General features: G+C 73.3%; 52 protein-coding genes (2 of these 52 running past the window's edge). 28 read left to right on the forward strand and 24 right to left on the reverse strand.

The genetic code is table 11. The annotated features are described in order from the left end of the window. On the forward strand, positions 1-286 hold the 3' end of the coding sequence (locus ACFYZS_RS01555) for a Na+/H+ antiporter (RefSeq protein ID WP_389005645.1). 1,292 nt of this gene lie to the left of the window's left edge; 286 of the gene's 1,578 nt are visible here — the last part of the coding sequence; the start codon falls outside the window, past its left edge; its stop codon occupies positions 284-286. A gap of 21 nt (positions 287-307) precedes the next feature. On the opposite strand, the gene ACFYZS_RS01560 is transcribed toward ACFYZS_RS01555, so the two are convergent. The 5 genes from ACFYZS_RS01560 to ACFYZS_RS01580 form a co-directional block, all read right to left on the reverse strand. Beyond that, positions 308-1,216 carry a 1-aminocyclopropane-1-carboxylate deaminase/D-cysteine desulfhydrase gene (locus ACFYZS_RS01560; RefSeq protein WP_389005647.1) on the reverse strand — a complete coding sequence of 303 codons (909 nt, stop codon included), beginning with the start codon at positions 1,214-1,216 and terminating at the stop codon, positions 308-310. After that, entirely contained in the window at positions 1,213-1,695 is a 483-nt protein-coding gene (locus ACFYZS_RS01565) for a GNAT family N-acetyltransferase (protein ID WP_389005649.1), read from the reverse strand. Before ACFYZS_RS01565 ends, ACFYZS_RS01560 begins: the two co-directional genes overlap by 4 nt. Before the next feature lie 41 nt (positions 1,696-1,736). Continuing rightward, a complete protein-coding gene (locus tag ACFYZS_RS01570; RefSeq protein WP_389005651.1) occupies positions 1,737-2,327 on the reverse strand; it encodes an N-acetylmuramoyl-L-alanine amidase in 591 nt (196 codons plus the stop codon). Between the two features lie 161 nt (positions 2,328-2,488). Continuing rightward, entirely contained in the window at positions 2,489-3,724 is a 1,236-nt protein-coding gene (locus tag ACFYZS_RS01575; RefSeq protein WP_389005653.1) for a globin domain-containing protein, read from the reverse strand. Between the two features lie 135 nt (positions 3,725-3,859). Further along, positions 3,860-4,315: an RrF2 family transcriptional regulator gene (locus ACFYZS_RS01580; protein ID WP_389005655.1), complete on the reverse strand. Its 456-nt coding sequence runs from the start codon at positions 4,313-4,315 to the stop codon at positions 3,860-3,862. Between the two features lie 240 nt (positions 4,316-4,555). Here ACFYZS_RS01580 and ACFYZS_RS01585 point away from each other — a divergent pair, with 240 nt between their 5' ends. The 4 genes from ACFYZS_RS01585 to ACFYZS_RS01600 all read left to right on the forward strand — a co-directional run bounded on the left by ACFYZS_RS01585 (position 4,556) and on the right by ACFYZS_RS01600 (position 8,151). Further along, positions 4,556-5,962 carry a family 2B encapsulin nanocompartment shell protein gene (locus ACFYZS_RS01585; protein WP_389005657.1) on the forward strand — a complete coding sequence of 469 codons (1,407 nt, stop codon included), beginning with the start codon at positions 4,556-4,558 and terminating at the stop codon, positions 5,960-5,962. A 47-nt stretch (positions 5,963-6,009) separates the two neighbouring features. Next, on the forward strand, positions 6,010-7,065 hold the full coding sequence (locus tag ACFYZS_RS01590; protein ID WP_389005659.1) for a family 2 encapsulin nanocompartment cargo protein polyprenyl transferase: 1,056 nt from the start codon (positions 6,010-6,012) through the stop codon (positions 7,063-7,065). Positions 7,066-7,207: 142 nt separating this feature from the next. Beyond that, positions 7,208-7,816 carry a GNAT family N-acetyltransferase gene (locus tag ACFYZS_RS01595; protein WP_389005661.1) on the forward strand — a complete coding sequence of 203 codons (609 nt, stop codon included), beginning with the start codon at positions 7,208-7,210 and terminating at the stop codon, positions 7,814-7,816. Between the two features lie 98 nt (positions 7,817-7,914). Beyond that, entirely contained in the window at positions 7,915-8,151 is a 237-nt protein-coding gene (locus ACFYZS_RS01600) for a hypothetical protein (protein WP_389005663.1), read from the forward strand. 30 nt (positions 8,152-8,181) lie between these two features. On the opposite strand, the gene snpA is transcribed toward ACFYZS_RS01600, so the two are convergent. Beyond that, positions 8,182-8,847, reverse strand: coding sequence for a snapalysin (snpA, locus tag ACFYZS_RS01605; RefSeq protein WP_389005665.1), 666 nt, complete (start codon positions 8,845-8,847; stop codon positions 8,182-8,184). Between the two features lie 207 nt (positions 8,848-9,054). Here snpA and ACFYZS_RS01610 point away from each other — a divergent pair, with 207 nt between their 5' ends. The 3 genes from ACFYZS_RS01610 to ACFYZS_RS01620 all read left to right on the forward strand — a co-directional run bounded on the left by ACFYZS_RS01610 (position 9,055) and on the right by ACFYZS_RS01620 (position 12,098). Then, positions 9,055-9,987, forward strand: coding sequence for a LysR substrate-binding domain-containing protein (locus ACFYZS_RS01610; protein WP_389005667.1), 933 nt, complete (start codon positions 9,055-9,057; stop codon positions 9,985-9,987). Positions 9,988-10,228: 241 nt separating this feature from the next. Next, positions 10,229-11,158 (forward strand): DUF4097 domain-containing protein, encoded by a 930-nt coding sequence (locus ACFYZS_RS01615; protein WP_389005669.1) that lies wholly within the window; start codon positions 10,229-10,231, stop codon positions 11,156-11,158. A 1-nt stretch (position 11,159) separates the two neighbouring features. Then, positions 11,160-12,098, forward strand: a complete 939-nt coding sequence (locus ACFYZS_RS01620; RefSeq protein WP_389005671.1) for a helix-turn-helix transcriptional regulator — start codon at positions 11,160-11,162, stop codon at positions 12,096-12,098. Positions 12,099-12,135: 37 nt separating this feature from the next. Here the strand turns inward: ACFYZS_RS01620 and ACFYZS_RS01625 are convergent, their stop codons facing one another. The 4 genes from ACFYZS_RS01625 to ACFYZS_RS01640 form a co-directional block, all read right to left on the reverse strand. After that, the gene (locus ACFYZS_RS01625) at positions 12,136-12,699 is read right to left on the reverse strand and encodes a Clp protease N-terminal domain-containing protein (protein WP_389005673.1); all 564 of its coding nucleotides are present in this window, start codon (positions 12,697-12,699) and stop codon (positions 12,136-12,138) included. After that, positions 12,699-12,908: a helix-turn-helix domain-containing protein gene (locus ACFYZS_RS01630; RefSeq protein WP_008741547.1), complete on the reverse strand. Its 210-nt coding sequence runs from the start codon at positions 12,906-12,908 to the stop codon at positions 12,699-12,701. The genes ACFYZS_RS01625 and ACFYZS_RS01630 overlap by 1 nt, the downstream gene beginning before the upstream one ends. A gap of 58 nt (positions 12,909-12,966) precedes the next feature. Next, positions 12,967-13,929 carry a zinc-binding dehydrogenase gene (locus ACFYZS_RS01635; RefSeq protein WP_030153619.1) on the reverse strand — a complete coding sequence of 321 codons (963 nt, stop codon included), beginning with the start codon at positions 13,927-13,929 and terminating at the stop codon, positions 12,967-12,969. A 452-nt stretch (positions 13,930-14,381) separates the two neighbouring features. Continuing rightward, the gene (locus tag ACFYZS_RS01640; RefSeq protein WP_383347444.1) at positions 14,382-15,584 is read right to left on the reverse strand and encodes an NADP-dependent malic enzyme; all 1,203 of its coding nucleotides are present in this window, start codon (positions 15,582-15,584) and stop codon (positions 14,382-14,384) included. A 524-nt stretch (positions 15,585-16,108) separates the two neighbouring features. Here ACFYZS_RS01640 and ACFYZS_RS01645 point away from each other — a divergent pair. Genes ACFYZS_RS01645 through ACFYZS_RS01655 form a run of 3 tightly spaced genes read left to right on the forward strand, consistent with a single transcriptional unit; the run spans position 16,109 to position 18,829 of the window. Next, positions 16,109-17,068 carry an ABC transporter substrate-binding protein gene (locus ACFYZS_RS01645; protein ID WP_389005676.1) on the forward strand — a complete coding sequence of 320 codons (960 nt, stop codon included), beginning with the start codon at positions 16,109-16,111 and terminating at the stop codon, positions 17,066-17,068. A gap of 46 nt (positions 17,069-17,114) precedes the next feature. Then, positions 17,115-18,065 carry an amino acid ABC transporter permease gene (locus ACFYZS_RS01650; RefSeq protein WP_389005678.1) on the forward strand — a complete coding sequence of 317 codons (951 nt, stop codon included), beginning with the start codon at positions 17,115-17,117 and terminating at the stop codon, positions 18,063-18,065. Further along, positions 18,062-18,829, forward strand: a complete 768-nt coding sequence (locus ACFYZS_RS01655; RefSeq protein WP_030859290.1) for an amino acid ABC transporter ATP-binding protein — start codon at positions 18,062-18,064, stop codon at positions 18,827-18,829. Before ACFYZS_RS01650 ends, ACFYZS_RS01655 begins: the two co-directional genes overlap by 4 nt. A 97-nt stretch (positions 18,830-18,926) precedes the next feature. On the opposite strand, the gene ACFYZS_RS01660 is transcribed toward ACFYZS_RS01655, so the two are convergent. Further along, positions 18,927-19,682 (reverse strand): class I SAM-dependent methyltransferase, encoded by a 756-nt coding sequence (locus tag ACFYZS_RS01660; protein ID WP_389005680.1) that lies wholly within the window; start codon positions 19,680-19,682, stop codon positions 18,927-18,929. A gap of 82 nt (positions 19,683-19,764) precedes the next feature. On the opposite strand from ACFYZS_RS01660, the gene ACFYZS_RS01665 reads away from it, so the two are divergent. Continuing rightward, the gene (locus ACFYZS_RS01665; protein WP_389005682.1) at positions 19,765-20,394 is read left to right on the forward strand and encodes a CGNR zinc finger domain-containing protein; all 630 of its coding nucleotides are present in this window, start codon (positions 19,765-19,767) and stop codon (positions 20,392-20,394) included. Here the strand turns inward: ACFYZS_RS01665 and sodX are convergent. Further along, positions 20,298-20,717: a nickel-type superoxide dismutase maturation protease gene (gene sodX, locus ACFYZS_RS01670; RefSeq protein WP_389005684.1), complete on the reverse strand. Its 420-nt coding sequence runs from the start codon at positions 20,715-20,717 to the stop codon at positions 20,298-20,300. The genes ACFYZS_RS01665 and sodX overlap by 97 nt on opposite strands. A gap of 182 nt (positions 20,718-20,899) precedes the next feature. Between sodX and sodN the strand changes: the two genes are divergently transcribed. Further along, entirely contained in the window at positions 20,900-21,295 is a 396-nt protein-coding gene (sodN, locus tag ACFYZS_RS01675) for a superoxide dismutase, Ni (RefSeq protein WP_008741558.1), read from the forward strand. A gap of 99 nt (positions 21,296-21,394) precedes the next feature. Here sodN and ACFYZS_RS01680 read toward each other — a convergent pair whose 3' ends face one another. Beyond that, the gene (locus ACFYZS_RS01680) at positions 21,395-21,580 is read right to left on the reverse strand and encodes a DUF6104 family protein (protein ID WP_010061466.1); all 186 of its coding nucleotides are present in this window, start codon (positions 21,578-21,580) and stop codon (positions 21,395-21,397) included. A 133-nt stretch (positions 21,581-21,713) separates the two neighbouring features. Between ACFYZS_RS01680 and ACFYZS_RS01685 the strand changes: the two genes are divergently transcribed. The 7 genes from ACFYZS_RS01685 to fxsT all read left to right on the forward strand — a co-directional run bounded on the left by ACFYZS_RS01685 (position 21,714) and on the right by fxsT (position 34,167). Further along, positions 21,714-23,795, forward strand: a complete 2,082-nt coding sequence (locus tag ACFYZS_RS01685) for a trypsin-like peptidase domain-containing protein (RefSeq protein ID WP_389005686.1) — start codon at positions 21,714-21,716, stop codon at positions 23,793-23,795. A 25-nt stretch (positions 23,796-23,820) separates the two neighbouring features. After that, positions 23,821-24,891 carry an AAA family ATPase gene (locus tag ACFYZS_RS01690; RefSeq protein ID WP_389005688.1) on the forward strand — a complete coding sequence of 357 codons (1,071 nt, stop codon included), beginning with the start codon at positions 23,821-23,823 and terminating at the stop codon, positions 24,889-24,891. A gap of 6 nt (positions 24,892-24,897) precedes the next feature. Continuing rightward, positions 24,898-28,134, forward strand: a complete 3,237-nt coding sequence (locus tag ACFYZS_RS01695; RefSeq protein WP_389005690.1) for an SAV_2336 N-terminal domain-related protein — start codon at positions 24,898-24,900, stop codon at positions 28,132-28,134. 60 nt (positions 28,135-28,194) lie between these two features. Next, the gene (fxsA, locus tag ACFYZS_RS01700; protein ID WP_389005692.1) at positions 28,195-28,392 is read left to right on the forward strand and encodes an FxSxx-COOH cyclophane-containing RiPP peptide; all 198 of its coding nucleotides are present in this window, start codon (positions 28,195-28,197) and stop codon (positions 28,390-28,392) included. 139 nt (positions 28,393-28,531) lie between these two features. Then, a complete protein-coding gene (locus tag ACFYZS_RS01705) occupies positions 28,532-29,842 on the forward strand; it encodes an FxsB family cyclophane-forming radical SAM/SPASM peptide maturase (protein ID WP_389005694.1) in 1,311 nt (436 codons plus the stop codon). Further along, positions 29,839-31,095, forward strand: coding sequence for an HEXXH motif domain-containing protein (locus ACFYZS_RS01710; protein ID WP_389005696.1), 1,257 nt, complete (start codon positions 29,839-29,841; stop codon positions 31,093-31,095). Before ACFYZS_RS01705 ends, ACFYZS_RS01710 begins: the two co-directional genes overlap by 4 nt. 63 nt (positions 31,096-31,158) lie before the next feature. After that, entirely contained in the window at positions 31,159-34,167 is a 3,009-nt protein-coding gene (fxsT, locus tag ACFYZS_RS01715; RefSeq protein ID WP_389005698.1) for an FxSxx-COOH system tetratricopeptide repeat protein, read from the forward strand. An 11-nt stretch (positions 34,168-34,178) separates the two neighbouring features. Here the strand turns inward: fxsT and ACFYZS_RS01720 are convergent, their stop codons facing one another. The 3 genes from ACFYZS_RS01720 to ACFYZS_RS01730 are packed head-to-tail and all read right to left on the reverse strand — an operon-like array spanning position 34,179 to position 35,046. Continuing rightward, entirely contained in the window at positions 34,179-34,496 is a 318-nt protein-coding gene (locus ACFYZS_RS01720; RefSeq protein WP_389006282.1) for a CPCC family cysteine-rich protein, read from the reverse strand. Further along, positions 34,493-34,867: a hypothetical protein gene (locus ACFYZS_RS01725; protein ID WP_389006315.1), complete on the reverse strand. Its 375-nt coding sequence runs from the start codon at positions 34,865-34,867 to the stop codon at positions 34,493-34,495. The genes ACFYZS_RS01720 and ACFYZS_RS01725 overlap by 4 nt, the downstream gene beginning before the upstream one ends. After that, positions 34,849-35,046, reverse strand: a complete 198-nt coding sequence (locus ACFYZS_RS01730; RefSeq protein WP_389005700.1) for a hypothetical protein — start codon at positions 35,044-35,046, stop codon at positions 34,849-34,851. Before ACFYZS_RS01730 ends, ACFYZS_RS01725 begins: the two co-directional genes overlap by 19 nt. 213 nt (positions 35,047-35,259) lie before the next feature. Between ACFYZS_RS01730 and ACFYZS_RS01735 the strand changes: the two genes are divergently transcribed. The 3 genes from ACFYZS_RS01735 to ACFYZS_RS01745 all read left to right on the forward strand — a co-directional run bounded on the left by ACFYZS_RS01735 (position 35,260) and on the right by ACFYZS_RS01745 (position 38,001). Continuing rightward, positions 35,260-36,504, forward strand: a complete 1,245-nt coding sequence (locus ACFYZS_RS01735) for a helix-turn-helix domain-containing protein (protein ID WP_389006284.1) — start codon at positions 35,260-35,262, stop codon at positions 36,502-36,504. Between the two features lie 93 nt (positions 36,505-36,597). Further along, positions 36,598-36,819, forward strand: coding sequence for a hypothetical protein (locus tag ACFYZS_RS01740; protein WP_389005702.1), 222 nt, complete (start codon positions 36,598-36,600; stop codon positions 36,817-36,819). 411 nt (positions 36,820-37,230) lie between these two features. After that, positions 37,231-38,001, forward strand: coding sequence for a hypothetical protein (locus ACFYZS_RS01745; RefSeq protein ID WP_389005704.1), 771 nt, complete (start codon positions 37,231-37,233; stop codon positions 37,999-38,001). Between the two features lie 34 nt (positions 38,002-38,035). Here ACFYZS_RS01745 and ACFYZS_RS01750 read toward each other — a convergent pair whose 3' ends face one another. The 5 genes from ACFYZS_RS01750 to ACFYZS_RS01770 all read right to left on the reverse strand — a co-directional run bounded on the left by ACFYZS_RS01750 (position 38,036) and on the right by ACFYZS_RS01770 (position 46,563). Then, positions 38,036-38,404 carry a hypothetical protein gene (locus ACFYZS_RS01750; RefSeq protein WP_389005706.1) on the reverse strand — a complete coding sequence of 123 codons (369 nt, stop codon included), beginning with the start codon at positions 38,402-38,404 and terminating at the stop codon, positions 38,036-38,038. Between the two features lie 157 nt (positions 38,405-38,561). Beyond that, on the reverse strand, positions 38,562-42,446 hold the full coding sequence (locus ACFYZS_RS01755; protein WP_389005708.1) for a multifunctional oxoglutarate decarboxylase/oxoglutarate dehydrogenase thiamine pyrophosphate-binding subunit/dihydrolipoyllysine-residue succinyltransferase subunit: 3,885 nt from the start codon (positions 42,444-42,446) through the stop codon (positions 38,562-38,564). Between the two features lie 259 nt (positions 42,447-42,705). Beyond that, entirely contained in the window at positions 42,706-43,821 is a 1,116-nt protein-coding gene (locus tag ACFYZS_RS01760) for an ATP-binding protein (protein ID WP_389006286.1), read from the reverse strand. A gap of 2 nt (positions 43,822-43,823) precedes the next feature. Next, positions 43,824-44,564 carry a response regulator transcription factor gene (locus ACFYZS_RS01765; protein WP_030153642.1) on the reverse strand — a complete coding sequence of 247 codons (741 nt, stop codon included), beginning with the start codon at positions 44,562-44,564 and terminating at the stop codon, positions 43,824-43,826. Between the two features lie 226 nt (positions 44,565-44,790). Further along, the gene (locus tag ACFYZS_RS01770; RefSeq protein ID WP_389005711.1) at positions 44,791-46,563 is read right to left on the reverse strand and encodes a glycoside hydrolase family 3 N-terminal domain-containing protein; all 1,773 of its coding nucleotides are present in this window, start codon (positions 46,561-46,563) and stop codon (positions 44,791-44,793) included. A 151-nt stretch (positions 46,564-46,714) separates the two neighbouring features. On the opposite strand from ACFYZS_RS01770, the gene ACFYZS_RS01775 reads away from it, so the two are divergent. After that, positions 46,715-47,374: a TetR/AcrR family transcriptional regulator gene (locus tag ACFYZS_RS01775; RefSeq protein WP_389005713.1), complete on the forward strand. Its 660-nt coding sequence runs from the start codon at positions 46,715-46,717 to the stop codon at positions 47,372-47,374. 30 nt (positions 47,375-47,404) lie between these two features. On the opposite strand, the gene ACFYZS_RS01780 is transcribed toward ACFYZS_RS01775, so the two are convergent. After that, positions 47,405-48,013 (reverse strand): hypothetical protein, encoded by a 609-nt coding sequence (locus tag ACFYZS_RS01780; protein ID WP_389005715.1) that lies wholly within the window; start codon positions 48,011-48,013, stop codon positions 47,405-47,407. A 179-nt stretch (positions 48,014-48,192) separates the two neighbouring features. Here ACFYZS_RS01780 and ACFYZS_RS01785 point away from each other — a divergent pair, with 179 nt between their 5' ends. Then, the gene (locus ACFYZS_RS01785) at positions 48,193-49,497 is read left to right on the forward strand and encodes a hypothetical protein (protein ID WP_389005717.1); all 1,305 of its coding nucleotides are present in this window, start codon (positions 48,193-48,195) and stop codon (positions 49,495-49,497) included. Between the two features lie 7 nt (positions 49,498-49,504). On the opposite strand, the gene ACFYZS_RS01790 is transcribed toward ACFYZS_RS01785, so the two are convergent. Further along, a complete protein-coding gene (locus tag ACFYZS_RS01790) occupies positions 49,505-51,052 on the reverse strand; it encodes a hypothetical protein (RefSeq protein ID WP_389005719.1) in 1,548 nt (515 codons plus the stop codon). After that, positions 51,049-52,098 (reverse strand): hypothetical protein, encoded by a 1,050-nt coding sequence (locus ACFYZS_RS01795; RefSeq protein WP_389005721.1) that lies wholly within the window; start codon positions 52,096-52,098, stop codon positions 51,049-51,051. The genes ACFYZS_RS01790 and ACFYZS_RS01795 overlap by 4 nt, the downstream gene beginning before the upstream one ends. A gap of 178 nt (positions 52,099-52,276) precedes the next feature. Here ACFYZS_RS01795 and ACFYZS_RS01800 point away from each other — a divergent pair, with 178 nt between their 5' ends. The 3 genes from ACFYZS_RS01800 to lon all read left to right on the forward strand — a co-directional run. Beyond that, entirely contained in the window at positions 52,277-53,155 is an 879-nt protein-coding gene (locus tag ACFYZS_RS01800) for a sulfurtransferase (protein WP_389005723.1), read from the forward strand. A gap of 110 nt (positions 53,156-53,265) precedes the next feature. Beyond that, a complete protein-coding gene (locus ACFYZS_RS01805) occupies positions 53,266-54,018 on the forward strand; it encodes a DUF4097 family beta strand repeat-containing protein (protein ID WP_389005725.1) in 753 nt (250 codons plus the stop codon). Positions 54,019-54,174: 156 nt separating this feature from the next. Next, positions 54,175-55,732, forward strand: partial view of an endopeptidase La gene (gene lon, locus ACFYZS_RS01810; protein WP_389005727.1) — the 5' portion only. The gene runs 839 nt beyond the window's last position; the window shows 1,558 of its 2,397 coding nt (coding positions 1-1,558); its start codon is at positions 54,175-54,177; its stop codon lies off the right edge, out of view.

The raw sequence follows: 55,732 nt of genomic DNA on the forward strand, positions 1-55,732 counted from the left end.
GGCGGAGCCGGAGAACGCACTGCCGCCGCCGCTGGCGGAGCGGCTGCGCTCGGTGATGGAGCGCCGCCGCAACGCGGTCTGGGAGCGGCTGGGCGAGGTCAACCCGGTCACGGGCGAATCGGCGGACGACGTCTACCGGCGCCTGGCGCGGGAGATGATCGCGGCCGAACGCGAGGTCTTCGTGACCCTGCGGGACCACCGCCGCATCGACGACGAAATGCTCCGCAGCCTCCTGCGCAGACTGGACCTGGAGGAAGCGGCGGCCTTCCGCGAGGACGCGGCCTGAGGGCGGCCGGCCACCGCCCGGCTACGGACGGCCCGTGACGACGGCGGTCACGGCGGTCCCCGCCGGGAAGGCCCCCGACTCGGTGAGCGCCGCCAGGGCCCACAGCAGCTTGGCGACATAGATCCGCTCCACCGGGATGCCGTGCCGCTCGCCGAAATCGGCGGCGAAGGCCTCCAGCCGCGCCGGCACCCGCGCGTACCCGCCGTGGTGGAACCCCTCCGCCAGGCTCCACGCCCCGGCCGGCCCGCCGAAGGCCGCCTCCTGGAGGGAACGTATCTCCGCCCCCAGGAACCCGCCCGCCAGCACGGGCACGCCCAACGCCCGCTGGCCGGGGGCCAGCCCGGCCGCCAGTCCGGCCAGCGTGCCGCCCGTACCGCAGGCCACCGCGACCACGTCCGACAGGCCCCGCAGCTCGCGCCCCAGCTCCGCACACCCCTCCAGCGCGAGCGCGTTGCTGCCGCCCTCGGGGACGACGTACGACGAGGCAGCCCCGGCCCCCGCCAGCAGCCGGGCCAGCACCTGCGGCTCGGCCTTGCGGCGGTACTCCGAGCGCGTGACGAAGCACAGCCGCATCCCGTCGGCCGCGCACCGGGCGAGCGAGTCGTTGAGCGGCCGCCCCGCGAGCTCCTCGCCCCGGACGATGCCGACGGTCGGCATCCCCAGCAGCCGCCCGGCGGCCGCGGTGGCCCGCAGGTGGTTCGAGTACGCCCCTCCGAAGGTCACGACCCCGGGGAATCCGCCCGCGACGGCGGCCCGCAGATTCGGTGCGAGCTTGCGCCACTTGTTGCCGGGCAGCTCGGGGTGGACGAGGTCGTCCCGCTTCACCAGCAGCCGGACCCCGTGGCGCGCGAACCGCTCGTCCTGCACCTCGGCCACCGGCGAGGCGGGCCGGGGCTGCAGGACGGCGCCGGGGTCGGGGGAGAGGTTCACCCGCCCATTGTCCGTCCCGGGCCGCCGGCCGGGATGCGCAGGTGGACGTACGGGACCGTGGCGCCATCGAGGGTGTAGCGGTCGGACTCCTCGAAGCCGCGGGCCAGGGCGAAGCGCAGGCCGGCCCCGTTGGAGGCCAGGACGATCGTCTCGATCGTGTCGGGGGCCGGGTCGAGGGCGCGGGCCGCGGCGAGGCCGTGGGCGTAGAGCGCGGCGCCGAAGCCCTGCCCGCGGTGGGCGGGCAGGATCCGGGCGATCACGGTGGCGACGGACGGGGCGTCGGCCGTGGGCCGGCGCACGGTCATGCAGCCGACGAGCGCCTCGCCGGCGTACGCGACGTCGAGGAGGTGGCGCCCGGCCCGCTCGCGCACCTCGTCGAGGGTGAGGGCGTCCGGGGGAATGATCAGGTTGTGGACGTGGCGCCAGTCCCGGAGGGAGGCCTCGTCGGCCACCCGTTCGATGCGCAGATCATCGGTCATCGGGTCAGGGAAGCCCGTGGATCTTCCCGGCGTCAACCCTCTTATTTGAGGCGCTCTCCCACCCGGGCGCGGAAGGCGTCCATCGTGAAGCCCTTCGGGTCGATCTTGCCGGGCTGCCATTCCAGGTGGCCGATCACCGAGCGCTCGGTCCAGCCGTGGACCCGGCACAGGGCGGCCGCCGCGCGGGCCATGGCGTCCAGTTGGACCTCCGGCCAGGGGTCGGCCCCGTCGCCGAGGTTCTCGCACTCGAAGCCGTAGAAGCGCCGGTTGCCGTCGGTGTCCGCGTGGCGGTCCGGCGGGAGCCGCTTCTCCGCGATCACCGCGGCCAGGACGTCGGAGTCCCCCAGACCGGCGTGGTTGGCACGGCCGTAGCCGACCAGGTGGACCCGGCCGTCCTTGGTGATCACGCCGTGGCAGAGCGGGCCGGGGAGGGCCTCGTCGCCGTCCCGGCAGAGCTCGACGGTGAACTTCGTGCCGTGGGTGACGGTGTGGTGGATCATCACCCCGTTCACCGGGCCCCACGGGCCCTTGTGGTTGCGGTTGTGGGTGCGCCAGGCGCCGACCTCGACGACGGTCAGGCCCTCGTTCCGCAGTGCGCCGATGAACCGGTCCGCGGACATGGGTGCGGACATGGCCGCCTCCTCTCCGGGTGCGCGATGGTCACCTTGTGTGTCCACCTCGTTGCTCTCCGGTGTAGTGGAGGCGGTCCCTCCGGGCTAGTGCCTTCGTACAGTGAGCGAGCCGATCCGGACACTCGTCCCGATCGGCCCACCTGCCACGGGGGTCACGGGGGTTACGCGGAGGCCGAGCCGGGGGCCTCGGCCGAGGCCAGCCACAGGTCCGGGCCGAACACCTCGTAGTGGATGTCCGAGGCGGGAACCCCCTTCGCCAGCAGCTGCGCGCGCACGGACCGCATGAAGGGGAGCGGGCCGCACAGGTACGCCGTCGTGCCCGGGGCGACCGGTACGTCCGCCAGGTCGAGACGGCCCTCGCCGTCGCCCGGCTCGGCGGCGGCCTCGTACCAGAAGCGGGCCGAGGCGTCGGGGAGCTTGTGGGTCAGGGCCCGGTGGTCGGCGCGCAGCGCGTGGTCGGCGGGGGAGCGGTCGGCGTGCAGGACGGTGACGGGGGCGGTGTGACCGGTGTCGGCGAGGTGCTCCAGCATCGACAGCATCGGGGTGCAGCCGATCCCGGCCGAGGCGAGCAGGACCGGCGCGGCCGAGTCCCGCAGGACGAGGTCGCCGTACGGGGCCGAGACCCGCAGGGTGTCGCCGGTCGCGATCCGGGCGTGGAGGTGGTGGGAGACCTCGCCGTCGGGGCCGGCGGGGTCCTGGCCCGCGGCCGCCGCGCCGCGGACCCGCTTGACGGTGATCGAGCGGACCGGGGAGCCGGGTGCGCCGCAGAGGCTGTACTGGCGTATCTGCCGGGCTCCGTCGGCCAGTTCGACCTGGACCGAGACGTACTGGCCGGGCTTGGAGGAGGGGGCCGGGGAACCGTCGGCCGGGACCAGGTGGAAGGTGGTGCAGTCCGCGGTCTCCTCGACGCGGGCGGCGACCGTCCAGGTGCGCCAGACGTCGCCGGCGAGGACCTGCTGTTCGGCGTAGAGCCGCTCCTCGATGGCGATCAGCGCGTTGGCCATCAGCCAGTAGACCTCGTCCCAGGCCTCGGCCACCTCCGGGGTGACGGCCTCGCCGAGGACCTCGGCGATCGCCGCGAAGAGGTGCCGGTGGACCACCGGGTACTGCTCGCGGGTGACGCCGAGGGAGGCGTGCTTGTGCGCGATGCGGTGCAGCATCACGTCGGGGCGGACGTCCGGGTGGGCGACGAGGTGGGTGGCGAAGGCGGCGATGGAGCCGGCGAGGGCCTGCTTCTGGAGGCCGGCGTTCTGGTTGCCGCGGTTGAACAGGTCGCGCAGCAGTGCGGGATGGGCCGCGAACAGCTTCGTGTAGAAGAGGTCCGCGATGTCGCCGATGGCCGCGCCGACGGCGGGCAGGGTGGCGCGTACGGTCTCGGTCGACTTCTCGGACAGCATGGGGGCTCCTCTTCGGATCGGTCGGTGCGGCTAATAGGTATCTGGGATGCTTATTTTTGGGTGCAGCCGTGCCCTGGTACACCCGTTCGGGCCGTTGATGTCAGGTGGCGGGAACCGGCCAACCGCCCCCGGGGTTCAGGGGCCTGTGGTCCGGCCCGGCGGGCCGCCCGCGATGCCCAGCAGCAGCGGGCCGGTCGGCGCCGCGACGAGATCGTCCACGGTCAGGGGGTCCAGCGCGGCGAAGAAGGCCTCCTGGGCCCGGCGCAGCGCGCCCCGCAGGACGCAGGCCCCGCGCAGCGGGCAGGGGGTGGCGCCCTCGCAGTCCACGACGTCGCCCGCGCCCTCCAGGTCGCGGACCACCCCGCCCACCGAGGCCGCCCGTCCGGCGGCGGTCAGCGCGAGCCCGCCGCCGCGCCCGCGCCGCGCCTCGACCAGGCCGAGGTGCTGCAGGCGGGCGACCACCTTCGCCGTGTGGGTGTACGGGACCTCCATGGTCGCCGCCACGTCGCGGGTGGTCGGGAGGTCCGCGTCCGCCACGGCGAGGCGCATCAGGACGCGCAGCGCCAGGTCGGTGAATCGGGTCAGCCGCATGACCTCACCCTAGAAAACTCGCATCTGTCATGCAAATTAAAGGAGGCGCTGCCCACCCCTCCCGACATCCCGGGTGGCCGGAACCGGTGGGGTGTGAGGGGTCTGGTGTGAAGGACGTGAACTCCAAAGAGTGCCCACACCCGGACGGAGTAGTCCCACCCTTTTGTGTAATGGTCCCACCACGTTCCGTACTGGAAGGCTGCATCCCGCAGATCCATGGAGTGATCGAAAGGGATACACATGTCGGTCCAGGCAGGTTCCGAATCCGAGGTCCAGACACCCCAGAGGAGTCTTGCGACCGCGGCCGCGCGGAACTTGGCAACCACGACCAAGTCCGCGCCGCAGATGCAGGAGATCACCTCCCGCTGGCTCCTGAAGATGCTCCCGTGGGTGTCCGTGCAGGGCGGCACGTACCGGGTGAACCGGCGGCTGAGCTACTCGGTCGGCGACGGACGCGTGGAGTTCATCAAGACCGGGACCCAGGTCCAGGTCATCCCGGCCGAGCTCGGCGAACTCCCGCTGCTGCGCACCTACGAGGACCTGGACGTGCTCACCGAGCTCGCCCAGCGGTGCCGCCAGGTCGACTTCGAGGCCGGCCAGGAGCTGACCTCCTTCGGGAGCGCCTCCGACAACGTGTTCCTGCTGGCGCACGGCCGCATCGAGCAGATCGGCCCCGGCCCGTACGGAGAGGACGCCGTCCTGCGGACCGTCGCCGACGGCGCCTACTTCGGCGAGGACTCCCTCGTCGACGAGGAGGCGATCTGGGAGTACACCGCCCGCGCCGTCACCTCCGGCACCGCGCTCGTCCTGTCCCGCCAGGACTTCCGGCTGCTCGCCGACCGAGTCGACTCGCTGCGCGCGCACGTGGAGGCCCAGCGCTCCCTGCCCGCCCAGCGCGCCAACGAGTACGGCGAGGCCGCGATCGACCTCTCGGCCGGCCACCACGGCGAGGCCGTGCTCCCCGGCACCTTCGTGGACTACGAGGCCAGGCCGCGCGAGTACGAGCTCTCCATTGCACAAACGGTCCTGCGGGTGCACACGCGCGTCGCCGACCTCTACAACCAGCCGATGAACCAGACCGAGCAGCAGTTGCGGCTCACGGTCGAGGCGCTGCGCGAGCGCCAGGAGCACGAGATGCTCAACAACCCGGAGTTCGGCCTGCTCCACAACGCCGACTACGACCAGCGCATCCAGCCGCACGACGGCGGGCCCGGCCCCGACGACCTGGACCAGCTGCTCAGCATGCGGCGCGGCTCCGACCTGTTCCTCGCCCACCCCAAGGCCATCGCCGCCTTCGGCCGCGAGTGCAACAAGCGCGGTCTGGTCCCGGAGACGGTCGACGTCGCCGGCACCCGGATGACGACCTGGCGGGGCGTCCCGATCTTCCCGTGCAACAAGATCCCGATCAGCGACGCGCGGACGACGTCCATCCTCTGCATGCGCACCGGCGAGCAGGAGTCCGGTGTCATCGGCCTCCACCAGCCGGGCATCCCGGACGAGATCGAGCCGAGCATGTCGGTGCGCTTCATGGGCATCAGCGAGCAGGCGATCATCTCGTACCTGGTCACCGCGTACTTCTCCGCCGCGGTGCTCGTGCCGGACGCGCTCGGCATCCTGGAGAACGTCGAGATCGCGCGCTGGCGCTGAGCGGCCGGCCGGGCGAGACGACCGGGGATCGGGATCGGGGACACGCCATGGGCACCACTGAGGCGATCACGACCGGCGAGGGCCACGAGGCCGCGGCCCTGCTGGAGCGGACGAGAGAAACGGTCAACCCGGAACTGCGCCGCACGGTCGAGAGCCTGCCCGGCTCGATGAGGCGCGTGGCGATGTACCACTTCGGCTGGGAGCGGGCGGACGGCAGCCCCGACGCGGGCAACGCGGGCAAGGCCATCCGGCCCGCCCTCGTCCTCGCCGGGGCCCGCGCGCTGCGGGGCGGCCGGGACGACAAGGAGGCCGAGGGCGCCGTACGGGCGGCGGTGGCCGTGGAGCTGGCGCACAACTTCACGCTGCTGCACGACGATGTCATCGACAAGGACACGAAGCGCCGGGGCAGGCCCACCGCCTGGACCGTGTTCGGGATACCCGACGCGATCATCACGGGCGACGCCATGATGGCGCTCGCGCTGCGGCTGCTGGCGCAGGATCCGCACCCCGCCTCGGCTGCGGCCTCGGCGCGGCTCTCGGCCTGCATCATCGAGCTGTGCGCCGGGCAGCAGGCGGACTGCGCGTTCGAACAGCGGCCGCACGTCTCGCTCGACGAGTGCCTGACCATGGCGACGGCCAAGACCGGCGCCCTGCTGGGCTGCGCCTGCGCGCTCGGGGCGCTGTACGCGGGCGCGGGCCCGGACGAGGTCGACGCGATGGACGCGTTCGGCCGGGAGGCCGGGCTGGCCTTCCAGCTGATCGACGACCTGATCGGCATCTGGGGGGACCCGGGGCACACGGGCAAGCCCGCCGGGGCCGATCTGATCGCCCGCAAGAAGTCCCTCCCGGTCGTGGCCGCCCTCACCTCGGGCACCGCGGCCGGCGAGGAGCTGGCGGCCCTGTACGCGGGCCCCATGACGGGGGAGGACGTGCGCAAGGCCGCCGACGCGGTGGACCGGGCCGGCGGGCGCGACTGGGCGCAGGCCCATGCCGCGGACCGGATGGGCCGGGCGGTGCAGCTGCTGTCCCGGGCCGTGCCGGACCTCGGGGCGGCGGGCGGGCTGCTGGCGCTGGCCGAGTTCGTGACGCGGCGTACGCGGTGAGCCCGTAGCCGCGACAGGGACGGGAGGGCCGTGCGCAAGCCCCGTTCCGGCACCGCATGGTGCCGGAACGGGGCTTTCCGCTGCTCCGGGCCAACTCTAGGATCGCTCGCGGTAGTTGAAACGTGAGCGAAGGGTGTGACCAGTGGCGCTGGAGATACGTCAGGCGGACCAGTCGGACCGGGACGCGGTGGCCCGCCTCCTCGACGAGGCCTTCCGCACCGACCCGGTGAGCAGCTGGGTCTTCCCGGATCCGGAGCACCGGGCCGCGGTGCACGGCAGGTTCCTGGGCGTCTTCGTGGACGTGGCGCTGGCCGAGGGGCGGATCGACTACGCGGTGGACGGCTCGGCGGCGGCCCTGTGGCTGCGGGTCCCGGCGGGGGATCCGGAGGGGGAGGCCGCCGAGGACGACGTCCCGGCGCGGATGCGGGCGGCCGCGGACCCGGACAACGAGCGGTGCGAGCTGGTCGGCCGGCTGACGGGGGAGGTCCACCCGACCGCCGAGGAGCACGAGTACCTGCTGATGATCGCGGTCGCCCCGGACCGCCAGGGCGAGGGGCTCGGGACCGAGCTGATGCGGCCGGTGCTGGAGCGCTGCGACCGCGAGGGCGTGCCGGCGTACCTGGAGGCGAGCAGCGAGCGCAGCAAGGGGCTGTACGAGCGGCTCGGCTGGGAGTTCACGGGCGAGGCGGTGCGGCTGCCGGAGGGGCCGCTGATGTGGCCGATGTGGCGCAAGCCGCAGGCTGCGGCGTAAGGGCCGGGTGGCCGCCGCACTCACCGTACGGCTCCGGTCGCAGTACGTCGTCGGGCGCCGGGGCCGCCGAACGCGCGGAACCGGCCTACCGTGGAGGTATGGCCGGTGAACAGCACCAACAGCAGGATCGGCGCCACCCGCAGCCGCACGAGGTGGTGGCCCCGCAGGCCGGACACGATCAGCTCGCGTGCCCGACCTGCGGTCGCTCCGTCGACACCCTCGTACGGCGGCGCAAGGCGCTCGGGATCTTCATCCCGGAGTGGGTGCCGGGTCCTTGCGGCAACCCGGACTGCCCGGAGTACGCGCCCGAGGTGGGGAAGCTCCCCGAGCTCTAGGGGGTGTCCCGCCGACAAGGCACCCCCTGGCTAGCTCTTCGTGCCCAGGCCCGACGCGGCCAGCCCGTTGGCCCACAGCTGGTTCACGCGCGAGCGCTCGGCGCTGTTCGGGTAGGGGTTCTGGCAGGAGGTGCCGGGGCCGCCGCCCGACATCAGCTCGGAGCAGGGGCCCGAGTAGTGGTCCGGCAGACCCAGCACGTGTCCGGTCTCGTGCGCGGTCACCCGGGTGGAGTTGTACTGCTGGTTCTGCCGGTAGTCGAGGAAGATGTAGCCCCGGCCGTGGCCGTCCGTGCTCGCGTAGGAGCCGCGCGAGTCGTTGCCCTCGTAGTACGAGAAGTTCCCGCCGGAGGAGACCTCCTGGAGCTTCACGTTCGAGACCGAGCTGTTCCATATCTGGGTGGAGCTGGCTATCTGGCTGCGGAAGCTCGGCGCGTTGCGCGTGTTGTAGGTGACGGTCACCGCGAGGACGCCCGGGTTCGCGGCGCGCTGCTCGGCGACCGAGCGCTGCACGGCCTCGAAGAAGGCGCGGTTCGCGTCCTGGTTCTCCTGCGAGCGCTCGTACGCCGAGAAGGTCGCCGCGTTGCCGGCGGGGGCGGGGGCGGCGCTGGCGGTGGGGACGGCGCCGAGCGCGGCCGCGAAGCCGAGGCCGATGGTGGCGGCCAGCACGGCCTTTCGGGAGGTACGGGAGTGGCGCATGTGGGGGGCTCCTACTCATCCGGTGCGGGGGGTGGGTCGTTCGGTACCGGAGTCTGCGGGAGCGGGGGCGGGCGGCGGATGATGTCAGCCGCCGATAGCGCGGCCCTATCGGGAAGATTTCGGAAGGTCAACTTCCGTGAGAATGGCGGGATTCGATGGGGTATCAGTGGCTGGTGCGGTCACCTGGGACCGGCCTACTCTCGGGTCATGGAGCTCGAGGTGAGGCACCTGCGCGCGCTGTGCGCCATTGCCGACGCCGGCAGTCTGCACAAAGCCGCGCGGCAGCTCGGCGTGAGCCAGCCCTCCCTGACGACCCAGCTGCGCCGCATCGAACGCGCGCTGGACGGCGAGCTGTTCCTGCGTGAGCGCACCGGCTGCCGGCCCACCCCGTTCGGCCGCAGCGTCCTGGGCCGGGCCCGCCCGCTGCTGGCCGAGATGGCCGCGCTCGTCGCCGAGGCGAGGGCGCTCGCGCGCGGGCCGCGGCTGAACATCGGCTCCACCGCCAGCCGCGCGATACCGGGGTGGCTGCGCCGGATCCACCGCCGGATGCCGGACACGGAGACCTCGCTGGTGGTGGACGTCTCCGCCAACGCCCTGCTGCGGATGGTGGCTTCGGGCCAGCTGGACGTGGCCTTCGTCCACGAGGTGGAGGGCTGCCCGCTGCGGGTGCCGGCCGGGCTGGAGCTGCGGATCCTGATGGAGCGCGAGCCGCAGTTCGTGTCCATGTCCCGGGACCATCCGGCGGCGCGCAGGCCGGTGGTGGAGTTACAGGACCTGGCGGCCGACCGGTGGACGGTCGACCCCTCCGTGGACGGCGAATGGGACGGCCTGCGCCGGGTGTTCGCCGGGGCCGGGCTGGACCCGCCCGTACTGCACGCCGACTACCACACCGCGACCTCGCTGATCGTCTCCGGCGAGGCGGTGGCCCCCTGCCAGCCGACGTCGGGGCCGCGCGACGACATGGCGATCCGCCCGCTGTCCGGCGACCCCCTGGCGGTCCGCCTCCTGCTGGCCACCCGCCCGGGCGCCCACGCCGAGGTCTTCGAGGACCTGCGCGCCGCCTACCGCGAGGCCGCCCTGCGCACACCCCCCTACCGCGACTGGCTCCACCACCACGAAAGCCCCCTCCTGGCGGCGTAGCCCCCGGGCCGCCGACCGGTCCCGCTCCGCGCGCGGTCGCGCCCGGACCCGCACGCAGTGCACCACCGGCCCCGCCGGCCGTTCGAGGCGCGGGGCCGCCGAGGGCTGCCCCCGTACGGCTGCCGCACCTCCCCCCCCGAATACGGCACAGGCTTGACTTCGGTGTGCCGCGATATATCGTGTTCTTCAGAAGACGCGATATGTTGCGTGCCGAGTCCGTACGCCGAGGAGGATCAGCACCATGGCAGAGCAGAAGACGTGGTCGGTCGCCGAACCGCAGAAGCTCACCTTCGAGGAGCCGGTGACCGAGCTCCGCGTCCGTGTCGTGGGCGGCACGGTGAACGTCGTCGCCGACGACGGACCGGCCCGGCTGGAGGTGGCCGCGGTCGACGGGCCGCCGCTGTACGTCGTGCAGGAGGGCGGCACCCTCACCGTCTCCTACGAGGACCTCCCCTGGAACGGCTCCCAGGGCTTCAAGCAGTGGATCGAGGCCAAGCCCTGGAAGGCCTGGTCCCGCACGGGCCTCGGCCGCAAGGCCTGGGAGCGCAGCGCGACCGTCACCCTCACCGTCCCCGCCGCCACCCGTGTGCAGGTCGCGACCGTGGGCGCCGCGGCCGTCGTCTCCGGCATCGCCGCCGGAACCGAGGTCCACGGGGTCTCCGGCGACGTCACGCTGGTCGGCCTGGGCGGCAAGGTCGGCGCGAACACCGTCTCCGGCAGCGTCGAGGCCCAGTCCCTCACCGGCGAGCTCGGCTTCCACTCCGTATCCGGCGGCCTGACGGTCGTCGACGGGGCCGGCGGCAGCGTACGGGCCGACTCGGTCAGCGGCGACATGCTCATCGACCTCGCCCTCGACCCGGGCGCCCCGCGCCCCGTGGACATCTCCCTGAACTCCGTGTCCGGGCAGGTCGCGATCCGCCTCCCGCACCCCGCCGACGCGCGGGTGGAGGCCAACACGGCCACCGGCGGCGTCTCCAACGCCTTCGAGGACCTGCTCGTCTCCGGCCACTTCGCCGCCAAGCGCATCGCGGGCACCCTCGGCGCGGGCACGGGCACCCTGCGGGCGACCACCGTCTCGGGTTCCATCGCCCTGCTGCGCCGCCCGGCGACCGACGCCGCGTCCGATGAAGGCTCCGCCACCCCCCTCGTGCTCGACAAGAAGGTGCTCTGACATGCCGCCCGTCTTCGCCCACGGCCGCCTCCGCCTCTACCTGCTCAAGCTGCTGGACGAGGCCCCGCGGCACGGGTACGAGGTGATCCGCCTGCTGGAGGAGCGCTTCCAGGGCCTGTACGCCCCCTCCGCGGGCACGGTGTACCCCCGGCTGGCCAAGCTGGAGGCCGAGGGCCTGGTCACGTACGCCACCGAAGGCGGGCGCAAGGTGTACTCCATCACCGATGCGGGTCGTGCCGAACTGGCCGACCGCGGCGGTGAACTGGCCGACCTGGAGCTGGAGATCCGCGACTCGGTCTCCGAGCTGGCCGCCGAGATCCGTGACGACGTACGGGGCGCGGCGGGCGCCCTGCGGCGCGAGATGCGGGCCGCGGCCTCCGCGTCGGCGGCCCCGGTCGAGGACGCGTCCTGGGCGGCGGCCAAGGAGGAGCTGCGCAAGGCCAAGCAGGAGTGGAAGGAGCAGGCGCGCCGGGCGAAGGACGAGAGCCGCCGGGCCCGCGAGGAAGCCCAGCAGGCCCGCCGTCAGGCCAAGGAGGCGCAGGAGCGGGCGCGCGAGGAGGTCATGCGGATCGCGAGCCAGTTCCAGGAGCAGTTCGCGAAGTCCGGCGGGATGCTGGGCACCCTGGCCGGCAGCTGGCTCGGCGGCACCGCGAAGGACGCCACGGCCCCCGGCGCCGCGGCCACCGGCACCGCGACCACCGGCGCGACGACCGCCGGCGCGGCCTCCGGCGCCGCCACTGCCGACCCGCGCTGGGCCGAGGACCTCGCCTCCACCGGCGACCCGGCCCGTGACCTGGACCGGCTGCTCGACCGCTTCCGCGACGACGTCCGCGACGCGGCCCGCGACCACGGCGTCACCCCGGCCAGGCTGGCCGAGGCCCGCGCCCACCTCGCGGCGGCCGCGGACCGCCTCGCCGAGACGCTCCGGCCGCAGCGGTAGGCCGGCGGCGCTTCCGCCCCTCGCGACCGGTCGCGCGTCAGGCCGCTGCCAGACCCGCCTCGGCCGTCGTGTAGGTGACGCCGTGGTCCGCCAGGACCTCGGCGGCCGTGCCCGGGCGCGCGAGCAGGGCCAGCAGCAGGTGCAGGGTGGCGATGTGGCGGTCGTGGCGGCCCAGCGCGATGCGCAGGGACTGCTCCAGGATCTTCTTCGCGCCCTGGGTGAGGGGGACGTGCCGGCTCTGCGGCTCCGGGCGGCCCAGCGCCGAGCGGAGCGAGGAGCCCAGGGTCCGTCGCCGCGGGGCGGCCGAGGCCAGTACGCCCTCGCCGTGGGTCTCCTCGATCCGGGAGACGATTTCCGTCAGGTCGATGCCGAGACCCGCGAGGGCCTCCTCGTCCGCCCGGGACATGCCGCCCCGGCGGCGGGCCGCGGCGAGGTCCGCCGCCATCGCGGTGCGGTCGACGCCCAGCGGGTCCAGTGCGCCACGGTCCAGCAGGGCCAGGAGCAGGTGCTCCTCGGTCACGGCCGCGGCCCCCGCCCGCCGGGCTTCGGCCACGGCGCCCACCACGGTGTCCCTGGCGTCCTGCGTGAAGCGTTCGAACATCAGACCCTCCCGTGCTTCTTGTGTACGGCCTGCCGGCTGACGCCCAGCTCGGCCGCGATCTCCTGCCAGGACCAGCCCTGCGCGCGGGCGCTGCGCACCTGTACGGCCTCCAGCTGCTCCAGCAGCCTGCGGAGGGCGGCCACGGCACGCAGGCCCACCCGCGGATCACGGTCGCCGGCCCGCTCGGCGAGATCGGTCGCTTCTGTCATGCCTGTCAATGTAGGTTGACAGGCATGAGGGCGTCAACCGTCGTTGACGATCCGGCGGCTACACCGTCAGGACGATCTTTCCGAAGAGGTCGCCCGCCTCCAGCTTCTCGAAGCCCTCGCGCGCCCGGTCCAGCGGCAGCACCTCGTCGATCACGGGCCGCACGCCGGTCGCCGCGCAGAACGCCAGCAGGTCCTCCAGCTCGTCCTTCGACCCCATCGTCGAGCCGACCACCTTGAGCTCCAGGAAGAAGATCCGCGTCAGCTCGGCGTGTGCGGGCCGGTCCCCGCTGGTGGCGCCCGAGATGACCAGGGTGCCGCCGGGGCGCAGCGATTTGACCGAGTGCGACCAGGTGGCCGCGCCGACCGTCTCGATCACCGCGTCCACCCGCTGCGGCAGTCGGGCGCCCGGCTCGTACGCCTCCACCGCACCCAGCTCCACCGCCCGCTTGCGCTTGGCCTCGTCCCGGCTGGTGGCGAAGACGCGCAGGCCGGCCGCCTTGCCGAGGACGATCGCGGCGGTGGCGACCCCGCCGCCCGCGCCCTGCACCAGGACCGAGTCGCCGGGGCGCACCCCCGCGTTGGTGAAGAGCATCCGGTACGCGGTCAGCCATGCCGTCGGCAGGCAGGCGGCCTCCTCGAACGACAGCTCGGCGGGCTTGCGCAGGACGTTCCAGGCGGGGACGGTCACCTGCTCGGCGAAGGTGCCCTGGTAGCGCTCGGTCAGGATCGAGCGCGGCTCGTCCGGACCGACCCCGTGGCCGCTCTGGCCGATCACCGAGTGCAGGACGACCTCGTTGCCGTCCTGGTCGGTGCCCGCGGCGTCGCAGCCGAGGATCATCGGGAGTTTGTCCTCGCCGAGGCCGACCCCGCGCAGCGACCACAGGTCGTGATGGTTGAGCGAGGCGGCCTTGACGTTCACGGTCACCCAGCCGGGGCGGGCCTCGGGGGCCGGGCGCTCGCCCAGCACGAGGCCGCTCAGCGGCTGGTCACGGTCGATTCGGGCGGCGTAGGCAGCGAACATGCCGCGACGCTACCGCTCGGTAGCGCGTCGGGCCAGACCTGTCGGGGCCGAGCCGGTGAGGCCTTCGTCGCATGCCGCCGGTACGGATCGGTGGCCGCGGGCGGGAACCGCGGGGGGCTGTTCCCGCGTCCGGAATGAGCCGTCCGGTAGTCGAACGGAATCATTCGTTGCCTGCTCAACTAAGCGTGCCACGTGCGGTCTTGTGTATCCGGGAGGGGGAAGTGGAACGTCAGGATCAAGCCTCGGGGGGCGGTAATATTCACGCCATGCCGCCCGGCTCGTCATGAGCCTGCCACCTTGTGGCCGCATTCTCATTGATGGAGCGTCAGCTTCGTCGAGGCGCTGAGGCGGAGCATCCCCTCCCGGTTCGGGGGCGGGGAGGGTGTGCCCAACAAGAAGAGGGGCCCGGCCGGATGTCCATCCGGCCGGGCCCCTCTTCGTACTGCTGCCGGTCAGGCCAGGCGGGCCACGCCGTCGGCCTTGGCCGCGGCGGCGACCGCGGCCGCGACGGCCTCGGCGACGCGCGCGTCGAACGGCGACGGGATCACGTAGTCGGCGGCGAGCTCGTCACCCACGACACCGGCGATGGCGTCGGCGGCGGCGATCTTCATGCCCTCCGTGATCCGGCTGGCGCGGACCTTCAGGGCGCCCGCGAAGATGCCCGGGAACGCCAGCACGTTGTTGATCTGGTTCGGGAAGTCCGAACGGCCCGTGGCCACGACCGCCGCGTACTTGTGCGCGACGTCCGGGTGGACCTCCGGGTTCGGGTTGGCCATGGCGAAGACGAAGGCGTTCTTCGCCATCGAGGCCACCGCCTCCTCCGGCACGGTGCCGCCGGAGACGCCGATGAACACGTCCGCGCCGTTCAGGGCCGCTTCCAGGGAGCCGGTCTGGCCGGTCTTGTTCGTCAGGCCCGCGATCTCCGCCTTGACGTCCGTCAGGTCGGAGCGGTCCGCGGAGACGACGCCCTTGCGGTCGGTGACGCAGACGTCGCCGATGCCCGCGTCCACGAGGATCTTGGCGATGGCGATGCCCGCCGCGCCCGCACCTGAGATCACGGCGCGCAGGTCGCCGAGCGTGCGCCCGGTCAGCTTCGCGGCGTTGCGCAGGGCGGCCAGGGTCACGATCGCCGTGCCGTGCTGGTCGTCGTGGAAGATCGGGATGTCCAGGGCTTCCTGGAGCCGGCGCTCGATCTCGAAGCAGCGGGGGGCGGAGATGTCCTCCAGGTTCACCCCGCCGAAGGACGGCGCCAGACGGATGACCGTCTCGACGATCTCGTCCGCGTCCTTGGTCGCGAGCGCGATCGGCACCGCGTCCACACCGCCGAACTGCTTGAACAGGATGGCCTTGCCCTCCATCACGGGGAGGGAGGCCTCGGGACCGATGTCACCGAGTCCGAGCACGGCCGTACCGTCGGTGACGACGGCGACCACGTTCGACTTCCAGGTGTACTCGTTCACCAGTTCGGGCTGCTCCGCGATGGCGCTGCAGACCTTCGCCACGCCGGGCGTGTACGCGAGGGACAGGTCGTCCTTGTTCTGGACCGGCACCGTGGCCTGGATGGCCATCTTGCCGCCCCGGTGCAGTGCGAACACCGCGTCCGGGTTGTTGTCCGTCGCGCTGTCGCTGCGAGGATTGACGATCTCCGCTGCCACTTTCTTGGCCCCTTAAGTCTTTGAATCGTTGAGGGTGACCACACCTGGTTAAGGGGTGGGCGGGCACCGCGTCCGTACTCCGCATCGACGGTTGGCCCGTCTCCGCGAAGGGGAGGTTCGTACGCGCGGGCGCGCCGCACGCGCGCCCTGAGCCCCGGATGAGGGGTGTAAGGATCCGTTGTACCCGAAGAACGCTCACCCAGACGAGTCGATTCCGGCTCGACTGTAGACCTCTTGTCCTGTTTTCGGCGAAAGGTCCAAACGACTCTGTCCAATGGACGAGACGGACCGCAAATACTCCGTCAAAAAGGCCAGGTCGCAGCGGTTCCTGCGGCCACGAACCCCCCATTCCGCAGTCCTGTTGGGTACCCCCGCCCACCCGTTATCCGATTTTGACCTGACGAACTGCCTGAATGCGTCAGTCCGAATGGCAAGATGCCGTAATCACACGAGGTCGCGACACTCGAAGGTGCGTGCACGACCCGTTCTCGGATGCTCCCCCAGCCTGCCGGAGGAACCAGCTCATGACCGCAAGCACCACCCGTCGTACGACCGCCGCCCGGTCCCGGATCGCCGCGGTCGGCGCGATCGCGGTCGCCGGCGCCCTGATCCTCACCGGTTGCGGCGACCAGACGGAGAAGGGTTCCTCGTCGACCCCCTCCGGCGGCACCTCGAAGGACAGCAGCGCCCCGCTCTTCTCGGCCCTGCCGAAGAAGATCCAGGACGCCGGTGTCATCAAGGTCGGCACCGACTCCGCCTACGCCCCGATGGAATTCGTCGAGGGCGGCAAGATCGTCGGCGTCGACCCCGACATCGCCGAGGCGCTCGGCAAGCAGCTCGGCGTCAAGATGCAGTTCACCGCCGGCACCTTCGACGGCCTGATCACCTCGATCTACACCGGCCGCGAAGACGCGATCATGTCGTCGATCACCGACAACAAGAAGCGCCAGGAGGGCCTGGACGACAAGGGCCAGAAGATCGGCAAGGGGATCGACTTCGTCGACTACTTCTCCTCCGGCCTCTCGCTCCTCGTCAAGAAGGGCAACCCCGAGGGCATCAAGTCGATGGACGATCTCTGCGGCAAGACCGTGGCCGTCCAGCGCGGCACGATCTACGAGGACACCTTCAAGGCCCAGGCCGAGAAGTGCGGCGACAAGAAGCTCACCATCCAGGCCTTCGACACCGACGCCGAGGCGCAGACCCGCGTCAAGGCCGGCGGCGCCGTCGCCGACCTCAACGACTACCCGGTCGCCGCCTACACGGTGAAGACCTCCGGTGGCGGCAACGACTTCGAGGTCGCCGGCCAGCAGAGCGACGTCGGCCTCTTCGGCATCGGAGTGAGCAAGGAGAACACGCAGCTCCGCGACGCCCTCAAGCAGGCCCTCGACGCCATCATCAAGGACGGCTCCTACGCCAAGGTCCTGGAGAAGTGGAACGTGCAGGACAGCGCCGTCAAGTCCGCGACGGTCAACGCAGGTCAGTAAGTCCGGCGAAGTCCCTCGCTCCACGCTCCACTGAAGGGCAGTCATTGTGACTGACAAGATCGAAAAGGGTCCGGCCGACAACCCGCCGGCCGGACCCGGCGCCTCGGGCCTCCCGTACGAGGCCATCAAGGCCATCCCGGTGCGGCACTACGGCCGCTGGGTCAGCGGCGTCGTGGTCGTCGCGCTGCTCGCCTGGCTCGTCTACGCGTTCGCCAACGGCAACGTCATCTGGGCGACGGTCGGCGACAAGCTGTTCGACCCGGCGGTCCTGAGCGGTCTCGGCAACACCGTGATCATCAGCGTCTCCGCCATGGCGCTGGGCCTCGTGCTCGGCATCGTCTTCGCGGTGATGCGGCTCTCGAAGAACCCGGTGACCGGCGCCGTCTCCTGGCTCTACATCTGGTTCTTCCGCGGCACCCCGGTGTACGTGCAGCTGCTGGTGTGGTTCAACCTGTCGCTGATCTTCCAGTACATCAACCTGGGTCCGATCTACAAGAACGAGACCGTCGACGTCATGACCCCGTTCATGGTCGCCCTCCTGGGCCTCGGCCTGAACGAGGGCGCGTACATGGCGGAGATCGTCCGGGCCGGCATCCAGTCGGTCGACGAGGGCCAGACCGAGGCCGCCCACGCGCTCGGCATGCCGCAGACGAAGACCATGCGCCGGATCGTGCTCCCGCAGGCGATGCGCGTGATCATCCCGCCGACCGGCAACGAGTTCATCAACATGCTGAAGACCTCCTCCCTGGTCTCGGCGGTGCAGTACACGGAGCTCCTGCGGGCCTCGTCGAACATCGGCAACACGGCCGGTGCCATCATGGAGATGCTGTTCGTGGCCTCCTTCTGGTACCTGGCCCTCACCAGTGTGTTCAGCGTCGGCCAGTACTACCTGGAGCGCCGTTTCGCCCGTGGTTCCACGCGGAACCTGCCGCCGACGCCGTTCCAGCGTCTGAAGGCCAACCTGAACATGTTCCGCCGTACGGAGGTCGCGCGATGACCGCTCAGCCGATGGTCAAGGCCGAGGGCGTCCACAAGTCGTACGGCGCCGCCCACATCCTGCGCGGCATCGACCTCGAGGTCGCGCCCCGCGAGGTCTTCTGCCTGGTCGGCCCGTCCGGCTCCGGCAAGTCGACCTTCCTGCGGTGCATCAACCACCTGGAGCGCATCAACTCCGGGCGGCTCTCGGTGGACGGCCAGCTGGTCGGGTACAAGCAGAAGGGCGACAAGCTCTACGAGCTGAAGGACAGCGAGGTCGCGGCCCAGCGCCGCGAGATCGGCATGGTCTTCCAGCGCTTCAACCTGTTCCCGCACATGACGGCCATAGAGAACGTCATGGAAGCCCCGGTCATGGTCAAGGGCGAGAGCAAGGCCGTGGCGCGCGAGCGCGCCGTGCGCCTCCTGGACCGCGTGGGCCTGGGCGACAAGGGCGGGAACTACCCCACCCAGCTCTCCGGCGGCCAGCAGCAGCGCGTGGCGATCGCCCGCGCGCTGGCCATGGAGCCGAAGCTGATGCTCTTCGACGAGCCCACCTCGGCGCTCGACCCGGAGCTTGTCGGCGACGTCCTCGACGTCATGCGGGACCTGGCCGAATCGGGCATGACCATGATCGTGGTCACCCACGAGATGGGCTTCGCCCGCGAGGTCGGAGACAACCTCGTCTTCATGGACGGCGGCGTCGTCGTCGAGTCCGGCCACCCCCGCGAGGTCCTGGGCAACCCCCAGCACGACCGCACCAAGGCATTCCTGTCCAAGGTGCTGTAAGCGCGGAGAACGCACGAGAGGGGCGGTACGGGAATCCCGTACCGCCCCTCTCGCGTGCGTGGCGGCCGCGGAAAGTTCTCACTTTCCTACAAGGGCACTACTTCAGGCCCAGGACCAGTGCGTCCGAGGGCGAGCGCCAGACCGTCCGGGCCTCCGCGAAGCCCGCCCCGCGCAGGGTGCGCACGTGCCAGGCGTCGTCGGGGGTGTCCCCGTCGGCGTGCTCGCCGTAGATCTCGTAGCGGCGCTTCGTCGGCTCGGCGAGCACCGGGTCGGCGGCGGCCAGGGCCCACCAGTCGGCCCAGTCCAGCGCGCCGGCCGCGCGGGCCCGGTCCATCGCGGCGTGCCGGTGGGCGCGCTCGGCGGCGTTGAGGCGCGGGGTCGCCGGGTCGGGCATGTGGTCGGCGTTCATGAAGACCCCGCCCTCGCGCAGCAGCGGGGCGAGCTGCCCGTACAGGACGGCGAGCTGCGGGGAGTGCAGCCAGTGCAGGGCGGTGGCCGTCAGGACGGCGTCGTACGTGTCGTACGGGAGGGCCGAGGCCCAGTCGGGGTCCTTGAGGTCCGCGGTGACGAACGTGACGCGGCCGTCGCCGTCGAAGTGGCCCCGTGCGATGGTCAACAGCGCCGGGTCGAGATCGACGCCCGTACTGGTGGATTCCGGGAACCGGCGGAAGACGCGGTCCGTAATACTTCCCGTACCGCACGCCAGATCCAGCACCCGGGGGGTGGGTCCCACCAGTGCCTCGACCATGTCCAGCATCACCCGGAACCGCTCCTCGCGGTCGGGCATGTACCACTCCTGCTGCCGGTCCCAGCTCTCCTGCCAGGCCTGCCAGTCGGTCGTGGTCTCCGCCATCGCTCACCCTCCAGTCGTAATACCCTCGAAGAAGTCTCGGCCGTTACATCGAGACCCTAAACCGCAGCCGTAAGGACTACAAGTGGAACTGGCCCATTACTCGGACTATGCCGTGCGCCTGGTCAACACCGAGGAGCCGGCCCGCAACAAGGACTCGCTGACCTCGGTGGACGCCGTCCGGGCGCTGTTCGGCGCCAGCGCGCAGATGGCCCGCCGCGTCACCGAGACCGACGTCACCCGCTTCCGCAACGTCCGCGGCCGGCTGCGCGCCGTCTTCGAAGCCGCCGACGGCGGCGACCACGGCCTCGCGGTCGACCTGCTGAACTCCCTGCTCATGGAGTTCCCGGTCAGCCCGCAGGTCTCCGGCCACGAGTACCTCGACGACGAGGGCCGCCCCAACTGGCACATCCACCTCGCCGACCACCCCTCGAACGCCTCCGCCGGCTACGCGGCGATCGCCTCCTTCGGCCTGGCCTTCCACCTCACCGAGCACGGCCCCGACCGCCTCGGCCTGTGCCAGGCCGCGCCCTGCCGCAACGCCTACCTCGACACCTCCACCAACCGCTCGCGGCGCTACTGCTCCGACCGCTGCGCGACCCGCGCCAACGTGGCCGCCTACCGGGCCCGCAAACGGCTGGAAGCCGAGGCGTCCGGCCACAGCGGCCGCAGCGCCGACACCGCCCAGGACAGCCGCGCCCTCAGCGAACTCTGATCGGCCGCGCGCGGCCGGAAGCGCAGCACCGCCGTCGCCAGCACCAGCTCCTCGGGCACCGTCCCGTAGTCGGTGCTGTCGCCGGTCTCGTTGTACGGGTTGTCCCCGAGCACCCACCAGCCGCCCGGCCGCCGCTCCACCGCCCGCTTGACCACCAGCAGGTCCTGCTGGAACGGGTGGCGCAGCACGACCACGTCACCCGGGCGCACGGCGGCCCCGTACCGGACCACCAGCCGGTCCCCGTGCAGCAGCGTCGGCACCATCGAGGGCCCCGCCACCTCCAGCACCTCGAACGCCATCCGCGAGTGCCTGCTCTGCGCCATACCGGACCTCCTCGCCCGCTCTCGCCTCACTGCGCATGCTGCCGCAGCCTCCCGTACATTCGCTCACCGGTCCGGACGCCACCCTGGACTTTTGTCCTAAGCCCACGGGGCCGCTCGCGAAAACACCTGTGCCACGGAGTAATCTCCCCCTTGAGAAGACGATCACGAGGAGGACAAACTCCATGCTTTCCCGCCTCTTCGCCCCCAAGGCGAAGGTCTCCGCCCACTGCGATCTTCCGTGCGGCGTGTACGACCCTGCCCAGGCCCGCATCGAGGCCGAGTCCGTCAAGGCCGTCCAGGAGAAGTACCAGGCCAACGAGGACGCCGACTTCCGCGCGCGCGCCATCACCATCAAGGAGCAGCGCGCCGAGCTCGCCAAGCACCACGTCTCGGTGCTGTGGAGCGACTACTTCAAGCCCCCGCACTTCGAGAAGTACCCGCAGCTGCACACCCTGGTCAACGACACCCTGAAGGCCCTCTCGGCCGCCAAGGCGTCGAACGACCCGGCGACCGGCCAGAAGGCCCTCGAGCTCATCGCCGAGATCGACCGCATCTTCTGGGAGACCAAGGCCGCCTGATCCAGGCCTTGCCCCACACGGCGAAGGGGCCCGACCGGATGACGGTCGGGCCCCTTCGCCGTACCCGGGCCGCGGGCGGACCCACTCGTCCTGCTCGTCCTACTCGTCCTCGTCGTCCTCGTCGTCCAGGCGGGCGAGCCAGGTGGCCAGGCGTTCCACCGGGACCTCGAAGTCCGGGTTCAGGTCGACGAAGGTGCGCAGCTGCTCGGCGAGCCACTCGAAGGTGACCTCCTCCTCGCCGCGCCGCTTCTCCAGCTCCTCGATGCCGCGATCGGTGAAGTACAAGTCGGGCTCCGTGCCGTGATGAAGGTGTGCAGGGGACGTTTCCCGCCAGGATAATCCGCATAGCCGGTGAGACCTCCCCTCTTGCGGGCCCCGGCGCTAGCCTGGACGGCCTCCACACCTGAGGGGGCAGGGGATGCAGGACGGGCGCACGGGCGGCACCGCGCGCGCCTTCGAGCTCCTCGAACCCCTCGTCCAGGCGGCCACCGTGCGCGTCCACGCGGCCCCGGACGGGTATGCACCCCATGGGACCGGTCCCACCTGGGGGAGTGGCTTCTTCATCGCCCCGGGCTGGGTCCTGACGTGCGCGCACGTCGTCGGTGAAGGGGGTGCAGCGGTGCGTCTCGTGGGGCGTGAGCTCGGCATCACCTTCTCCTCCGGCGCCGACGGCGCCACCGGCACCGTCACGGGCCGCGTCGAGTGCGTCCTGCCCGAGCGGCTGGAGGAGCGCCGCCCCGCGCGCCGCGCGCTGTGGGACCTGCCCGACCTGGCGCTGGTCCGCGTCCTCGCCCCGATCACGCACGCCTGCGTACGGCTCACCGACCGCGGCAGACCGCGCCTGGACGAGGTCGCCTACTTCGGCTGCACCGAGGACCTCGGCAGCCCCGAGATCACCGGCCGCACCACCCGGCTGCGCGGCACGGCCGCCGGCGGCGCCGCCCTGCGCCTGGGCGACGACGACGAGATCGAGCCCGGCATGTCCGGCGGCCCGGTCGTGGACCTGGCCCGCGGGGAGGTCGTCGGCGTGGTCAAGGCCCGCCGGAACAACGGCGGCGGCGGACTCGCCGTGTCCGTGGTGCAGTTACGGACCCTGCCGCTGGCCGCCACCGGCCAGGTCGGGCTCTACCGCCGCGTCATGCAGGCCCACGACCTCTACCACTACGACCAGCACCTGAGCGACCGGGGCAGCCGCCGCACCTGGACCGACGTCCGCGACGAGCTCCCGGTGCGCGAGGACCCGTACGAGGGCCGCAGACGGCTCACCGCCGCCGAGCGCACCACCCTGTGCGGGCTGCTCGCCGAACTGCCCCCGCCGCGCTCCTCGGAGGACGTGCGCGCCCTCGTCGAGGCGGCCCGCGGCGAGGAGCCGGACCCGGGCCTGCCGGCCCCGCTCAGCTGGCGCGACGGACTCGGCATGCTCCACGATCCGCCGGGCGGGGCCGGGGAGGCCGCCGCCATGCTCCGGTACGCGACCGACGTCAGCGTCGCCGACCACCGGGAGCCGCCCGCCCCCGGCGCCGACGAGGAGCTCTGGGACTGGGTGCGGGCCACCGCCGAGCGGCTGTGGCGGCCCCTGCGGCGGGAGTTGGGCGAGCGGCACGAACAGGGCCTCGCGCAGCGCGAGCGGCGCCGCCGCGCCCGGACCGACCGCCACCCGTACGGCCACACCCGGCCGCCCGGCGCCCTGCCCCAGGGGCCCTCGGTGCTGCTGGAGGCGTGGGCGCACGGCTGGGAGGACGTCTACGACTGGCGCGTCTCGGTGCTCTACGGGCCCGCCCACCCCGGCCGGGTCACCCCGGTGGACTCGGGCGTACGGGCCACCCGGGCCGGTCTCGCCGAAGCGCTGCGGGTCCCGCTCGCCGAGGCCTTCCGGCGCTGCGACACCCACGACGCGGCCGCCCTCCTCGAAGTCGCCGTGGCGCCCGAGCTGTTCGGCCTGCCCGTTGACACCTGGACGGTGGCGGGCCGCACCCCGCTGGGCGTCCAGCGGCCGGTGGTGCTGCGCTACCCGGCCGGGAGCGGCGGGATCCCGACCGACGACGAGGCCGACCACCGCCGGGCCGACCGCTGGACCCGCGTCCAGGCCGGCCCGCTGGCCGACGAGCGGGCCGACTGCGACCGCGGCCGCCCCAGGACCCCGCCGCCCGAATGGCTCGACACGCTGCCGGACAACACCGTGCCCGTGCACTGCCGGGCCGCCGACGCGGAGCCCACCCGCGGCTCCCTGTACGGGGTCCGGGACGCCGGCTACGGGGTGGCCGTCACCCGGCGGCCCCCGCAGGACCCGGCGGCCGACTGCGCGCCGTTCCACCGCGGGCTGCGCGAGGAGCTGACGGAGGCGGCGCGGGGAGCGCCGCTGCCGGTCCGGCTCCAGGCACTGCGGGCACGTGCGCACGGGGCGGACCCCGACGCGTACTGGGCGGACGGGATGGCCCTCGTATGGGAGGACCCGGCCCGCGCGCTGCCCGAAGACGAGCCGCTGCAGGGCGACCTGTGACGGGCGGGAGGGGGAGGGAGCAGGCGTGAACGAGGAATGGCTCATCTACCGGGGGGTCGGCGAACCCCACGACGGGATCGAGGCCCTGCCCGATCCGCCGCCGTGGCGGGACTTCGACGGCGGCCCCGTCGGCGAGCCCGGCGGACCGGCGGACACGGCCGACGGCAACGTCGCACGCCGCCTCGGCGCGCACCGGCAGGCCGCCGAACTGCACCGGCCCGAACCGGAGGAGCTGGAGGCCATCAACGCGGCCCTCTACCTGCGGCGGCCGCTGCTGGTGACCGGCTACCCGGGGACCGGGAAGTCCACCCTCGCGCACGCCGTCGCCCACGAGCTGAAGCTCGGCCGGGTGCTGCGCTGGCCCGTGGTCTCGCGGACCGTGCTCCAGGAGGGCCTGTACCGCTACGACGCCATCGCCCGGCTCCAGGACGTGCAGATCGCCGCGAGCGGCGGCCCGTCGGGTGCGGGCCCCGGCGCGGGGCCGGGCGCAGGTGCAGGTGCAGGTGGGGGCCCCGCCCCCGGCTCGCCCCCCGGCATCGGGAAGTACATCCGCCTCGGCCCCCTCGGCACGGCCCTGCTGCCCACCGAACGGCCCCGCGTCCTGCTCATCGACGAGCTCGACAAGAGCGACATCGACCTGCCCAACGACCTCCTGAACGTCCTGGAGGAGGGCGAGTTCGCCCTCCCCGAGCTCGAACGCGTCGCCGACACCGAGCCCGAGGTGCAGGTGCTCACCGACGACGGCGCGAAGGTCACCGTCCGGGGCGGCCGGGTGCGCTGCCGCGCCTTCCCCTTCATCATCCTGACCAGCAACGGCGAACGGGACTTCCCGGCCGCCCTGCTGCGCCGCTGCATCCAGCTCAAGCTCGGGCAGCCCGGCGAGAAACGGCTCGCCACGATGGTCCGCGCGCACCTCGGCGAGGAGGCCGCCCAGCTCGGGGCCGACCTGATCCGGGAGTTCCTCAGCCGCTCCCAGTCCGAACTCGTCGCCGCCGACCAGCTGCTGAACGCCATCTACCTCACCCACTACGCCGCCCCGCCCACCCGGGAGGACCTCGCCGACCTGCTCATCCAGCGCCTCGACCGCCCGAGGTGAGCGCCCGTGCACCCCGAGCGGCCGGCCCTCCCCGCGTCCACCGACGCACCCCCTGACACGCCTCCCGGGGCCTGCCCCGCCCCGGCGCCCGTCCCCGCGGCCCTGCGCGACCTCGCCGGGCTGCTGCGCGCCGCCGGGCTCGACCCCACCGCGGAGGAGCTCGCCGACGCGCTCTGGCTGGCCGGGCGGATCGGCCGTCCCGGCCCCGCCACCCCCGGCCGGGACCGCCCGGCCCCGCCCCGGCGGGCGCGCACCGCCGGCGGGGCGGCCCCGGCCGAGGAGGAGCCCGTACGGCCCGAGCCCGAGCCGGAGGACCCGGTCCGGCTCTACGCCTCCCGGGTGCTGGGGACCCTCGCGGAGGAGGCGGCCGAGTTCCCGGGCGGCGCCGGAGTGCCCGTACGGGTTCCCGGCGCGGCCGCGCTGCCCCGGATCCTGGAGATCCAGCGGGCCCTGCGGGTCCTCCAGCGGCACCGCCCGCCCGGCCCGCCCACCCGCCTGGTCCTCGACGAGCCGGCCACCGCCGAGGCCAGCGCCCGCGCCCTCGGGCTGGTCATCCCCGTACTGCGGCCCGAGAGCCGGCGCGAGGCGACCGTACGGCTCGTCATGGACGCCTCCCCGTCGATGGCCGTCTGGCACGACATGTTCGAGGAACTGCGGTCCGTGTGCGAGCGGCTCGGCGCCTTCCGCGACGTACAGGTGCACTACCTCCACCGGCTCGGCGACGGCCGGGCCGCCGTCGGGCGCGGACCCGGCCCCGGCACCCGGCTGCGCTCCGGGGACCAGCTGCGCGACCCCACCGGGCGGGCGCTGACCATGGTCGTCTCCGACTGCGCCGGCCCGCTCTGGCGCGAGGGCGAGGCCCAGCGGCTGCTGCACCGCTGGGCCGAGTGCACCCCCTGCGTCGTCGTCCAGCCGCTGCCGCAGCGGCTGTGGAGCCGCAGCTGGCTGCCGACGGAGCGGGGCGCCCTGACCCGCGCCGAGGGCGGCTCCGGGAAGCTGCGCTTCCGCCCCGACCGGCCGCTGCGCCACGGGCGGCACACCGGCGGGCTCACCGTCCCCGTCCTGCCGCCCAGCGCCATCGCGCTCGGCTCCTGGGCCCGCCTCGTGGCAGGGCTGGGCACCGGACCCGTCCCCGCCGAGGTGGGCCGGGTGCTCGCCGACCACCCCGCCGCGCCCCTGCCGCCGCCGCGCGCCGTCCGCCCGCCGCGCGAGCTGGTGCGCCGCTTCCGCGCCTCCGCCTCGCCGCGCGCCGTCCAGCTCGCCGTGTACCTGTCGGCGGCGCCGCTGACCCTGCCCGTGATGGCGCTCGTCCAGCGCACGATGCTGCCGGACTCGGAGCCCTCGGACCTGGCGGAGGTGCTGCTCAGCGGGCTGCTGCGGCGCGGCCAGGCCGCCGGGCAGTGGTACGAGTTCGTGCCCGGCGTCCAGGACGTGCTGCTCGGGCCGCTCGGCCGGGACGAGGCCGCGCTCGTGCTCAAGCACTGCTCCGAGTACGTGCTCGCGCACTTCGGGCGGGGCGTACGGAACTTCCCCGCCCTGGCCGTCTCCCAGCTCACCGGCGCTCCACTGGTCGAGGAGGGCGGCGAGGAACGGGTCCCCGCCGGGCGGCTCCCGCAGGCCTTCGCCGAGGTCTCGGCCCGCGTCGTACGGCGCTACCTGCCCGGGCCGCCCGCCGAGGAAGGGGGCGTCCCCGAGCCGGTCGTCCCCCCGCCCGGGCGGGCCTGGGCGGTGCGCACCGCCCGCGACCGGCTCGCCGCGCACGACCGCCAGGGCGGCGAGGGCGGCCCGCGCGGACTGTACGAGGCACTCGCCGTACTGCGCCGGGCCGTCGCCGTCCCCGCCGGGCCCGGGGATCCGCCCGGCGAGGCGGAGTGCGAGCTGGCCGCCGTCCTGCTGCGGCTGTGGGCCGGGCAGCGGGACCCCGAACTGCTCGCCGAGGCCGAGCGGACGGTGGCCGGCCTCGGCACTCCGCAGGCCCGGGCCGTACTCGGCCGGATCCTGTACGAGCGGGCCCTGGCGGCCGAACCGGACCCCGAGCTGCTGGCCGCGGCGGAACGGGAGTTCGCGGCCGTCGGCGGCGACCCCGACCCGGGGCTGGACCCGGGGCTGCGCCTGGACTGCGTGGTCCGGCGGGCCCAGACCCTGGTCCGGCTCGGCGAGCTCCGCGAGGACACGGGCGCGCTGCGCGAGGCGCGCTCCGCGCTGGAGGCGGTGACCGGGGCCCCCGCCTGGGACCCGGCGGTGCGGCCCGCCCTCGGCCGGGTCCTGCTCGCCCTGCTGCCGCGCACCCCCGACCCGGCGGAGCGCACCGCGCTGGCCGGTCAGGCCGCCGAGCACCTGGCGGCCGGACTGGCCGCCGACCCCGCGGCCGAGCCCGCGGCAGCGGCGGCCGCCGGGGTACGGGTGGAACTGGCGACGGCCCTGCGGTACCTGCCGGGGCGGCTGGAGGAGGCGGCCGGCCAGCTGGACCTGGCCCTGGCCGAGGCCACCGGCGATCCGGAGCTGCGGCTGTCCGCCCTGGTCTGCCTGGCGCGGGTGCACCGGGCCCGCTCCGCGCGGGACGCCGACCCGGCGGCCCTGGAGGACGCGGCCGAGGCGTACGGCCGGGCCCGCCGGCTGATCCCGCGCGACGCGGAGGCGTACGGGGAGCTGCTGCCCGAATGGGGCGACGTCCTGCTGGACCGGGCGCGGGCCGCCGACGGGCGGCGGTTCACCTCGGCGGCCGTACGGGTGCTGCGCGACAGCCGGGCGGCGGTCCCGCAGTCCGACCCGCGCTCCGCCCGGCGCCTGGTGCGGCTCGCGGAGGGGCTGCGGCTGCGGCACGCGTACGAAGGGGACGTGGTGGATCTGCGGGAGGCGGAGTACCTGCTGGAACTGGCCGTGCGGCAGAGCCGCGGCCCGCTGGAGCAGGCCCGCGCCTGGCGCGAGCACGGCGACGTCCAGCAGGAGATCCACGCGCACACCCGGGCGCCGGACCGGCTCGACCGGGCGGCGGACTCCTACCGGCGGGCCTGGCGCTCCGCGGTGGCCGCGGACCGCGAGGAACGGCGGGACGTGGCGGTGGAACTGGGGGCACGGGTCCAGGAGTTGCGCGGGGAGGTGCTGGAGCGGCTGGCGCGGCCGCGGGCGGCGCTGGACGCGTACCGCTCCGCGTTGGAGCTGTGGACCCGGCTGGGGGACTCGGCCGCGGACCGGCGGGAGGCCCTGGGATCCCGGGTCCGCACCCTGGAGGCGGGGCTGTGACCCCGGGAACCGGGTAGTGGACCATCGGACATCACGACTCAACGGGGGGACGGGCAGCCCATGGTGACTCGGCGGCAGGAAGTGGAAACGGCGGGCGGCTCCGCCTGTCCGGGGCAGTTGCCGGACCTCTCCGGCTTCGATCTGGCAGCGCTGCGCGGGATCGACCACCCCGTGCTGGCCCGGGTCATCGAGGGCATGGTGGAGCGGGTCACCCACCCCGCCGAGGTCCTCAACGCCTTCGACTCGGGCGTCGCCTGACCGCGGCGCCGGGCGGCGGCCCCTCACGCACCGCAGTCCCAAGGCCACGCAGCGCACCCACAGTTGTCCCGTTTCCGCCGTTAGCCGGTGCCGTCCGCCGGGCAGGGATGGACCGTCCGCGGCGCGGGAGGTACAGGCGATGAGTCAGACCGGCACGAGCGACGCCGTGCTGCCCTCCTTACGGAACCACCTGGTCCACGCGCCCTGGCCGTACGCCCGGCTCGACGTGCCCGCGCTCCGCGCGGCGGGCCACTGGCCGCACCCGGTGCGGCAGTTCGTGCTCAAGACCCGCAGCCGCTGCAATCTCGCCTGCACCTACTGCTACGTGTACGAGATGGCCGACCAGGGCTGGCGCGGCCAGCCCGCCGCCATGTCCCCGGCCACCGTCGCCCGCACCGCCGCCCGCATCGCCGAACACGCCGCCGCCCACGAGCTGGCCCGCGTCGACCTCGTCCTGCACGGCGGCGAACCCCTGCTCACCGCCCCCGCCGAACTGGCCGCCCCCGTCGACGCCGTACGGGCCGCCCTCGCCCGGACCTCGCCGCGGACCCGGGTCACCGCCACCGTCCAGACCAACGGCACCCTGCTCACCCGGGGGCGGCTCGGCGCGCTCGCCGCCGCCGGGATCCGCGTCGGCGTCAGCCTCGACGGCGGCCTGCCCGCGCACAACGCCCGCCGCGTGGACCGCACCGGCCGCCCGGGGTTCGGCGCCGCCGCCCGGGGCCTGCGCCTGCTCGCCCGGCATCCCGAGAGCTACGCCGGGGTGCTGTGCGTCGTCGACACCGCCCAGGACCCGGTGGAGACGTACGAGTCCCTGCTGGCCTTCGCCCCGCCGGTCATCGGGCTGCTGCTGCCGCTGGCCAACTGGAACACCCCGCCACCCGGCCACGACCCGCCCCGCACCCCGTACGCCGACTGGCTCGTCGCCGTCTTCGAGCGCTGGTGGCACGAGGCGGAGCTGCGGACCCGGATCCGGATCTTCGAGGAGATCATCGCCCTGCTGCTCGGACTGCCCGCCGCCACCGAGACCCTCGGCCTCGCCCCCGCCGCCACCGCCGTGATCGAGACCGACGGAGGCATCGAGCAGGCCGACTCGCTGAAATCCGCCTACGAGGGCGCCGCCGCCACCGGAATGACCGTGGAGAGCCACGGTTTCGACGCCTTCCTCGACCACCCCGGGCTCGCCGCCCGCCAGCTGGGGCGGGAGGCGCTCGCCGACGGCTGCCGCGCCTGCGAGCTCGTCGAGGTCTGCGGCGGCGGCCACTACCCGCACCGCTACCGCGCCCGCGAGGGCTTCCGCCGGCCCTCCGTCTACTGCGCCGACCTCCAGGTCCTCATCCGCCACATCGCCTCGGCCCTCCACACGGCCACCGCCCGGGCCGCCGACCAGGGCGGCGTCCCGCCCGGCCCGTCCGCCGGCCAGGCGTCCCGGCAGGCGGCCGCCTCGTGAGCGGGCCCCTGACCGGGTTCACCGTCACCCCGGCCACCCTGGGCGCCCTCGCCTCCACCGAGCCCTCCGCCGACGGCACCCGCCTGGTCCGCGACATCCGCCGCTCCAAGCGGCTCGTCCTGCTGCGCGGGGTCCTGGACGCCGCCCCCGGCGGCCGGGCCGGGGAGGCCGCCGACCACTGGGCCCTGCTGGAGGAGGCCGAGCGGCACGACCCCGAGGCCGTGCGCGACGTACTGCACTACCCGGCCACCGGGGTCTGGGCCGAGGAGACCCTGCGCCGGCTGCACGCCCCGTACGGGCCCCCGGCCGACCTCGGCCACCTCGGCGCCCTCGCCGTCGCCGCGGCCCTGCGCTCCAAGATCGCCTTCAAGGCCACGCTCCGGCCCGTCCACGGCCGGCTGGTCCTGCCCACCCTCGGAGTGCTGCGCCCCGCCCGGCCCGGCCCCCTCGCCCTCACCGAAGGCTGCTGGGACCCCGACGACCCCGCGGCCCTCGTCCTGCACTCCCTGCCCGGCGGCCGCACCGCCCTGGACGACCTCGACCCGTACCGGGCCCCCGGGCCCGCCCACCCGGGGCCCGTCCGCCCCGCCCGGCGGCTCACCCCCAAGGGCCACAAGCGCTGGGACACCCAGTGGTCCGGGGCGCTCACCCTGCTCGACCGCTACGACACCGCCCGCGCCGAGGAGATCGGCCTGCTGCTGCGCTCGGTCGTCCCGCTGGGCGGCGGTACCCGCTCCAGCGGGGCCACCCTGCCCGCGGCCGCCGGCTCCGTCCTCGCCCGTACGCAGGCCCCGCCCGCGCTGGCCGCCACCCTCGTCCACGAGGTCCAGCACGGCAAGCTGACCGCCCTCGCCGACGTCCTGACCCTGCACACCGCCGACCGCACCCCCCGGCACTGGGCCCCCTGGCGCGCCGACCCCCGCCCGCTGGAGGGGCTCCTGCACGGCGCGTACGCCCACCTGGCCCTGGCCGGCTACTGGCAGCGGGCCGCCCTCTACGGCGCGCGCGGCGCCTGGGCCCAGCACGCCCGGATCCGCGCCCAGGTCGCCGCCGTCCTCCCCGTGCTCCACGGGCATCCGCAACTGACCCCCGCAGGACGGGAGTTCACCGCCGCCATGGGCGTCGCCGAACGGGCCATGGACGACCTGCCGCCGCCCGGGGACCAGCACGCCGCGGCCCGCCGCGCCGTCGACCGGGAGCGCCGCGCCTGGTGCGCGCTCCACCCCGAACTCGCCCCGTTCGCAGAGGGCTGACGGGCCGTCCGCTGCGGTACCTTTCAAGCCCGTCCACCGCCCGGATGCCAGGGAGACGGCCGCATGACCACCGGACTTCGGCAGGACCGAGACCGAGACGCAGCCGCGCAGCCGCAGCGCTTCGTCATCAGCTTCGCCGGGTTCAACCGGCCCTGGGCCGTGTGGATCGCCCACCGCCTGGAGGAGCACGGCCACCGGGTCGCCCTGGCACGCTGGGACCCGCAGTCCACCCCCGGTCTCGCCCCGGCCCTCGACGACCTGGCCCGCAGCGGCAGCCGGGTGCTGCTCATCCTCAGCGAGCGCTACTTCTCCGCGGGCACCCACACCGACGAGGAGTGGAACACCGCCCTGCGCACCGTCACCGACAACCACCCCGACCGGTTCGCGGCCGTCTGCCTCACCGACGCGCCGCTGCCCAGCGCCGTGGCGGTGCTGGAGAAGACCGACCTGTGGGGCCTGGACGCGTACGAGGCGGAGTACCGGGTGCTGCGCCGCCTCGAGCTGCCCACCGACCGGATCGGCGCCGAGACCGGCCGCCGCGGCCCGCGCTTCCCCAACGACCCGCCCGAGATCTGGGGCCGCATCCCGCGCCGCAACCCGCGCTTCACCGGCCGCAACGACGTCATCGGCCGGCTGCGGGCCGCCCTCGCCGACGCCCCGCCCGGCGCCTCGACCGTCACCCTGCTCGGGCTGTCCGGGGTGGGCAAGACGCAGGTCGCCACGGAGTACGCGTACCGCTTCGCCTCCGAGTACGACGTGGTGTGGTGGGTCCCCGCCGAGGACCGGCCCACCCTGCGCGAGCGGCTCGCCGACCTGGCCCCGGCGATGGGGCTGCCGCGCGGCGCGGGCAGCTACGGCGAGCAGATCCGGGCCGTCCTGGAGGCGCTGCGGCGCGGATCCCCGTACAGCCGCTGGCTGGTGGTCTTCGACGGCTGCGACAACCCCGACGACCTCACCGACCTGCTGCCCTCGGGCGCCGGCGACGTCATCATCACCTCGCGCAACCGCGAATGGGCCTCCCGGCACACCAGCCTCCTCGAAGTCCCGCTGTACGCGCGGCCCGAGTCGATCACCTTCATCCGCCGCCGCGCCCGCCGGCTCACCGGCGAGGAGGCCGACCAGCTCGCCGAGGCCCTGGAGGACTACCCCCTCGCCCTCGACCAGACCGCCGGCTGGCTCGCCGACTCCCCGCTGACGGTGGGCGACTACCTGGCGCTGCTCCAGCGCAGACTGGACTCCCGGGAGGCCGTCACCGTCTCCGACGACTACCCGCTGCCCTTCCCGACGGCGCTGGCGATACTGCTGAACAACGTCCGGGAGAACTTCCCCGACGCGCTCGCCCTGCTGCGGCTGTTCGTGTTCTTCGCACCCGGGCCGGTGCCGCTGCGGCTGCTGCGCGAATTCCCCGCCGACGACGTGCCCGAGCAGCTCGCCGGGCTGATCAACGACCAGATCCGGTGGAACGCCGCGCTCAACAAGCTCGTGCAGTTCTCCGTCGTCCGCCTCGAATACTCCGACCTGTCGGTGGAGGAGGGCGGCGGCGGGCTGGAGACCGTGCAACTGCACCGGATGGTGCACGGGATCGTCCGCGAGAACCTCTCCGAGGAGGAGGCAGAACCGCTCTCGCGCGCCGTCCGGCAGGTCCTCGCGGCCGCCGACCCGGGCCGCCCCTCCGACTCCCGGCTCTGGCCGCGGTACGCCGAGCTGATCCCGCACCTTGAGAGCTCAGGAGTCCTGACCAGCAGCAACCCGCGGATCCAGACCTTCCTGCTGCACTGCCTGCGCTACCTGATCCTCGCCGGGGAGTACCGCACCTGCCTGCGGCTCGCCGAACAGACCGACGCCGTGTGGCGCGCGGCGCTCGGCGACGACCACGACCAGGTCCGCGAGCTCAGCTACCACTACGGCGGCGCCCTGCGCATGCTCGGGCACTTCAAGCGCGCCGAGACCCTCGCCAAGTCGGTCGCCGACCGGCTGCTGGCCGAGCGCGGCGACCGGGACCTGGAGACCCTGCGCGCCACCAGCACGTACGCCGGGGTGCTGCTCAGCACGGCCAAGTTCGACCAGGCCCGCGAACTGCTGGAGCACGCCTTCGCCCGCTACCGCGAACTGCTGGGCGAGGACGACTCCACCACCCTGAACGCCGAGAACAACGTCGCCGTCGCGCTGCGGCTGCTGGGCCGCTACCAGGAGGCGTACGACGCCGACCTCGACACCCTGCGCCGGCGCGAGCGGGTGCTGCGCGTACGGCACATCGCCACCCTCTCCTCCGGCATCGGCTGCGCGATGGGGCTGCGGCTGATGGGCCGCTACCGGGAGGCCCTGGCCCGGCAGGAGCAGGGCCTCAAGCTCAACACCCAGGTCCTCGGCCTCAACCACCCCCAGACCCTGCGCGCCGAGCACAACCTCGGCATGTGCCTGCGCCGCTCCGGGGACATCCCGGGCGCGGGGGCCCGCCTGCGCAGCGTCCTGGAACGCTCCACCCGGGTCTTCGGCGCCGAGTTCCCCTGGACCCTGATGGTCGCCTCGGACTACGCCACGTACCTGCGGGAGTACGGGGACATCGGCGAGGCCCGCCGGATCTCGGAGGAGGTCGTCCGGGGCTACCAGACGCAGCTGGGGCTGGCCCACCCGTACAGCATCGGCACGGTCGGCAACCTCGGCCTGGTCCTGCGCGCCCAGGGCGAACGGGTCGAGGCCCTCAACCTGGCGGAGCAGGCCCTGGTCGGCATGCGCGGCGCGGTCGGGGACCGCCACCCGTGGACCCTGGGCTGCGCGCTGAACGCCACGGGCCACCGCAACATCACGGGCCACTTCGAGGACGCGGTGTCCCTGAGCCGCGAAACCCTCCGGAACTGCGAACAGGTCCTGGGCCCTGACCACCCGATGACCCTGAGCGCCCAGATCGCCCTGGCGGCCGACCTCCGCTCGGTCCGCGAGGACACGGAGGCCCAGAAACACGAGGACGCCGGCCTCAAGGCCCTGACCCGCACCCTGGGCCCCCAACACGTCCACACGGTCTCGGCCCGCCAACAGAACCGCCCGTACTGGGACTTCGAACCCCAGCCGTAGGCGGCGGGCGATCAGCCCCCTCGATGCTGGTCGGCCCCTTCCGCCTCCGGAGCCGCAACCTCCTCGGGGCGCGGGGGCCTGACCCGGTCGATCCGCCGGCGCTCACTGGCACCGAACGCCCGGTGGTTCTCCCGGGCCTCCCGCAGCGTGACGTGGTTCGGGCCGCCTACGTACCGGTCGGGATCACGGTAGTCCCCGCCGTCGTCCTGCCATCCGCAGACGGGGCAGATCTCATGATTCCCCGGCACGCCGACGGTGAGGTTCGCGCAGACGATGCAGGGAAATGCACGCGCGCTCGTCGCCCCGCGCTCCTGACGGCCGGCAGTCAGTGGGACTCGACCACCACGGCCGCGGGCGCGGGCGCTTGCGGCCGTCCCGTCGGCTTCGGCTCGGACAGCGCCCCGGCGAGGACGAGCCCGAGGCCCACCAGGTGGAAGGGCAAGGTCATGGCCGTCAGCACGTGCCCGGCCATGAAGCTGCCGACGGACTGCATGAGCGGTTCCAGGGCCACGGTCAGGCCGAGCGTGGACACGATCGGCGCGGGCAGCATGACCAGGCACCCCACCATGGCGAGCCGGGCGTTGCGGCCTCGTCGCCGGATCGCCATGGCCGCGACGACGGCTCCCGCCAGGGGAGCGAGGACCTCGATGGTGGTGAGGAGCAGACCGACGAGGCCGGCGGCTATCTGATCGTCGTGCAAGGGACTCCATCCGGGATCGTGCGCACGGGAACGCCGTGCGGCGAGAAGATACCCGCCCCGCCACGACCTGCACAAAGCAATACCTGCCGCACCGGCCGCCAGACCTTCTCGCCGAGGACGCCCTTCAGCTTCGCGATGACCGAGGCGATCAGCGAGGCCCGCCACGACTGCTCGGCCACGCACTCGGGGGCAAGCGTGCTTGAGTGTGCCCGCCCCGAAGAGGAAGCGCCCACTGCGGACAGGTCGTCAGCCACTGTCTCACGCCTCGACGCTTTCCCAGCGCTGTCTCGACCTCAGGACCAGGCTGCATTTCGTGCGCTGTCGATCACGCAGAACCGGCCCTGCCCCCTACCCTGTCAGTGTCGAGCTGCAAGGAGAGGGGCAAGGCCGCCATGTCACCTGATGCTACTCCTGACCCGTACACGGACCCGTTGGTCTTCGGGCAAAGAATGCAGATCCTCCGCCAGCGCCGTGGCCTCACCCGTGAGCAACTCGGTGGCCTGCTCGCACGATCCGGGTCATGGGTCAAAGCCATCGAGACCGGCCGTCTGCGGACCCCGCACCTGCCCGTCGTCCTCCGCATCGCGGAGGTGTTGCGCGTCCGGGAACTGTCCGACCTCACGGGCGACCAGTCCATGCAGGTCAGCCTGTTCACGGGCCCCGGGCACCCACGCTTCGCCGCGGTCCGCGAGGCACTCAACACGCTTCAGCTCGGTGACAGTCGGGAAGCACCGCCGGCTGCGCACCTGACCGCCCGCCTCGCCCGCGCGTGGTCGGCCCGGCACTCGGCGCCCAATCACCGCGACGTCGTGGGGGCCCTGCTGCCGGATCTGGTCCGCGATGCGCAGTCCGCAGTCCGACAGGCGGAGACCGTGGCTGACCGCAAGGCGGCTCAAGCGCGGCTGGCGGAGGTTTACTTCCTCGCGCAGTTCTTCTGCGCCTACCAGCCGGACGCACCGCTGGTATGGCGGGTGGCGGAGCGCGGCATGATGGCTGCGCAGGACTCAGAGGATCCGCATGCGATCGGCCTCGCCGCGTGGCTCACCACGCAGGCCCACCGGGAGAGCGCGCACCTCGACGCGGCCGACGCCGTCACCCTGGAGACCCTCCGATACCTGGAGCCCCTCCTCCCCGACGCCGGAACGGACGTCCGCGCGGTTGCCGGGGCCCTCACCGTCGAGGCAGGACTGACGGCCGCGCGCCGCGGGGAGACCGGCTCCGCCTGGCGGTACTGGGACGAAGCCCGGGCCCTGGCCGAGTCCCTGCCCCGCGGGTACTTCCACCCCGTGACAAGCTTCTCGCATGCCGTCATCGGCGCGCACGCGGTCACCGTCGCAGTCGAGCTGCGCGCCGGGGGGGAGTCGGTACGCCAAGCCGCCCGGGCGGAGTCGGAGGCGATCCCGTCGCGGCCGCGGCGAGCCCGGCACCGGATCGAGCAGGCCCGGGCGTACCACCTCGACGCGCAGCCGGACGTGGCCCTGGCGACGCTGGCGCAAGCTCATGAAGCAGCGCCGGAGACCGTGCAGTACAACGGGTACGCGAAGCGGATCGTTCTTGAGGAGGCCGAGTCGAAGAGCCCTGCACGTCGTCAGCGAGCGTCCGAACTTGTCGCCCGACTTGGGCTGCTGACGGCCTGAAGGAAGGGGCACACACTGTGCCTCTGCCGATGCCGGACCGCCCCTACCGTCGTCACACCACCCGATGACGATGGTAGGGAGTGAGAGCCCGTGATGCATGAAGCAGTACCCCGGCCCTTCGAGGAGGTCCCGCACGCGCTGCTCCACCAGCGGGTGCGGGACATCGCGTCCGGCGTCGAAGGGGAGCTCATGGCGGTGGTCCGGGAGGACGTCTCCGACACCCCTGCCCGCGAGCGCTGGGTGCAGCTGGCCTATGTCCGGGGGCCGTCAGGCCGGGAGATTTCCACCTCCGTCGCCAATATCGAGGCCGTGTAGTGGAGATCGCAGATCTGTTCCCCCGCCTGCCGGTCCCTCCGGGCTCCTGCGCGGAGTGCGCCGCCCACGTCGCAGCCCGCTTCCAGGCCCACGTGGACCGTGACCGCTCACGCGTCAGCGACATGAACGTCCTGATCATGCGACACCACCCCGAACTCCGCGCCCGCAGAGCGGATACGCAGTCCCTCAGTACGACTCGGCCACCGCAGCCGCAGCCGCAGCCGATCGCGGCAGCGCCAGCTGCCTCGGCTCGGAACGGGCCCCGGCGAGGGTGACTCCGGAGCCAAGCCGACACCACTCGTGATCACGGCCCGGCCCGGGAACTGGTTGCCTCCTCCGCCCGTCATGTAGACGGGGGTTGGGAGATCCGGCTTCCTGTGCGCTCTTCACCACCGAGGTCCGAGGAGATCCATGGTCGACACCGTCAACTCACTGGCCGCCCGTGTTCACGAACTGCTGGTGGAGGTCATGACCCATGGTCCCGCCGCGGTGGGCACCGCGGGCTTCCATGACGTCGTCGTGCGCGCCGCGGCGCTCGGGCCCGACGGTGCCTGGCTCGTCGCCGCGGGTCACGCGAACCTCGGCGTCCTGGCCGTCCTGCGCGGAGAGGCGGACCAGGGGATCTGCCACTTCGACGCCGCCGTGGCGGCCGGATACAACGACTGCGTGGCGCTCCACGTCGGCCCCATACGTCCGCTGCACGGGGATCCCCGTTTCCAGGCCCTGTACCAGCGGATGCGCATCACCCAGGCCGACCTCGACGAGTTCCTCTGGCTGCACCGGGAGATGCAGCTCATGGTGCAGGACGCCCAGACCGCGGCCGTCGACAACATCGGCCGCCTCGACACCGGGGTGTCGCCGCTCCCGCAGGCCCCCATGCCGACCCGGGAACCGGACACCCCCGGCGTCCTGACCGCCCGCATCGACCTCGCCGCGGTCCAGACTGCGCTCCAACGGGCCGCCCTGAAAGCGGAGTTCCAGCGCAGCTCCGGCAATACCAGCCTCAGTCTCATCGACGACTCGTGGGAGTACGACCGTGCCAGGCGCGATGCCTGGCACGCCGACGGGCTGGATTCCCGGCGCCGGCGGGCCGCCGAGGCCCGGGCTTTCGTCGAACGGCCCGGCGCCGGCAGCGTGCTCGCCCCCTGCCCGCCGCTGGGCTCGATCACCTACCCGGCCTGAGGGGGGACCGCACCCGCACGGTGGCGGCGGGCGCTCAGGCCCGGGTCAGGCAGCCTTCTTCGAGGCCGCCCAGAACGAAGCCGTTCTCGAAGCGCACCCTGTACCTGATCTGGGCGCCGGCTCCGGCGGCGAGTCCTCCCTGCCGGATGATCCGCTGACGGAGGTCGTCGATCACGCCGGCCGTGAAGCCGTCGAACTGGGCGCCGCGTACGCTGCGTTCGAACTCCGCGAGCCCCTCCTGAGCCAGGCCGCCGCCGGCTTCCGCTGCCGAGCCCGTGACGATGCCCGCCAGTCCCTCGGCCAGGCACAGCGGACCGGGGAAGCCGGTCCTGGCCGCCGTGCCCTCTGCGGTGAGCTGCACGTCCCTGGTCAGCTTCACCTTCGCGCCGGTCTCGTACGGCATGGGTGTGCCCCCCCTCGCTCGATCTTGGCCATGACCATGGCAAGCGTAGTCGGGATGCCGGGAAGGGAACGGGCGTCCGGCAAGATCGTGCCCGACAGCCGGAAGGCCCGGCCCCCACGGGGGTCGGGCCTTCCGACTGCTCAGGTCAGTACGGCGGTTACGCCTCGAAGACCTCGTTCAGGAGGAGCTGCTGCTCCGCCTGGTGGCGCTTCGCGGAGCCGACCGCGGGGGAGGAGCCGTGCGGGCGCGAGATGCGCCGCAGGCGCTCGCCCGCCGGGACGTCCGCGCCGACCGCCAGGTCGAGGTGGTCGATCAGGTTCAGCGCGATGAACGGCCACGCACCCTGGTTCGCCGGCTCTTCCTGCGCCCAGATGTACTTCGCCGCGTTCGGGAACTTGGCGATCTCCGCCTGGAGTTCCGCACCCGCCAGCGGGTACAGCCGCTCGATGCGGATGATCGCGGTGTCCGTGATGCCGCGCTTCTCCCGCTCGGCCTCCAGGTCGTAGTAGACCTTGCCGGCGCAGAAGACGACCTTGCGGACCGCGTTCGGGTCCACCGTGGTGTCGCCGATGACCGGACGGAACGAGCCGCTCGTGAACTCCTCCGCCTTCGACGCCGCCGCCTTCAGGCGCAGCATCGACTTCGGGGTGAAGACGATGAGCGGCTTGTGGTGCGGGTTGTGGACCTGCCAGCGCAGCAGGTGGAAGTAGTTCGACGGCAGGGTGGGCATGGCCACCGTCATGTTGTCCTGCGCGCACATCTGGAGGAAGCGCTCCGGGCGGGCGGACGAGTGGTCCGGGCCCTGGCCCTCGTAGCCGTGCGGCAGCAGCAGCGTGACGCCGGAGGTCTGGCCCCACTTCTGCTCGGCCGAGGAGATGAACTCGTCGACGACGGTCTGCGCGCCGTTGACGAAGTCACCGAACTGGGCCTCCCAGAGGACCAGCGCGTCCGGGCGGGCCAGCGAGTAGCCGTACTCGAAGCCCATGGCCGCGTACTCGGAGAGCAGCGAGTCGTAGACGTTGTAGCGGGCCTGCTCGTCCGACAGGTACTGCAGCGGGGTGTAGTCCTCGCCGGTCTCCCGGTCGATGAGGACCGCGTGGCGCTGGCCGAACGTACCGCGGCGGGAGTCCTGGCCGGACAGCCGGACCGGGGTGCCCTCCATCAGCAGCGAGCCGAAGGCGAGGGTCTCGCCCATGCCCCAGTCGATGGTGCCGTCGTCGATCATCGCGGCACGGCGCTGCAGCTGCGGCAGCAGACGCGGGTGCACGGTGACGTGGTCGGGGATGTTGACCTGGGACTCGGCGATCCGCTTGACGACGTCCTGCGAGATGGCGGTGTTCACCGTGACCGGGAACTCCTGCGCCGTCTGCGCCGGCGGCACCGGGGCGCCGGCGGGCTGCGTGGCGGCCTCGCGGACCTCCGCGAAGACCTTCTCCAGCTGGCCCTGGAAGTCCTGGAGCGCCTGCTCGGCCTCTTCCAGCGTGATGTCGCCGCGACCGATGAGGGACTCGGTGTACAGCTTGCGCACCGAGCGCTTCTTGTCGATCAGGTCGTACATCAGCGGCTGCGTGAACGCCGGGTTGTCCGACTCGTTGTGACCGCGGCGGCGGTAGCAGATGAGGTCGATGACGACGTCCTTGTTGAACGCCTGACGGAACTCGAAGGCGAGCCGCGCGATGCGGACCACGGCCTCCGGGTCGTCGCCGTTCACGTGGAAGATCGGCGCCTCGATCATGCGGGCCACGTCGGTCGCGTACATGGAGGAACGCGAGGACTCCGGGGCGGCGGTGAAGCCGACCTGGTTGTTGATCACGACGTGGACGGTGCCGCCGGTGCGGTAGCCGCGCAGCTGCGACATGTTCAGGGTCTCGGCGACGACACCCTGGCCGGCGAAGGCCGCGTCACCGTGCAGGGCGACGGGCAGGACGGTGAAGTCCGTGCCGCCCTTGTTGATGACGTCCTGCTTGGCGCGGGCGACACCCTCCAGGACCGGGTCGACGGCCTCCAGGTGCGAGGGGTTGGCGACGAGCGAGACCTTGATCTGCTCCCCGTCCAGGCCCGTGAAGGTGCCCTCGGCGCCCAGGTGGTACTTGACGTCGCCGGAGCCGTGCATGGACTTCGGGTCGAGGTTGCCCTCGAACTCGCGGAAGATCTGCGCGTACGACTTGCCGACGATGTTGGCGAGGACGTTCAGGCGGCCGCGGTGGGCCATGCCGATGACGACCTCGTCGAGGCGGGCCTCGGCGGCCGAGTCGATGACGGCGTCGAGCAGCGGGATGACGGACTCGCCGCCCTCCAGCGAGAAGCGCTTCTGGCCGACGTACTTCGTCTGCAGGAAGGTCTCGAAGGCCTCCGCCGCGTTCAGGCGGCGCAGGATGCGCAGCTGCTCCTCGCGCTCCGGCTTGGAGTGCGGGCGCTCGATGCGGTCCTGGATCCAGCGGCGCTGCTTCGGGTCCTGGATGTGCATGAACTCGACGCCGGTGGTGCGGCAGTACGAGTCGCGCAGGACGCCGAGGATGTCGCGGAGCTTCATCATCGACTTGCCGGAGAAGCCGCCGACCGCGAACTCGCGCTCCAGGTCCCACAGGGTGAGGCCGTGCTCGGTGATGTCGAGGTCGGGGTGCTTGCGCTGCTTGTACTCCAGCGGGTCGGTGTCGGCCATGACGTGGCCGCGGACCCGGTAGGAGTGGATCAGCTCGAAGACGCGGGCGGCCTTCGTGACGTCGTCGTCGTGCGAGGCGTCGATGTCCCGGAGCCAGCGGACCGGCTCGTACGGGATGCGCAGCGCCTCGAAGACGTCGTCGTAGAAGCCGCTCTCGCCGAGCAGCATGTTCGCGACGATGCGCAGGAACTCGCCGGAGGCCGCGCCCTGGATGACCCGGTGGTCGTAGGTCGAGGTCAGGGTCATGACCTTGGAGATGCCCAGCTTGTTCAGGGTGTCCTGCGAGGTGCCCTGGAACTCGGCGGGGTAGTCCATGGAGCCGACGCCCATGATGACCGACTGTCCGGGCATCAGGCGGGGCACGGAGTGGACGGTGCCCAGGCCGCCGGGGTTGGTCAGCGAGACGGTGACGCCGGTGAAGTCGTCCATCGTCAGCTTGCCGACGCGGGCGCGGCGGACGATGTCCTCGTACGCCTGCCAGAACTCGAAGAAGTTGAGGGTCTCGGCCTTCTTGATGCCGGCGACGACGAGCTGGCGGTCGCCGTTCGGCTTCACCAGGTCGATCGCGAGGCCGAAGTTCACGTGCTCCGGCTTGACCAGGGTGGGCTTGCCGTCCTTCTCCGCGAAGGAGTGGTTCATCGACGGCATGGCCTTGATGGCCTGCACCATCGCGTAGCCGATCAGGTGCGTGAAGGAGATCTTCCCGCCCCGGGCGCGCTTCAGGTGGTTGTTGATGACGATGCGGTTGTCGAACAGCAGCTTCACCGGGACGGCGCGGACGGACGTGGCCGTCGGGACGTCGAGGGAGGCGTTCATGTTCTTGGCCACGGCGGCCGCCGGGCCGCGGAGCGTCACCAGCTCGGGGCCCGCGGGGGCCTCGGCGGCGGGCGCGGCCTTCTGGGCGGCGACGGGGGCGGCGGCCGGAGCCGGGGCCTGAGGGGCTGCGGCGGCCGGTGCGGCGGCCTGGGCCTGGGAGGTGACAGTCACAGCAGGGGCACCAGAGGGGGTGGCAGGAGCAGGGGCAGGAGCTGACACAGGCGTGGGCGCGGCGGCGGGAGAGGGCGCGGCGGCGCTCGCCGCCCCCGTGGCGGCGGCGTCGGAGACCTGCGGGGTGACAGCGGCGGCGGCCTGTGCGGAGGCGCCGTCCGTCGTCGGGGACTTCTTGGGCTCGTCCGGCTTCACCGGAGACGCAGCGCCCCCCGGCTTGTAGTCGGCGAAGAAGTCCCACCAGGCCCGGTCGACCGAATTCGGGTCCTGGAGGTACTGCTGATAGATCTCGTCGACGAGCCACTCGTTGGCACCGAAGCCTGAGGCAGGGGTCTTCCCGCCCTCTGCTGCTTCGGTCGTGGTGCTCGGGTTACTGGGGGACTGTGGCGACACGGCGGCAACCGCCCTCTTCCGCTTCACAAGGTATGGACAGCGGGAATAAAGGCTACGCCTCCCTGGCCGGTGGATGCAGACCGGGCGGGAGATACGTCATGTAGGTCACACCGAACGGCGGGTTTCGCCGCTCTGAATGGCGGGAAACCAGCCTGGTTCGGGTAGGGGGCAGCGTGGTTGCGGCCCCCTTGGCTTCGCACCCCTGACGGACCCCGGGCACGTGTGGCCGAGATCATGTCCTACGCACTCGAACCCTACGTCAATGTGACGCCGGGGAGCTGCCCGGAAGCGTGACGAGGATGCGGCACCCGCGTGACGATTCGGCCACCCCGATGTGCCCTCCGTGCAGGCCGACGGCCCAGCGGGCGATCGCGAGCCCCAGTCCGGTGCCGCCGTCGCCGCCGTTCGCGCTGCCCCGGTTGAACCGCTCGAAGACCCGGTGCCGCTCGGCCTCGGGGATGCCCGGGCCCTCGTCCCGTACCTCCAGCGCCAGGCTCCCGGGCGCGTCGCCCTCCCGGGCCCGGACCGTGACCCGGCCGTGCGGCGGGCTGTGCTTGACCGCGTTGTCGATCAGGTTCGCCACCACCTGGTGCAGCCGCTCGGCGTCCGCGTACGCCGTCAGCTCGGGCGGGAACACGTCCAGGTGCAGGTGTACGTCGTTGCGGGTGTGCCCGCCCGAGCCGGTGGACAGGCCCGGCCGGCCGGCCGCCGCGAGACCCGATTCCTTCAGGACCCCCGACAGGTACGGCCACACCTCGAAGCGGCGGGCCTTCAGCGGCACCACCCCGTTGTCCACCCGGGACAGGTCCAGCAGGGTCTCCACGAGCCGGCCCAGGCGCTCGGTCTGCTTCAGCATCGTGCGCATGGTCTCGGGATCGGCGGCCGAGACCCCGTCCACCACGTTCTCCAGCACCGCGCGCAGCGCCGCGATCGGCGTGCGCAGCTCGTGCGAGACGTTGGCGACCAGCTCCTTGCGGTGCCGGTCCACCGCCTCCAGGTCGTCCGCCATCAGGTTGATCGTGGAGGCCAGGTCGCCCAGCTCGTCGCGGCGTCCGGCCCCGCGCACCCGGCGCGTGTAGTCCCCGTCGGATATCGCCCGGGCCACCGTGGTCATCTCGTCCAGCGGCGCGGTCAGGCTGTGCGCCACGAACTGCGTGATCAGCATCGAGGCGATCACCGAGAAGACCGTGATGAACCGGAACTCGGTGCTCGTGCGCACCGCCACCATCAGCAGCCCCGTGGTGATGAAGACCGAGACCACGACGAGCGTGCCCAGCTTGGTCTTGATCGAGAACGGGGAGAAGGGCCGCAGCCCCCCGGTGCGAGCACCGGCTCCCCCGGAGCGGCTGACGCCGCGCCCTCGATCGCGCCCGATGCTCACGCCTGCGCCGGGGTCTCCAGGGCGTACCCGACGCCGTGGACCGTACGGATCCGCTCCGCCCCGATCTTGCGGCGCAGGGCCTTGATGTGGCTGTCGACCGTACGGGTCCCGGACGCGTCGGCCCAGTCCCAGACCTCGGCGAGCAGCTGCTCCCGCGAGAGCACGGCCCGCGGGGTACCGGCCAGGCAGACCAGCAGGTCGAACTCGGTCGGCGTCAGGTGCACGTCCTCGGCCTGCACCCGGACCCGGCGCTGCGCGTGGTCGATCTCCAGATCGCCCAGCCGCAGGGTGGCCCCGCGCGGGGCGGTGGCGGCCAGGGTGGCCCGCTCCACGCGCCGCAGCAGGACGTGGACGCGCGCCGCGAGCTCGCGCATGGAGAACGGCTTCGTCATGTAGTCGTCCGCGCCGACCCCGAGCCCGACCAGCATGTCGGTCTCGTCGTCCCGCGCGGTGAGCATCAGTACCGGCACCGGCCGCTGCGCCTGGACCCGGCGGCAGACCTCCAGGCCGTCGAAGCCGGGCAGCATCACGTCGAGGACGAGCAGCTCGGGCTGCCAGCTCTCGGCCGCCGCCACGGCGGCCGGCCCGTCGAACGCGGCCTGTACCTGGAAACCCTCGGCGCGCAGCCGGGCCGCGATGGCGTCGGCGATCGTACGGTCGTCCTCGACCACGAGCACGCGCCGCTGAGCGCCGGGGGTGGCCGCGGCACCGCCGTGGGTGGTGTGTGTCTGTTCCATTTCCCGCCCCTGAAGATCCGCGTGGTAGGGGTGCAGCGTAGAGGAGGCACCGGCCTGCGGCTATGCGGGGTTCGGACAGGGAAAGAGGCGGAAGCGATGCTTCCGATTATGGCGGGAATGCGGATATGGGCGGTGATGCCGGGTGGCCGTCCCCCCACGGAGCGGCCACCCGGCGCGCGGTGATCGTCAGCCACCGCGCGCATGTGGCGACACTTTTGTCGACCCCCTACAGGGACAGCCCGTGCCCGTACGGGAACACAGGGTCGACCGTGTCGTTCGGCACGTCCGGCCGCGAGGCCTCCACCGCCGCCATCGACCGCGGCAGCTCGAAGGGCAGCCGGCCCTCCGCCGCGGCCCGGCCGAAGGCCACGTCCAGCAGCGCGGAGTCCTCGGCGCCGTAGTCCGCGACCAGCGCCGCCGCCCGCTCGGCGATCTCCGGGATCACCGCCGCCCGCTCCAGGTTGATGCAGACCAGGGTGGGTACGGAGGCCAGCAGCGCCAGGATCCGGGACAGCTCCGGCTCCGGGAAGGCCAGCGAGCCCGAGTGGAAGAAGGACTCGAAGAGGTTCTCCCGCGGCTCGTAGGGGGTGCGCAGCCGCAGCACCGCCAGATCCGCCGCCCCCGGGTCGGACACGACCTCGCCGTACCCGGCCGCCACGGCCTCGTCCACGCCCTCCACGTACAGCTTCGGGGTGCCGGAGACCGGCAGCAGGGCGCCCGGGTTGGTCAGCACCGTGAGCGAGCGGCGCTGGGCCGCCGCCCCCGCCGCCGTGAAATCGGCCCGGCCGACCGTCTCCGCCGCCGCGTCCGGGTCCACGTACGGGTTCTCGAACAGGCCCAGGACGAACTTCTCGCGCAGCAGCCGCGCCACCGACGCGTCGATCCGGGACTGCGGGATCCGGCCCGAGCGGACCAGCTCCACGATCACCTCGGGGCACTGCTCCCCGCCGAACTGGTCGCAGCCCGCCTCCAGCGCGCGCGCCGCCCGCTCGGCGACCGCCAGGTGCTCCACGCCCCAGGCCCGGGCCGGGTGGGTCTCGCCGAAGATCGAGGAGTCGTTGAGCAGCCCCCAGTCGGTGCAGACGATCCCCTCGAAGCCCAGCTCCTCCCGGAGCAGCCCCGTGACCACGCCCTTGTTGAAGCCGAAGCCGACCTCCTCCCAGTCCGTGCCGATCGGCTGGCCGTAGTACGGCATCATCTGCGCGCAGCCGGCGGCGATCGCGGCCTTGAACGGCTCCAGGTGGTGCTCGCGCATCCCGCCCGGGTAGACCTGCTCCTTGCCGTGCGCGAAGTGCGGGTCCTCGCCGTCCTTCTGCGGGCCGCCGCCGGGGAAGTGCTTGACCATCGCGGAGACGGACTCGGGGCCGAGCCCGGGACCCTGCAGGCCCCGGACGTACGCCTGCACCAGCTCGGCGGTGAGCCGCGCGTCGGAGCCGAACGTGCCGGTCTGGCGGGCCCAGCGCGGCTCGCTCGCCAGGTCGATCTGCGGGTGCAGGGCGACGCGGAAGCCGACGGCCAGGTACTCGCGGCGGACGGTGTCCGCGAAGCGGAAGACCAGCTCCGGGTCGCCGATCGCGGCCAGGCCCAGCGCCTCCGGCCAGGCGGAGAAGGCGCCTGCGTTGAAGGAGGCGCCGACGTTGTCGGTGAAGGCGTGCCGGGGGTCGGTCGAGAGGGTGACCGGGATGCCGAGGCGGGTGGCCGCGGCCATCTCCTGCACCGCGTTCTGCCACTGCGCCATCTCGCGGGCGCCGTACGAGCCGAGCAGGTTGAAGTGGCTGATGAACCGGTTCCCGATCAGCTCGGGCGTGGTGAACGGGAGCATCGAGCCGTCGGTCTCGGTGAGCGGGGTGCCGTCCGGATTCATCATCAGCATGGAGTGGAAGAGCTGCCCCGCCTTCTCCTCGAGCGTCATCCGGGAGAGCAGGTCGGCCACGCGCAGGTCCACGGGGAGGGCGGCGTCCTTGTACGGGGGGATGGCGGCGGCGGGCGTGGCGTTCATCGGCGTACGGCTCCTGGGGTGCGGTGCGGCGGTTCCGGGGAGGGTGCGCACCACCGTAAGCGCGAAAACCTTGCACCCACTAGGTTTTGGAAAAGTGAGCTGAATCACCCCTTCCGGAGTCCGCGGCGAGACACCGCCTAGGGTGGTCCGCATGGCACAGCACAAGGAGGCGGCCGCCCCCAAGGCCGCCGGCCGCGGCACCTACGCGGTGGGCGACGCCCGCCGCCGCAAGATCCTCGACACGGCGGTGGAGCACTTCGCGCAGTGGGGCTTCAACGCCTCCTCGCTCGCCCGCATCGCCCAGGACTGCGGCATCACGCAGGGCGGGCTGCTGCACCACTTCCGCGGCAAGGAGGACCTGCTGCTGTCGGTGCTGGCGCAGAGCGAGCAGCACGACGTGGAGCGGCTGTTCAGCGAGGAGCCGCAGTCCGTCGCCGCGTACTACGCCACCGTCGTCGCCCTGGCCGCGGACAACGCCCGCCGGCCCGGCCTCGTACGGATGTACAACACGCTGGTCGGCGAGTCCGGGAACCCCGGCCACCCGGCGCACGAGTACTTCACGCAGCGCTACGCCCGGGTGCTCGCCCACAACGTCGGGCTCCTGGAGACCGGCGTCGCGCGGGGCGAGCTGCGTCCCGGCACCGACTGCACGGCCGTCGCCCGCGAGACCCTCGCCGTCATGGACGGGCTCCAGATCCAGTGGGTCCTGGCCCCCGGCGCCGTGGACATGCCGGCCCTGCTGCACGCCTACCTGGACCGGCAGCTGCGCGGGATCTCGACGTCGGGCACGGGCCTGCCGCCCGCCGCCTGAGCGGCGCCGCCCGCCACCCCGATCACCACGTCAACGCGGCGGATCGGCCTCGAACGCGGGGAGCTCGGCCAGAACGCCGCGCAGGGCCGGGGTCAGGGACTCCTGGGCCACGGTGACCTCGTAGCCGCCGTGCACGAAGGTGTAGACGAACCCGTCGAACACCGCCGGGCCGCCCGTCGGGAACCTCGGCAGGCGCGCGAGGTCCGCCTGCCCGAGCGCCGTGCGCAGCCTCGCCTCCCGGTCCGCCGCCAGCTTCCCGGCGCCGGCCGGTTGATACTGCCGGTCCAGCCGGGTCCACGAACCGTCGCCCTTGACCAGCAGGGTGGCCGCCTTCCCGGCGTAGCCGCCGGTGCGGGTCACCGTGACCAGGCGCTCCAGCGCCGAGGAGGGCCCGGGGGAGACGGGCGCGGAGGAGGCGCTCGGGGTGCCCGTCGGCTTCCCCGGCGGAGTGCCGGTCGTGCCCGGCGACGCGGGACCGGGAGACGGCGGGCCCGAAGCTGAGGCCGACGCCGTCGGGCCGCCGCTGCCGCCCGTCGGGGGACTCCCGGACGGCTTGTCCGACCCTCCGCCCCCCGAACCGCACCCTGCCAGGACCACCGCACTCAGCAGCACCGCCGCCACCGCTCGGAACGCGCGCACACCCCACCCCCGGAGGTTCTCGGGCCGACCCCCGAGTATGGAGTCGGCACCACCCCTACGGAAAGCACCGGGAGGACGACATCCGCCGCACCGCCGCCTGGCGCTGGCTGCCGCCGCTGCTCGCCGTCCTCCTCGGCCTCTGGGGCCTGGAGCGGGCCGGCGCGGACGGCCGCGGCAGCATGTGGCGCGACGAGTCCGTCACCTGGCAGGTGGCGCACCGGCCGCTCGGCGGGCTCTGGGAGCTGCTCGGGCAGGTCGACGCCGTGCACGGCCTGTACTACCTGCTGATGCACGCGGTGTTCGCGCTCTGGGACGGCGGGGGAGCGGGGCCCGGCGGCGGACCGGGTGCGGGCGGCCTGTGGGCGCTGCGCCTGCCCTCCGTCGCCGCCACCGCCCTCGCCGCGGCCGGGGTCGCCGCCGTGGCCCGCCGGCTCGCGGGGGAGCGGGCCGCGCTCTGGTCCGGCGCGGCCTACGCCGTGCTGCCGCCCGTGCAGATGTACGCGCAGGAGGGCCGCTCGTACGCCCTCGTCGCGGCGGCCGTGGTGTGGGCGACGTACCTGATGCTGCGCGAGCGGTGGGCCGCGTACACCGTGGTCCTGCTCCTGGGCTGCTGGCTGCACGAGTTCGCCGTACTGGCCCTCCTCGCGCACGCGGTCACCGCCCGGCGCTCGCGCGGCTGGCGGTGGAGCGCCGCCGCGGTGGTGGCCCTGCTGCTGCCGCTGGCCGCGGTGAGCGCCCGGCAGGCGGAGCAGCAGCTGGGCTGGCTCGGCCGGCCGAGCTGGCGGGACTGGGCGGCGTACGGGGTGGTCGCGGCGGCCTCCCTGCTGCTCGCGCGGAGCCCGGCCCTGCCGCGGGAACTGGTCCGCGTCGCCCTGCCGCTGGCCCTGGTCCCGCCCGGCCTGCTCATGGCCGTCTCCCTCGTCCACCCCTGGTACGTGGACCGGTACGTGCTCTACGCGCTCGCCGGGCTCGCCCTGCTCGCCGGGGCCCGGCTGGCAGCGGCCCGGGGGTGGTGGCCGTGGCTGCTGGTGGGCGCCCTGCTGGTGCCGTTCGGCTGGTGGTCGCTCTGGCTGCGCACCCCCGAGAGCCGCAAGGACGACGTGCTCGCGGTGGCCGCCGCCGTACGGGAGCGGGCCCGGCCGTCGGACGCCGTGCTGTTCATGCCCGCGCGGCGGCGCGAGTGGCTGCTGTCCTCGCCGCGGCTGTACGGGAGCCTGCGCGACCTGGCCCTGGACCGCACCCCGGCGGCTTCGCACAGCCTCCAGGGCACGGAGCTCCCGACGGAGCGGATCTGGACCCGCCTGGTGGAGGCGCCGCGGGTGGTGGCCCTGACGGACCCGGCGGACCAGCCGCTGGACCCGTACCCCCGCGAGGCGGTCAAACGCCAGACGCTGGCCTCGCACTTCGACCTGTGCTCGGTCGACGAGGTCCGCGGCGCCCGGATCGCCGTCTACGCCCGCCCCGGCCACTGCACCGACCGCTAACAGGCGTCTAAGGCAGTTTGTCCTGGTAGCGGGCGTGCGGACCGGCGAACGGTTCGAGGAACTCCTGCCGGTGCGCCGGTTCCAGCTCGGTCCTGTCGGGTCCGAGCAGGAACGGCCTGCCGTGGTCGGTCAGGGTGAACGCGCTGCGCTCGCCCGTCGGCAGGGTGATCGTCACCTCCACCGTCATGCCGTAGGTGGCCTGGGTGGGCGCGATGACGGCGCCGATGCCGAAGGTGCCCCGACCGTCCGCGCCCGCCGTGCCGAAGGCGAACAGCTCGTCCGTGGCGAGCGGCATCGACAGGCCCACGCCCCGCTCCGGCCGCCAGCTCGGGTCGTACTTCAGCGAGCCGCTGGAGAACGGCCCCAGCGCGTGCAGGGTGTTGGGAAACAGGTGCCGTTCGATGTCCACCCTGTCGATGGGGGCGACCGGCTCCACGCCCTCGCGCGAGCAGGAGTAGCGGTAGCGCTGCGCGGCGTCGAGGCGGACGCTCTCCAGCCGCACCGACGCGTTCAGGACCGCCCCCGCCGTGAGGGGAGGGCCGCTGAACACGAGCCGGAGTTCGTGGTCGCCGGCCGGAACCCCGCCGGCGCGCAGCACCGAGTCGTACATGCGGCCGCAGGCCACCTCGCCGAGCCGGGCCTCGCCCCCGACGGCGGCCGCCGGGTCCTGCGGGGCGTCGGACTCGGCCTCCCAGTCGGCGCGCCGCGGCACGAGTGCGGCGGCGACGGAGACCCCGGCCTGGGCGGGCTGCGGGTCGCCGAAGGCCCGGGACAGCGGGCGGGGTATCTGGAAGTCCCGGTCGGCGGAGGTCGAGAGCGGGGTCGCCGGCGGTGCCAGGGTGAAGGGGCGGCCGTCGTCGTCCACCCGTACGGTGACCTGCCGGCCGTCCTCCTCCACGTCCAGTTCCAGCCACCAGGCGCAGGTGCAGGTGGCCGTCGTGACGGTGACCAGTCCCGTGGCCGTACCGCCCGCCCGGACCGGGAGCGGGGCCTCCTGGCGGTCGCCGGGGCGGTCCAGGGAGAGGCGGACCGGCTGCACGGGCTTGCCGCGGGCCACTTCCACGGCTGCCCGCCTCTCGTCCTCGGTCCGTCCCGCGCAGCCGACGTCGTCGCCGCGCGGTACGGATATGGCCGGCCCCCTGACCACGCGGACCCCGCGGACCAGGGCCGCCCGCGAAGGGGACGCCCCGACGGAGTACGCGAGGGTGACCTGCCCGCGGGGCACGGCGCGGGCTCCGGCGGCCCACCGGAACAGCGGGGCGCAGCCCAGCACGCCGCGCATCAGCTCGGCGGGCGGCTGCCGGCCGGGCTGCGGGAGGGTGGCGGTCCAGGGGCTGCCGCCGCCGTCCAGGAGCGGGGCGCCGGCCGCGTACATGCGGTGGCGGCCGGGGCCGTCCGGGGCGGGGAACAGGGTGCGCAGCAGTGCGACGGTGAGGGCGGAGCAGAGGACGAAGACCAGGACGGCGGCGGCCGCCGTGACGACGGTCCGGCGCCGGCCTCCCGGCCGGGCGCCCGTCGTGCCGCTCGTCGTGCGGCCCGTCGTGCCGGTCGTCATGCGGTCTTCCATCCGGTGTCGTTGCAGTGGAATCCCTGGGACCGGTTCTCGACCCCCTGGGCCAGGGCGAACGGGCGCCCGGCCTTGTCCACGAGCAGGTGCTGCTGCCGGTCCCCCTGCGTGTAGGAGACGTCGAGTACGAACTCGTAGGCGACGGCGGCAGGGCCCGCCGCGGCGTCCGTCCGGACCGCGACGTCGAAGTAGGCCGGGTCTCCCTGGGCCGCCACCTGGACCTTGGCGCTCGGGTACTGCCCCGTCGGGCGTCCTTCGGCGTCCTGTTCCCAGGCGGGCCGCTGGGGGGTGGACAGGTCGAGGACCACCCGGCTGACCTCGGAGCTTCCCTGGGGGCCGCCGCAGTGGAAGAGCGGGCCCGCGGGCGCGGGGCGGGTGCGTTCGATGCGGGCCCGGACGGAGGTGATGGTGGCGGGCGTGCGGGTGAAGTTCGTGAGGATCAGCCGGATCCGCATCATGCCCGCGTCGACCCCGCCCTCGGTGACCATGCGCGCCAGGGTGTCCTGGGCATCGCCCATGAGGAGCGGCTCCTTCTCGTACGCGGAGCCGGGCGCGGCCCGTACGAGGTGGCGGTCGCTCATCAGGTCCCACCAGACCTCGGTGGTGGCGGTGATCCGCGGGGCGCCGGGCGGTGGTTCCCGTACGGACCAGATGTCGAGGTACGCCGAGACGACCGCGGCGACGACGGCGCTGAGGGCCACCCCGGCGGCGGCGAGGGCGAACGTCCGGATCCGGCTGCGGATCCGGCCTCCGAGCCGCCGGTCTTCGGAGTCGGTCTCGGATCCGGGTTCGGATCCGGGTTCGGGCTCGGATTCGGGTTCCGCGGCCGACTCGGCTTCGGGTTCGGCTTCGGTTACGGCGGCAGCCTCGGCCTCCGGCTCGGCGGCGGTGCCGAGCGCGTCCTGCCCGGTCGGCTCATCCCGTTCGTCCGGCGCGTCCGGCGCGTCCGGCGCATTCGGCGCGTCCTGCTCGGGCCCGAGGACGCTCCCGGGTTCCCCCGCCGGTTCGTGCTGCTCGCTCGTCGTCTCCGTCACGGCTCCCCCAAGCCTTGGCCCCGGCTCCCCGGGACCGCCATGGTGCGGCACCCGGGGCGCGGAGCAGAGACGAAAAACAGCCGATCCGAATTGAGACGGCCCGGCCGGAGCCCCGTAGGAGGATGTGCGACGGGCCCCTTCGCCTGCGCGGCCCGTGACGACCCACTCGGAGGTGCCCATGACCACGTCCCGCCCTGCCGCCGCCACCGCGGACGCCACCGCGGACGCCCCCGCCCCGCCGCCCGGGCCGCTGGTCGGGGCCCACTGGCTGGCCGGCCGGCTCGGCGAGCCGGGGCTCGTCGTGTTCGACGCCTCCGTCGGCGCCCACCGCGGCGCCGGCCGGCGGATCCCGGGGGCCCGGCCCTTCGACCTCGACGGCGCCCTGTCCGACCACGACGCCCCCGCCCCGCACACCATGCCCGCGGCCGCCGCCTTCGAGGAGGCGCTGCGCGGGCTCGGAGTCGACGACACCAGCACGGTCGTCGTCTACGACGGCGCCGGCGTCTACTCCAGCGCGCGGGCCTGGTGGATGCTGCGCGCCATGGGCTTCGACCGGGCGGCCGTCCTGGACGGCGGCCTGCCCGCCTGGACCGCGGCCGGGCTGCCCGTCGAGGCGAGCGGACCGGCGTACGAGGGCCCGCGCGGCTCCTTCACGGCCCGGCCGCGACCGGGGCTGCTGGTGGACTACGCCGCCGTCGGGGCGGCCCTCGCCGATCCGGGAGCGCTCGTACTGGACGCCCGTACGCGCGAGCGCTTCACCGGCGCGGCCCCGGAACCGCGGCCGGGGCTGCGCGGGGGCCACATGCCGGGTGCGGTGAACCTGCCGTTCGGGGACCTCCAGCGCGGCGGACTGATGCGGCCCGCCGGGGAACTGCGCGAGGCCTTCGGGGCGTTGGCCGGCGACCGGGAGCGGCTGTACTTCAGCTGCGGTTCGGGAGTGACGGCCTGCGTCCTGGCCCTGGGCGCGGCCCTCGCCGGCCACCGCGACCTGGCGGTCTACGACGGCTCCTGGACGGACTGGGCCGGCCGCCCGGACCTCCCGGCGGCGAAGGGCTGAGGGACCGGACTGAGGGACCGGAGCTGAGGGACCGGACCGGGGGCTAACCCCACCCCGGGCCGGGTACGTGCCCCATCGGAAGGCGGCCGGCGGCGTACCAGGGTGTACACATGCCTTCCCACATCACGTCATTGCGCTTCAGCCGGACGGTGGTCGTCCTCATGGCCGCCGGACTGCTGCTCTACGGCTGCTCCTTCGAGGACGCCGAGCAGAAGACCGCGGCGGCCGACGCGACGATCGGGGATGCCGTCACGGCGGTCGAGGTGAAGGACGCCCGGAGCGGCTCCATCGAGGTCACCCCCGGCACGGGCCCGGGGGTCACGGTCCACCGCACCCTCCACTACCGCGGCGACACGGCACCGAAGCCGGGCCAGCGGGTGTCGGGAGGCGTCCTCACCCTGACGGACGGCTGCTCGGACCACTGCTTCGTCGACTACCGCCTGGAGGTCCCGGCCTCGGCCGCGGTCACGCTGGCGAGCAGCAGCGGCCGCATCTCGGTGACCGGTGTGGCGGGGGCGGACCTCTCGTCCTCCTCGGGCGACGTCAGGGCCGACGGCGTCACCGGCCCCCTGAAGGTCCGTACGTCCTCGGGGTCGATCACCGCCACCGCCCTGACCGCGCCGACGGCCGACCTCCGCGCCTCCTCGGGCGACGCCCGCCTGACGTTCGCGAGCCCGCCCGCGTCGGTCACCGCCCGGTCCGGCTCGGGCGACGTGTTCCTCGGGGTCCCGCCGGCCCCGTACGAGATCACGACGACCACCGGCTCGGGCACCCGGGACACCCTCCCCTCCACTCCCACGGCCCCCTCCCACCTCAAGATCCAGACCTCCTCGGGGGACATCCGGATCCAGCCGGCCCCCTGAGCCGTCGGCCCGGCGGAGGCCGAGGCGCCGCGCGTGCGGGGTGTGGCGGTGGGGTCGCAGGGGGTGTTCGCCGGGGGCGAACGGCGGTTGGGGAACATTGGGCGGCGCACATGCATTGAGTCGGCATAGCTCAACTTCACTGCCGGAGGGAAGATCATGGCTTCGACGTCCGTAACGCTCACTCTGCCCGTGCTGCCGCTCGACGACGAGGTCGTGCTGCCTGGGATGGTCGTTCCGCTGGACCTGTCCGACGCCGAGGTGCGGGGGGCCGTCGAGGCCGCCCAGGCGGCGGTCCGGAGCGGGAAGCCCCGGGTGCTGCTCGTGCCGCGGGTCGACGGGAAGTACGCCGGCACCGGTGTGCTCGGGACCGTCGAGCAGGTGGGGCGGCTCTCCGACGGGGATCCCGGGGCGCTCATCCGCGGTGTCGGCCGCGTCAGGATCGGGGCCGGGACCACCGGGCCCGGGGCCGCGCTCTGGGTCGAGGGCGAGAGCGTCGACGAGAGGCTGCCCGACCCGCTGCCCGGGTCGGTCACCGAGCTCGTCAAGGAGTACAAGGCACTCGCCACCAGCTGGCTCAAGAAGCGCGGGGCCTGGCAGGTCGTGGACCGCGTCCAGCAGATCGAAGGGGTGTCCGCGCTCGCCGACAACTCCGGGTACTCGCCCTTCCTGACCGTCGCCCAGAAGGTCGAGCTGCTCGAGACCGCCGACCCCGTCGCCCGCCTGAAGCTGGCCATCACCTGGCTCCGCGACCACCTCGCCGAGCAGGACGTCGCCGAGTCCATCGCCAAGGACGTCCAGGACGGCGTCGAGAAGCAGCAGCGCGAGTTCCTGCTGCGCCGCCAGCTGGAGGCCGTGCGCAAGGAACTGCGCGAGCTGAACGGCGAGAAGGACGGCGAGGAGTCCGACGACTACCGGGCCCGCGTCGAGGGCGCCGACCTGCCCGAGAAGGTACGGGAGGCCGCGCTCAAGGAGGTCGACAAGCTGGAGCGCTCCAGCGACCAGTCCCCCGAGGGCTCCTGGATCCGCACCTGGCTCGACACCATTCTGGAACTGCCCTGGAACGAGCGGACCGAGGACGAGTACGACATCCGCGGCGCCCGGGCGGTCCTGGACGCCGAGCACGCCGGGCTGAGCGACGTGAAGGACCGCATCACCGAGTACCTCGCCGTGCGCAAGCGGCGCAGCGAGCGCGGCATGGGCGTCATCGGCGGCCGCCGCGGCGGCGCCGTACTGGCACTGGTCGGGCCTCCCGGCGTCGGCAAGACCTCCCTGGGGGAGTCCGTGGCCCACGCCATGGGGCGCAAGTTCGTCCGCGTCGCCCTCGGCGGCGTCCGCGACGAGGCCGAGATCCGCGGCCACCGGCGCACGTACGTCGGCGCCCTGCCCGGCCGGATCGTACGGGCCATCAAGGAAGCCGGGTCGATGAACCCCGTCGTCCTGCTCGACGAGATCGACAAGGTCGGGTCGGACTTCCGCGGAGACCCGGCGGCCGCGCTGCTGGAGGTCCTCGACCCCGCCCAGAACCACACCTTCCGGGACCACTACCTGGAGGTGGAACTGGACCTCAGCGACGTGGTCTTCCTGGCCACCGCCAACGTCCTGGAGGCCATCCCCGAGGCGCTCGCCGACCGCATGGAGCTCGTCCGCCTCGACGGCTACACCGAGGACGAGAAGGTCGTCATCGCCCGCGACCACCTGCTGCCCCGCCAGCTGG

The sequence above is a fragment of the Streptomyces sp. NPDC001903 genome (assembly GCF_042891345.1).
Taxonomy (GTDB): Bacteria; Actinomycetota; Actinomycetes; order Streptomycetales; family Streptomycetaceae; genus Streptomyces.

Excerpts from the sequence above, each read along its gene's own strand:
- ACFYZS_RS01565 (WP_389005649.1), bottom strand. The coding sequence starts at position 1,695 with ATGACCGATGATCTGCGCATCGAACGGGTGGCCGACGAGGCCTCCCTC.
- ACFYZS_RS01570 (WP_389005651.1), bottom strand. The coding sequence starts at position 2,327 with ATGTCCGCACCCATGTCCGCGGACCGGTTCATCGGCGCACTGCGGAAC.
- ACFYZS_RS01575 (WP_389005653.1), bottom strand. The coding sequence starts at position 3,724 with ATGCTGTCCGAGAAGTCGACCGAGACCGTACGCGCCACCCTGCCCGCC.
- ACFYZS_RS01580 (WP_389005655.1), bottom strand. The coding sequence starts at position 4,315 with ATGCGGCTGACCCGATTCACCGACCTGGCGCTGCGCGTCCTGATGCGC.
- ACFYZS_RS01585 (WP_389005657.1), top strand. The coding sequence starts at position 4,556 with ATGTCGGTCCAGGCAGGTTCCGAATCCGAGGTCCAGACACCCCAGAGG.
- ACFYZS_RS01590 (WP_389005659.1), top strand. The coding sequence starts at position 6,010 with ATGGGCACCACTGAGGCGATCACGACCGGCGAGGGCCACGAGGCCGCG.
- ACFYZS_RS01600 (WP_389005663.1), top strand. The coding sequence starts at position 7,915 with ATGGCCGGTGAACAGCACCAACAGCAGGATCGGCGCCACCCGCAGCCG.
- snpA (WP_389005665.1), bottom strand. The coding sequence starts at position 8,847 with ATGCGCCACTCCCGTACCTCCCGAAAGGCCGTGCTGGCCGCCACCATC.
- ACFYZS_RS01610 (WP_389005667.1), top strand. The coding sequence starts at position 9,055 with ATGGAGCTCGAGGTGAGGCACCTGCGCGCGCTGTGCGCCATTGCCGAC.
- ACFYZS_RS01615 (WP_389005669.1), top strand. The coding sequence starts at position 10,229 with ATGGCAGAGCAGAAGACGTGGTCGGTCGCCGAACCGCAGAAGCTCACC.
- ACFYZS_RS01620 (WP_389005671.1), top strand. The coding sequence starts at position 11,160 with ATGCCGCCCGTCTTCGCCCACGGCCGCCTCCGCCTCTACCTGCTCAAG.
- ACFYZS_RS01625 (WP_389005673.1), bottom strand. The coding sequence starts at position 12,699 with ATGTTCGAACGCTTCACGCAGGACGCCAGGGACACCGTGGTGGGCGCC.
- ACFYZS_RS01630 (WP_008741547.1), bottom strand. The coding sequence starts at position 12,908 with ATGACAGAAGCGACCGATCTCGCCGAGCGGGCCGGCGACCGTGATCCG.
- ACFYZS_RS01635 (WP_030153619.1), bottom strand. The coding sequence starts at position 13,929 with ATGTTCGCTGCCTACGCCGCCCGAATCGACCGTGACCAGCCGCTGAGC.
- ACFYZS_RS01645 (WP_389005676.1), top strand. The coding sequence starts at position 16,109 with ATGACCGCAAGCACCACCCGTCGTACGACCGCCGCCCGGTCCCGGATC.
- ACFYZS_RS01655 (WP_030859290.1), top strand. The coding sequence starts at position 18,062 with ATGACCGCTCAGCCGATGGTCAAGGCCGAGGGCGTCCACAAGTCGTAC.
- ACFYZS_RS01660 (WP_389005680.1), bottom strand. The coding sequence starts at position 19,682 with ATGGCGGAGACCACGACCGACTGGCAGGCCTGGCAGGAGAGCTGGGAC.
- sodX (WP_389005684.1), bottom strand. The coding sequence starts at position 20,717 with ATGGCGCAGAGCAGGCACTCGCGGATGGCGTTCGAGGTGCTGGAGGTG.
- sodN (WP_008741558.1), top strand. The coding sequence starts at position 20,900 with ATGCTTTCCCGCCTCTTCGCCCCCAAGGCGAAGGTCTCCGCCCACTGC.
- ACFYZS_RS01685 (WP_389005686.1), top strand. The coding sequence starts at position 21,714 with ATGCAGGACGGGCGCACGGGCGGCACCGCGCGCGCCTTCGAGCTCCTC.
- fxsA (WP_389005692.1), top strand. The coding sequence starts at position 28,195 with ATGGTGACTCGGCGGCAGGAAGTGGAAACGGCGGGCGGCTCCGCCTGT.
- ACFYZS_RS01705 (WP_389005694.1), top strand. The coding sequence starts at position 28,532 with ATGAGTCAGACCGGCACGAGCGACGCCGTGCTGCCCTCCTTACGGAAC.
- fxsT (WP_389005698.1), top strand. The coding sequence starts at position 31,159 with ATGACCACCGGACTTCGGCAGGACCGAGACCGAGACGCAGCCGCGCAG.
- ACFYZS_RS01735 (WP_389006284.1), top strand. The coding sequence starts at position 35,260 with ATGTCACCTGATGCTACTCCTGACCCGTACACGGACCCGTTGGTCTTC.
- ACFYZS_RS01740 (WP_389005702.1), top strand. The coding sequence starts at position 36,598 with ATGCATGAAGCAGTACCCCGGCCCTTCGAGGAGGTCCCGCACGCGCTG.
- ACFYZS_RS01745 (WP_389005704.1), top strand. The coding sequence starts at position 37,231 with ATGGTCGACACCGTCAACTCACTGGCCGCCCGTGTTCACGAACTGCTG.
- ACFYZS_RS01750 (WP_389005706.1), bottom strand. The coding sequence starts at position 38,404 with ATGCCGTACGAGACCGGCGCGAAGGTGAAGCTGACCAGGGACGTGCAG.
- ACFYZS_RS01765 (WP_030153642.1), bottom strand. The coding sequence starts at position 44,564 with ATGGAACAGACACACACCACCCACGGCGGTGCCGCGGCCACCCCCGGC.
- ACFYZS_RS01770 (WP_389005711.1), bottom strand. The coding sequence starts at position 46,563 with ATGAACGCCACGCCCGCCGCCGCCATCCCCCCGTACAAGGACGCCGCC.
- ACFYZS_RS01775 (WP_389005713.1), top strand. The coding sequence starts at position 46,715 with ATGGCACAGCACAAGGAGGCGGCCGCCCCCAAGGCCGCCGGCCGCGGC.
- ACFYZS_RS01785 (WP_389005717.1), top strand. The coding sequence starts at position 48,193 with ATGTGGCGCGACGAGTCCGTCACCTGGCAGGTGGCGCACCGGCCGCTC.
- ACFYZS_RS01790 (WP_389005719.1), bottom strand. The coding sequence starts at position 51,052 with ATGACGACCGGCACGACGGGCCGCACGACGAGCGGCACGACGGGCGCC.
- ACFYZS_RS01800 (WP_389005723.1), top strand. The coding sequence starts at position 52,277 with ATGACCACGTCCCGCCCTGCCGCCGCCACCGCGGACGCCACCGCGGAC.
- ACFYZS_RS01805 (WP_389005725.1), top strand. The coding sequence starts at position 53,266 with ATGCCTTCCCACATCACGTCATTGCGCTTCAGCCGGACGGTGGTCGTC.